At 69.3% G+C, this 56,361-nt stretch carries 54 protein-coding genes and 4 tRNA genes (2 of these 58 only partly in view); 42 read left to right on the top strand and 16 right to left on the bottom strand.

The genetic code is table 11. The features are described 5' to 3' along the window. Positions 1-238: the beginning of a hypothetical protein gene (locus EOV43_RS13430; protein WP_128221743.1), read on the bottom strand. It extends 380 nt beyond the left edge of the window; only the first 238 of its 618 coding nucleotides appear in the window; its start codon is at positions 236-238; the stop codon falls past the left edge of the window. Between the two features lie 135 nt (positions 239-373). Next, the gene (locus tag EOV43_RS13425; protein ID WP_128221742.1) at positions 374-583 is read right to left on the bottom strand and encodes a helix-turn-helix transcriptional regulator; all 210 of its coding nucleotides are present in this window, start codon (positions 581-583) and stop codon (positions 374-376) included. A gap of 102 nt (positions 584-685) precedes the next feature. On the opposite strand from EOV43_RS13425, the gene EOV43_RS13420 reads away from it, so the two are divergent. Together EOV43_RS13420 and EOV43_RS13415 are read left to right on the top strand one after the other, a co-directional pair. Beyond that, positions 686-1,237 (top strand): helix-turn-helix domain-containing protein, encoded by a 552-nt coding sequence (locus tag EOV43_RS13420; RefSeq protein ID WP_128221741.1) that lies wholly within the window; start codon positions 686-688, stop codon positions 1,235-1,237. After that, positions 1,218-2,342 (top strand): tyrosine-type recombinase/integrase, encoded by a 1,125-nt coding sequence (locus EOV43_RS13415; protein WP_239022131.1) that lies wholly within the window; start codon positions 1,218-1,220, stop codon positions 2,340-2,342. Before EOV43_RS13420 ends, EOV43_RS13415 begins: the two co-directional genes overlap by 20 nt. Positions 2,343-2,373: 31 nt before the next feature. Here EOV43_RS13415 and EOV43_RS13410 read toward each other — a convergent pair whose 3' ends face one another. Continuing rightward, a complete protein-coding gene (locus tag EOV43_RS13410; RefSeq protein WP_128221739.1) occupies positions 2,374-2,865 on the bottom strand; it encodes a YajQ family cyclic di-GMP-binding protein in 492 nt (163 codons plus the stop codon). A gap of 114 nt (positions 2,866-2,979) precedes the next feature. Here EOV43_RS13410 and EOV43_RS13405 point away from each other — a divergent pair. From EOV43_RS13405 to EOV43_RS13380, 6 genes are all read left to right on the top strand, one after another. Then, a tRNA-Tyr gene (locus EOV43_RS13405) sits at positions 2,980-3,062 on the top strand. Positions 3,063-3,173: 111 nt separating this feature from the next. Beyond that, positions 3,174-4,541: an MFS transporter gene (locus tag EOV43_RS13400; RefSeq protein WP_206611330.1), complete on the top strand. Its 1,368-nt coding sequence runs from the start codon at positions 3,174-3,176 to the stop codon at positions 4,539-4,541. A gap of 69 nt (positions 4,542-4,610) precedes the next feature. Next, positions 4,611-5,648, top strand: a complete 1,038-nt coding sequence (locus EOV43_RS13395; protein WP_128221738.1) for an ABC transporter ATP-binding protein — start codon at positions 4,611-4,613, stop codon at positions 5,646-5,648. Beyond that, positions 5,645-6,412, top strand: a complete 768-nt coding sequence (locus EOV43_RS13390; RefSeq protein WP_128221737.1) for an ABC transporter permease — start codon at positions 5,645-5,647, stop codon at positions 6,410-6,412. The genes EOV43_RS13395 and EOV43_RS13390 overlap by 4 nt, the downstream gene beginning before the upstream one ends. A gap of 46 nt (positions 6,413-6,458) precedes the next feature. Next, on the top strand, positions 6,459-7,652 hold the full coding sequence (locus EOV43_RS13385; protein ID WP_128221736.1) for a sensor histidine kinase: 1,194 nt from the start codon (positions 6,459-6,461) through the stop codon (positions 7,650-7,652). Between the two features lie 26 nt (positions 7,653-7,678). Beyond that, the gene (locus EOV43_RS13380) at positions 7,679-8,308 is read left to right on the top strand and encodes a response regulator transcription factor (protein ID WP_128221735.1); all 630 of its coding nucleotides are present in this window, start codon (positions 7,679-7,681) and stop codon (positions 8,306-8,308) included. Positions 8,309-8,318: 10 nt separating this feature from the next. Here EOV43_RS13380 and EOV43_RS13375 read toward each other — a convergent pair whose 3' ends face one another. Genes EOV43_RS13375 through EOV43_RS13365 form a run of 3 tightly spaced genes read right to left on the bottom strand, consistent with a single transcriptional unit; the run spans position 8,319 to position 10,736 of the window. Further along, positions 8,319-9,044 (bottom strand): hypothetical protein, encoded by a 726-nt coding sequence (locus EOV43_RS13375; RefSeq protein ID WP_128221734.1) that lies wholly within the window; start codon positions 9,042-9,044, stop codon positions 8,319-8,321. Positions 9,045-9,104: 60 nt separating this feature from the next. After that, positions 9,105-9,791, bottom strand: coding sequence for a histidine phosphatase family protein (locus tag EOV43_RS13370; RefSeq protein WP_206611329.1), 687 nt, complete (start codon positions 9,789-9,791; stop codon positions 9,105-9,107). Between the two features lie 42 nt (positions 9,792-9,833). After that, positions 9,834-10,736 (bottom strand): hypothetical protein, encoded by a 903-nt coding sequence (locus tag EOV43_RS13365; protein ID WP_128221733.1) that lies wholly within the window; start codon positions 10,734-10,736, stop codon positions 9,834-9,836. A 67-nt stretch (positions 10,737-10,803) separates the two neighbouring features. On the opposite strand from EOV43_RS13365, the gene EOV43_RS13360 reads away from it, so the two are divergent. From EOV43_RS13360 to EOV43_RS13305, 12 genes are all read left to right on the top strand, one after another. Beyond that, entirely contained in the window at positions 10,804-12,048 is a 1,245-nt protein-coding gene (locus tag EOV43_RS13360; RefSeq protein WP_206611328.1) for a multidrug effflux MFS transporter, read from the top strand. 8 nt (positions 12,049-12,056) lie between these two features. Then, positions 12,057-13,073 carry a pirin family protein gene (locus EOV43_RS13355; protein WP_128221732.1) on the top strand — a complete coding sequence of 339 codons (1,017 nt, stop codon included), beginning with the start codon at positions 12,057-12,059 and terminating at the stop codon, positions 13,071-13,073. Between the two features lie 28 nt (positions 13,074-13,101). Then, positions 13,102-13,770 (top strand): DNA-3-methyladenine glycosylase I, encoded by a 669-nt coding sequence (locus EOV43_RS13350; RefSeq protein ID WP_239022130.1) that lies wholly within the window; start codon positions 13,102-13,104, stop codon positions 13,768-13,770. Then, positions 13,767-14,138, top strand: a complete 372-nt coding sequence (locus EOV43_RS13345) for a CidA/LrgA family protein (RefSeq protein ID WP_128221731.1) — start codon at positions 13,767-13,769, stop codon at positions 14,136-14,138. The genes EOV43_RS13350 and EOV43_RS13345 overlap by 4 nt, the downstream gene beginning before the upstream one ends. After that, complete coding sequence (locus EOV43_RS13340) at positions 14,131-14,835, top strand: LrgB family protein (RefSeq protein ID WP_128221730.1); 705 nt, start codon at positions 14,131-14,133, stop codon at positions 14,833-14,835. The genes EOV43_RS13345 and EOV43_RS13340 overlap by 8 nt, the downstream gene beginning before the upstream one ends. A 76-nt stretch (positions 14,836-14,911) precedes the next feature. Continuing rightward, positions 14,912-16,321, top strand: a complete 1,410-nt coding sequence (locus tag EOV43_RS13335; RefSeq protein WP_128221729.1) for an amidase — start codon at positions 14,912-14,914, stop codon at positions 16,319-16,321. A gap of 94 nt (positions 16,322-16,415) precedes the next feature. After that, a tRNA-Thr gene (locus EOV43_RS13330) sits at positions 16,416-16,488 on the top strand. 40 nt (positions 16,489-16,528) lie between these two features. Continuing rightward, a tRNA-Met gene (locus EOV43_RS13325) sits at positions 16,529-16,602 on the top strand. 95 nt (positions 16,603-16,697) lie between these two features. Next, complete coding sequence (rpmG, locus tag EOV43_RS13320) at positions 16,698-16,868, top strand: 50S ribosomal protein L33 (protein WP_056682466.1); 171 nt, start codon at positions 16,698-16,700, stop codon at positions 16,866-16,868. A 70-nt stretch (positions 16,869-16,938) separates the two neighbouring features. Then, complete coding sequence (locus tag EOV43_RS13315) at positions 16,939-17,382, top strand: FAS1-like dehydratase domain-containing protein (RefSeq protein WP_128221728.1); 444 nt, start codon at positions 16,939-16,941, stop codon at positions 17,380-17,382. After that, on the top strand, positions 17,379-17,804 hold the full coding sequence (locus EOV43_RS13310) for a MaoC/PaaZ C-terminal domain-containing protein (protein ID WP_128221727.1): 426 nt from the start codon (positions 17,379-17,381) through the stop codon (positions 17,802-17,804). Before EOV43_RS13315 ends, EOV43_RS13310 begins: the two co-directional genes overlap by 4 nt. 78 nt (positions 17,805-17,882) lie before the next feature. After that, positions 17,883-18,965: a UDP-N-acetylmuramate dehydrogenase gene (locus EOV43_RS13305; RefSeq protein ID WP_239022129.1), complete on the top strand. Its 1,083-nt coding sequence runs from the start codon at positions 17,883-17,885 to the stop codon at positions 18,963-18,965. Between the two features lie 21 nt (positions 18,966-18,986). Here EOV43_RS13305 and EOV43_RS15885 read toward each other — a convergent pair whose 3' ends face one another. From EOV43_RS15885 to EOV43_RS13285, 4 genes are all read right to left on the bottom strand, one after another. Further along, on the bottom strand, positions 18,987-19,493 hold the full coding sequence (locus tag EOV43_RS15885) for a DUF4190 domain-containing protein (RefSeq protein WP_128221725.1): 507 nt from the start codon (positions 19,491-19,493) through the stop codon (positions 18,987-18,989). 34 nt (positions 19,494-19,527) lie between these two features. Then, the gene (locus EOV43_RS13295) at positions 19,528-19,902 is read right to left on the bottom strand and encodes a hypothetical protein (RefSeq protein WP_128221724.1); all 375 of its coding nucleotides are present in this window, start codon (positions 19,900-19,902) and stop codon (positions 19,528-19,530) included. Positions 19,903-20,003: 101 nt separating this feature from the next. After that, on the bottom strand, positions 20,004-21,035 hold the full coding sequence (locus EOV43_RS13290) for an adenosine deaminase (protein WP_128221723.1): 1,032 nt from the start codon (positions 21,033-21,035) through the stop codon (positions 20,004-20,006). Positions 21,036-21,144: 109 nt separating this feature from the next. Continuing rightward, on the bottom strand, positions 21,145-22,374 hold the full coding sequence (locus tag EOV43_RS13285; RefSeq protein ID WP_128221722.1) for a pyridoxal phosphate-dependent aminotransferase: 1,230 nt from the start codon (positions 22,372-22,374) through the stop codon (positions 21,145-21,147). Positions 22,375-22,498: 124 nt separating this feature from the next. On the opposite strand from EOV43_RS13285, the gene EOV43_RS13280 reads away from it, so the two are divergent. The 5 genes from EOV43_RS13280 to rplA all read left to right on the top strand — a co-directional run bounded on the left by EOV43_RS13280 (position 22,499) and on the right by rplA (position 25,200). Next, a tRNA-Trp gene (locus EOV43_RS13280) sits at positions 22,499-22,571 on the top strand. Positions 22,572-22,663: 92 nt separating this feature from the next. Then, positions 22,664-22,903 carry a preprotein translocase subunit SecE gene (gene secE, locus EOV43_RS13275; protein ID WP_128221721.1) on the top strand — a complete coding sequence of 80 codons (240 nt, stop codon included), beginning with the start codon at positions 22,664-22,666 and terminating at the stop codon, positions 22,901-22,903. 65 nt (positions 22,904-22,968) lie between these two features. Further along, positions 22,969-23,745: a transcription termination/antitermination protein NusG gene (gene nusG, locus EOV43_RS13270; protein WP_128221720.1), complete on the top strand. Its 777-nt coding sequence runs from the start codon at positions 22,969-22,971 to the stop codon at positions 23,743-23,745. Positions 23,746-23,965: 220 nt separating this feature from the next. Then, positions 23,966-24,394: a 50S ribosomal protein L11 gene (gene rplK / locus EOV43_RS13265; protein WP_128221719.1), complete on the top strand. Its 429-nt coding sequence runs from the start codon at positions 23,966-23,968 to the stop codon at positions 24,392-24,394. A gap of 83 nt (positions 24,395-24,477) precedes the next feature. Then, positions 24,478-25,200, top strand: a complete 723-nt coding sequence (gene rplA / locus EOV43_RS13260; protein WP_128221718.1) for a 50S ribosomal protein L1 — start codon at positions 24,478-24,480, stop codon at positions 25,198-25,200. Between the two features lie 74 nt (positions 25,201-25,274). Here the strand turns inward: rplA and EOV43_RS13255 are convergent, their stop codons facing one another. Continuing rightward, positions 25,275-26,270: a DnaB-like helicase C-terminal domain-containing protein gene (locus EOV43_RS13255; protein WP_164878665.1), complete on the bottom strand. Its 996-nt coding sequence runs from the start codon at positions 26,268-26,270 to the stop codon at positions 25,275-25,277. A gap of 270 nt (positions 26,271-26,540) precedes the next feature. On the opposite strand from EOV43_RS13255, the gene rplJ reads away from it, so the two are divergent. From rplJ to EOV43_RS13225, 6 genes are all read left to right on the top strand, one after another. Continuing rightward, positions 26,541-27,173, top strand: coding sequence for a 50S ribosomal protein L10 (rplJ, locus tag EOV43_RS13250; RefSeq protein ID WP_128221716.1), 633 nt, complete (start codon positions 26,541-26,543; stop codon positions 27,171-27,173). Positions 27,174-27,253: 80 nt separating this feature from the next. Further along, a complete protein-coding gene (gene rplL, locus EOV43_RS13245) occupies positions 27,254-27,637 on the top strand; it encodes a 50S ribosomal protein L7/L12 (RefSeq protein WP_128221715.1) in 384 nt (127 codons plus the stop codon). A gap of 404 nt (positions 27,638-28,041) precedes the next feature. Further along, entirely contained in the window at positions 28,042-31,605 is a 3,564-nt protein-coding gene (gene rpoB / locus EOV43_RS13240; protein ID WP_128221714.1) for a DNA-directed RNA polymerase subunit beta, read from the top strand. Between the two features lie 20 nt (positions 31,606-31,625). After that, complete coding sequence (locus tag EOV43_RS13235) at positions 31,626-35,483, top strand: DNA-directed RNA polymerase subunit beta' (protein WP_128221713.1); 3,858 nt, start codon at positions 31,626-31,628, stop codon at positions 35,481-35,483. A 219-nt stretch (positions 35,484-35,702) separates the two neighbouring features. Continuing rightward, a complete protein-coding gene (locus EOV43_RS13230; RefSeq protein WP_239022127.1) occupies positions 35,703-36,974 on the top strand; it encodes a geranylgeranyl reductase family protein in 1,272 nt (423 codons plus the stop codon). A 90-nt stretch (positions 36,975-37,064) separates the two neighbouring features. Next, positions 37,065-37,946 carry a lysophospholipid acyltransferase family protein gene (locus EOV43_RS13225; protein WP_128221712.1) on the top strand — a complete coding sequence of 294 codons (882 nt, stop codon included), beginning with the start codon at positions 37,065-37,067 and terminating at the stop codon, positions 37,944-37,946. On the opposite strand, the gene EOV43_RS13220 is transcribed toward EOV43_RS13225, so the two are convergent. Beyond that, positions 37,843-38,931, bottom strand: a complete 1,089-nt coding sequence (locus EOV43_RS13220; protein WP_128221711.1) for an acyltransferase family protein — start codon at positions 38,929-38,931, stop codon at positions 37,843-37,845. The two genes, EOV43_RS13225 and EOV43_RS13220, sit on opposite strands and share 104 nt — an antisense overlap. 115 nt (positions 38,932-39,046) lie before the next feature. On the opposite strand from EOV43_RS13220, the gene EOV43_RS13215 reads away from it, so the two are divergent. From EOV43_RS13215 to EOV43_RS13200, 4 genes are all read left to right on the top strand, one after another. Beyond that, entirely contained in the window at positions 39,047-40,006 is a 960-nt protein-coding gene (locus EOV43_RS13215) for an NUDIX domain-containing protein (protein ID WP_128221710.1), read from the top strand. Next, positions 40,003-40,599 (top strand): hypothetical protein, encoded by a 597-nt coding sequence (locus tag EOV43_RS13210; RefSeq protein ID WP_128221709.1) that lies wholly within the window; start codon positions 40,003-40,005, stop codon positions 40,597-40,599. The genes EOV43_RS13215 and EOV43_RS13210 overlap by 4 nt, the downstream gene beginning before the upstream one ends. Continuing rightward, the gene (locus tag EOV43_RS13205) at positions 40,583-43,381 is read left to right on the top strand and encodes an FAD-binding and (Fe-S)-binding domain-containing protein (RefSeq protein WP_128221708.1); all 2,799 of its coding nucleotides are present in this window, start codon (positions 40,583-40,585) and stop codon (positions 43,379-43,381) included. Before EOV43_RS13210 ends, EOV43_RS13205 begins: the two co-directional genes overlap by 17 nt. Before the next feature lie 216 nt (positions 43,382-43,597). After that, entirely contained in the window at positions 43,598-45,778 is a 2,181-nt protein-coding gene (locus EOV43_RS13200; protein ID WP_164878666.1) for an acyltransferase family protein, read from the top strand. Positions 45,779-45,859: 81 nt separating this feature from the next. Here EOV43_RS13200 and EOV43_RS13195 read toward each other — a convergent pair whose 3' ends face one another. Both EOV43_RS13195 and EOV43_RS13190 read right to left on the bottom strand, forming a co-directional pair. After that, positions 45,860-47,134: a hypothetical protein gene (locus EOV43_RS13195; RefSeq protein ID WP_128221706.1), complete on the bottom strand. Its 1,275-nt coding sequence runs from the start codon at positions 47,132-47,134 to the stop codon at positions 45,860-45,862. A gap of 38 nt (positions 47,135-47,172) precedes the next feature. Beyond that, positions 47,173-48,426, bottom strand: a complete 1,254-nt coding sequence (locus tag EOV43_RS13190; RefSeq protein WP_128221705.1) for a hypothetical protein — start codon at positions 48,424-48,426, stop codon at positions 47,173-47,175. Here EOV43_RS13190 and EOV43_RS15480 point away from each other — a divergent pair. From EOV43_RS15480 to EOV43_RS13180, 3 genes are all read left to right on the top strand, one after another. Further along, a complete protein-coding gene (locus EOV43_RS15480) occupies positions 48,425-48,586 on the top strand; it encodes a hypothetical protein (RefSeq protein WP_164878667.1) in 162 nt (53 codons plus the stop codon). The two genes, EOV43_RS13190 and EOV43_RS15480, sit on opposite strands and share 2 nt — an antisense overlap. A 23-nt stretch (positions 48,587-48,609) precedes the next feature. After that, a complete protein-coding gene (locus EOV43_RS13185) occupies positions 48,610-49,854 on the top strand; it encodes a class I SAM-dependent methyltransferase (RefSeq protein WP_206611327.1) in 1,245 nt (414 codons plus the stop codon). Between the two features lie 91 nt (positions 49,855-49,945). After that, positions 49,946-50,833 carry an esterase-like activity of phytase family protein gene (locus EOV43_RS13180; protein ID WP_128221704.1) on the top strand — a complete coding sequence of 296 codons (888 nt, stop codon included), beginning with the start codon at positions 49,946-49,948 and terminating at the stop codon, positions 50,831-50,833. 163 nt (positions 50,834-50,996) lie between these two features. Here the strand turns inward: EOV43_RS13180 and serC are convergent, their stop codons facing one another. Continuing rightward, complete coding sequence (gene serC, locus EOV43_RS13175) at positions 50,997-52,130, bottom strand: phosphoserine transaminase (protein WP_128221703.1); 1,134 nt, start codon at positions 52,128-52,130, stop codon at positions 50,997-50,999. A gap of 123 nt (positions 52,131-52,253) precedes the next feature. Between serC and EOV43_RS13170 the strand changes: the two genes are divergently transcribed. The 4 genes from EOV43_RS13170 (at position 52,254) to EOV43_RS13155 (ending at position 55,629) form a co-directional block, all read left to right on the top strand. Next, positions 52,254-52,832 carry a GNAT family N-acetyltransferase gene (locus EOV43_RS13170; RefSeq protein ID WP_128221702.1) on the top strand — a complete coding sequence of 193 codons (579 nt, stop codon included), beginning with the start codon at positions 52,254-52,256 and terminating at the stop codon, positions 52,830-52,832. A gap of 73 nt (positions 52,833-52,905) precedes the next feature. Beyond that, positions 52,906-53,793 carry an ABC transporter permease gene (locus EOV43_RS13165; RefSeq protein ID WP_128221701.1) on the top strand — a complete coding sequence of 296 codons (888 nt, stop codon included), beginning with the start codon at positions 52,906-52,908 and terminating at the stop codon, positions 53,791-53,793. Next, positions 53,790-54,533 carry an ABC transporter ATP-binding protein gene (locus EOV43_RS13160; RefSeq protein ID WP_128221700.1) on the top strand — a complete coding sequence of 248 codons (744 nt, stop codon included), beginning with the start codon at positions 53,790-53,792 and terminating at the stop codon, positions 54,531-54,533. The genes EOV43_RS13165 and EOV43_RS13160 overlap by 4 nt, the downstream gene beginning before the upstream one ends. A gap of 133 nt (positions 54,534-54,666) precedes the next feature. Then, on the top strand, positions 54,667-55,629 hold the full coding sequence (locus tag EOV43_RS13155; RefSeq protein ID WP_128221699.1) for an ABC transporter substrate-binding protein: 963 nt from the start codon (positions 54,667-54,669) through the stop codon (positions 55,627-55,629). Between the two features lie 121 nt (positions 55,630-55,750). Here EOV43_RS13155 and EOV43_RS13150 read toward each other — a convergent pair whose 3' ends face one another. Next, positions 55,751-56,361, bottom strand: partial view of a DUF1963 domain-containing protein gene (locus tag EOV43_RS13150; RefSeq protein ID WP_128221698.1) — the 3' portion only. Its footprint extends 586 nt past the window's final position; 611 of the gene's 1,197 nt are visible here — the last part of the coding sequence; the start codon falls outside the window, past its right edge — the gene reads right to left on this strand; it ends in the stop codon at positions 55,751-55,753.

Raw genomic sequence — 56,361 nt, 5'->3', positions numbered from 1 at the left:
CCTTGCGGAGTGCTTCGATGGCTCGTGAGACCGCTCGACGGTGTGCCTCCTCGGACCCAAGGGTCAGGTCGCGTCCGAGGGCGACGGACGCCAGCACTTCCCAGCCACCCCAGAAACGAGGCTGCTTGGAATCGTCATCGTGGGTGATGAGAGCCATGTAGGTGAGGACGCGGAAGGGCGCCGAGTCCAGACGCTTGCTCCAGAAGGTGAAGACAGCGGAGACATTCCGGGCACCCATCATGACCGCCCGGGGCGCGGCGGTCTCGGTACAGTGCTCATGCGGTCTCCCTGATGCCTGCCGGGCAGATGTGTGGTCCGTTCTGAGCCGTCTGGTGTTCCAGCACCAGGCGGCTCGCTGCGTCTCCGGCCAGATTCACTTGCGCTCACTCGCGGCCGCGGCGGCGAACTGCTCGTCCAGCCAGCGGTCGATCTGGGAGCGGCGCCAGAACAGTCGGCCCCCGAGCTTGGCCGGCTGGGGGCCCTTCTTGCTTGCGATCCACGTCCGCCACGTGTTGACCGGGATCCCGGTCAGGGCGGCTACATCCTCAATGCGGAGCAGCGGATCCTGCAGTGCAACCTTCATGGTTACTCCTGTTTCTAGTTGACATTGACTGGTGTTTCTAGAGTTGGAGTAAACCAAGAAAGCCAATTGTGGTCAACAGGGAATTCTCGTAGTGTCTCCTGCATGGCGAAGGACACGGAGATCGGCAAGGCGGTCCGTGAGGCGCGCGAGGGTCGAGGGATGACTCAGGCCGAGGTGGCGCTGGCGATGGCTGAGGGGGGCCACGGGAAGTGGAGTCAGTCCACGGTGTGGTCGGTCGAGAAGGGGGACCGCCCCCTCCGGCTAGCCGAGGGCGAGGACTTGGCGCGCATCCTTGGCGTCGGTGGGCCTGGTGCGTTCCTTGAGCCTGGCCGGGTGAGAAACGCGCGTGCAGCTCTGGGAGCGCTGCGAAGTGATGGCATGGCGCTGGCCTTTGCGGCCGTGCGTTACGAGGAGAGTCAGATGACAGCTGACGACTTCTTTTACCGCACGGGCCTGAAGCCGGCGGACTACGCGGATCCCGCAGGGATGGATCTGTACATGCTCGAGCGCGGTGCAGTGGCGTTGGTTGCCGCTGCTTTGGAGGGCGCCGATGGTCCCTTGGGTATGGACTTCGTGCCTGGCGCTGGCGACAGGGTTGCGGTGAGCGTCCCTCTCTGGGATCCCGGGGTGACTGATGAGCGTCCAGAGGCGTGACAACGGGAAGTGGCGGGCGCGCTACCGGGATCCCTCCGGCCGCGAGCGTGCGCGGCACTTCGACACCAAGCGCGCGGCCCAGGACTTCCTGGCGGAGCAGCGGCAGGCCATGCGGACGCGGACCTACGTCGATCCGGTGGCCGGCAAGATCACCTTCTCGGAGTGGTTCGCCGTCTACTCCGAGCGTCAGGTCTGGGCCGCTGGCACGCGCATCAGCGCCCAGCAGGCCGCCGACTGTGTGACGTTCGGCGACATCCCTCTGAACCGGATCCAGCCGACTCAGGTGCAGCACTGGATCAAGACGCTGCAGGCGCCCGGTGGAAGCCGTCCACGCGGCCTGGCGGTCTCCACCATTCACACCCGTTACAACTACGTCCACGGCGCCTTCCTTGCGGCGCAGAAGGACAAGCTGATCCACGAGGACCCGTGCACCGGAGTGACGTTGCCGCGCAAGCCGCGCGCCTCGGTGTCCTCGGTCAGCATCCCGACGCCCGAGGGTGTCGGCCGCGCCGTCCGTGAAGCACCCGAATGGTTCGCCGGCTTCGTGGCCCTGTGTGCGTTTGCTGGCCTGCGCCTAGGGGAGGCGGCCGGCGTGCAGCTCGGTGACGTCGACTTCCTGCGCCGCACCCTGCACGTTCGGCGCCAAGTCCAAGGGACCAACGTGGCGAACCTGGCCATCGTGCCCCCGAAGTTCGGGTCAGAGCGCACGGTCCACCTCCCGCCGGACCTGGTCGACCTGATCGCGCGCCATGTGCAGACGGTCGGCGTGCACGGCCCCGAGCAGTGGCTGTTCGCCGACGTGTGGGGGAACCTGCTCAACAGGTCGTCAGCTGGGCACCAGTGGCGCCGTACTCGGGCCGCGGTCGCGCTCGAGGCGTTCACCCTTCACGACCTGCGGCACTTCTACGCCTCCGGCCTGATCGCGGCCGGGTGCGACGTGGTGACGGTCCAGCGGGCTCTTGGGCACTCCCAGGCGTCCATCACGCTGAACACGTACTCCCACCTGTGGCTGGACGCCGCCGACCGGACTCGATCGGCGGCGCAGCACCTCATGCAGTCCGCGTTCGCACAGAATGCGGACTCTGTGCGGACTGAGGCAACCTAGGAAGCCTCTGGCCTGCAGGCACAGGCGTAGGTCAGCGGTAGTTCTGGAACTGGACCGCGAAGTCGTAGTCCTGAGCCTTGACCAGCGCCTGGACGGCCTGCAGGTCGTCACGCTTCTTGGAGGAGACGCGGAGCTCGTCGCCCTGGATCTGCGCCTTGACGCCCTTGGGGCCCTCGTCGCGGATGAGCTTGGAGATCTTCTTCGCGTCCTCGGTGGAGATGCCCTCCTTGAGGGTGATCGTGATCTTGGAGAGCTGGCCCGACTGGCGGACCTCTCCGGCGTCGAGGATCTTCAGGGACTGCTGACGCTTGATCAGCTTCTCCTTGAAGAGGTCGAGGACGGCGGTCGCACGGTCGTCAGCGGAGGCGGAGATCTCGATGACCTGCTCGCCGGACCACTCGATCGTGGCGTTGGTGCCCTTGAAGTCGAAGCGGGTGGCGACCTCGCGGGCAGCCTGGCCCAGCGCGTTGTCGACCTCCTGGCGGTCCAGCTTGCTCACGATGTCGAACGACGAGTCGGCCATGTGGGTCCCTCCTGAAGGGTTCGGGTGGGGGCGATTTTTCATCTCCCGTAGTGCTTGGGCTATTGTCTCCCTTGTTGCGACGGAGCCCAAACGGGAACCGGAGCAGTGCAGTGAGGCAGATTGCCCGAGCGGCCAATGGGAGCGGACTGTAAATCCGTCGGCTTACGCCTTCGAAGGTTCGAATCCTTCATCTGCCACAGCACACCTTCAGCCCCGGACCTCGGTCCGGGGCTGAAGTCATTTCCGGGGTGGTGGCGGCTGCACTGCCCGACGCAGTCATGCCGCGGGACGTGGGGGACACTGGACGGGTGAACAGCCCCACCCCCACCGACGACGGCCGGGGGGCCGCCGCTGAGACCATGCAGCCAGTCCAGCTCCACGACCTCGGACGCCGACGCGCCTGGGCCGTCTGGGGCGTCGCCGTCGCGGTGTACGCCCTCGCCGTCTTCAACCGGTCCTCGCTCGGCGTCGCCGGGCTGCTGGCCGCGGACCGCTTCGACATCGCCGCCACCCAGCTGGCGTCGTTCACGGTCCTGCAGTTGATCGTCTACGCAGGCATGCAGGTGCCGGTCGGGGTGATGCTCGACCGCTACGGCCCGAAGGTCCTGCTGCTGGGTGGTGCGGCGCTGATGACGGCTGCGCAACTGATGTTCGCCTACGTCCACTCCTACCCGATGGCGGTGCTGGCACGCGGGCTCGTCGGGGCCGGGGACGCGATGGTCTTCATCACCGTCATCCGGGTCGTGAACAGTTGGTTCCGGCCCCGTCAGGTGCCGATGCTGACCCAGGTCACCGGATGGGTCGGCCAGCTCGGCTCGATCGCCGCCGCGACCCCGCTGACGCTGCTGCTCACCCACTACGGCTGGACGTCGGCGTTCGGTGCCACCTCGCTGCTCGGGATCCTGCTGCTCGTCGCGGTCGCCGTCGTCGTCAAGGACTCGCCGTTCGGGCGCACCCGCCCGCCGGCCGCGGGCACCGAGCACACCAGCGTCCGCAGTGTCTGGGCCAACCCCGGCACCCGTCTGGGATTCTGGGTGCACTTCACCACCCAGTGCTCGTTCACCGTCTTCGCGCTGCTGTGGGGCGTCCCGTTCCTGGTCAAGGGCCAGGGCTGGAGCGAGGTCGCAGCCGGCACCCTGCTGATCGGCATGACCGGCTGGGTGATCCTGTCCGGCTTCGTGATCGGCACCGTCACCACCCGCCTGCCGTTCGCCCGCGCCCAGATCGCGATCGGGGTCGTCGTCGGCCACGCCGTCATGTGGAGTGTCGTGATCCTGTGGCCCGGACAGGCACCCGTCGCGGTGATCCTGCTGCTCGCTGCCGCCGTCGCCACCGGTGGACCGGCGTCGGTGATCGGGTTCGACCTGGCTCGTACCTTCAACCCCGCCCGCCAGATCGGCAAGGCCACCGGCCTCGTCAACGTCGGCGGGTTCATCGCCTCCCTCACCACGATGGCGCTGATCGGGATCGTGCTCGACGCCGTCGAACCGGACGGCACCGACTTCTACGAACTCGGCGACTTCAAGGTCGCCATGTGCACCCAGGTGTTCGTGTGGGTCCTGGGGATCGCGATGATCCTGCGCTGCCGTTCCCAGGCTCGTGCCTTCCTCGAACGCGAGTACCCGGGAGCCGGTGAGAAGCTGCGCGCAGGAGAGTCCTGGACGCCGCCCGACTGAGGGAAGTTCACGACACAACCATGACGTTCGGCACTGTTTCTGGCCGTTGACGTGCGGGAGGCTGGTGCCATGAGCACCACTCCTCCCCACCTGAACGCGGCCTCGACCGCGACCTCGGCTCCGTCCGCGGCTGTGACGGCCGTCGACGCGGCCGTCGAGATCAGCGGCCTGCGCCGGGTCTACGGCACCGGCTCCGACGCCTTCGAAGCCGTCCGCGGTCTCGACCTCACCGTCGCCCGCGGCACCGTCCACGCCCTCCTCGGCGTCAACGGCGCCGGCAAGACCTCCACCCTCGAGGTCGTCGAAGGACTCGCTCCCGCCACCGCCGGCACCGTCCGTGTCCTGGGCCTCGACCCGGTCGCCGACCGTGCCGAGGTCCGTCGCCGCACCGGCGTCCTGCTCCAGCACTCCGGGTTCGTCGGCGACCTCACCGTCCGCGAGACCCTGAAGATGTGGGGCGCGACCGTCACCGGCGCCCGCCCCGTCGACGAACTCATCGCGATGCTCCGTCTGGAGAAGGTCGCCGACACCCGGATGCGTGGCCTCTCGGGCGGCGAGCACCGCCGCGTCGACCTCGCCTGCACGCTCTCGGGACACCCTGAACTCGTCATGCTCGACGAGCCCACCACCGGTCTCGACCCGGAGTCGCGTCGTGCGGTCTGGGACCTCGTCCGCGATCTGCGCGACGGTGGCGCCACCGTCCTGCTGACCACGCACTACCTCGAGGAGGCCGAGGTCCTGGCCGACCAGGTCTCGATCATGCGCGCCGGGCAGGTGGTCCGTGAGGGCACCGTCGCGGGCGTCGTCGCCGGGCACCCCTCGGAGATCTCGTTCGTCACCACCGACGACGGCCTGGTCCCGGCCCTCGTCGCGGCAGGTCTGCCTGCTGACGCGGTCGGTCACGACGACGACCGGACGGTCCTGCGGGTCGCCGACCTCCAGCCCGTCCTCACCGACCTGCTGCTCCTCGCCCGCCAGCGCGACGCCCGCCTCGACCTGCTCGACGCCCGCACCGCGACGCTGGAATCTGTCTTCCTGTCCCTCGCTGCCGACGCTGACGCCCCCGCCGTCCAGGTCGCCACCACTGCTCCTGGAGCCGTCCGATGAACGCCGTTGCCGCTCGCACCGTGGGCCTGGCCCGCTTCAACCTGACGCTGATGCTGCGCAACCGCACCACGATGATCTACGGCGTCGTGATTCCGTTGCTGCCGCTCGCGCTGCTCTTCACCCTCGAGAGCGACGCCCCCGACGCCGGTGCCTCGATGATCACCACCGCCTGGCTGATGGCGCTGATCTTCCCCGGCTACTACAACCTGCTGTCGATGTTCGTCTCCCGACGCGACGAACTGGTCCTCAAGCGTCTGCGCACCGGTGAGATCCGCGACGGTGAACTCATCACCTCGATGGCCCTGCCCGGTGCACTGCTGGCCGTGCTGGTGCTGGTCCTCGCGGTCCCGATCACGGCGGTCGCCGGAGTCGACCTGCCGGTGAACCCGGTGATGCTGCTCGTCGCCGTCGTGCTCTCGGTGGTCACCTTCGCCGCGTTCGCGCTGTGGACCGCCTCATGGACCAAGACCGCCGAGGCCGCCCAGCTGACCTCCGCGCCCGTCATGGTGCTCGCGATGGTCGGCACGTTCGCCCCGATCGTCCCCGAGAGCGTCGGACGCTGGCTCGACCTCACCCCCGGCGCTGCAGTCGGCGAGCTGGCCTCGGTGACCTGGTTCGGTCTGGAGTCGGGTGCCGAGACCGCGACGCTGTCGTTCGTCGAGACGTTCTCCGCGGCCCTGCCGGCGTTGGGCGTACTGGTCGCGTGGACGGCCCTGGCGGTGCTGTTGGCGCGTCGCTCCCTGCGCTGGGAACCCCGCGCCTGAGCGACCCGCTGCGCTCGTTGCTCCCGTCGACGGAAGAATCCTCGCCGTGAATCCTCCCCCCTCCGCCGTCGGCGCCCGCCTCCTTCGTCTCGTCGGGTGGAGCCGACGGACCGACGTCGAACGGGTGCGCCGCTACACCGAGATCTCACTCCACTCGATGCACTGGTTCTTCGTGGTGTTGTACGGGGCGGCGTCCCTGGAGACGGCGCAGGGACGCGTCAGTGCGGTGGTGACGCTGGGTGTCCTCGTGGCGCTCGGGCTCCTGAGCAGTCGCGGTGTGCGGTACGCCCTGACCCGGTGGGACCGGCGCGGGGTCGACCTGACCGCGCCCGCCGTGTGGCAACTGCTGGCCGCCTTCACGGTGGGCACTGCCTGGGGAATCTCTCTCGACTCAGAAGAGCGTCTGGCGTACTCGTTGGTGCTCGCCGTCTCGCTCTCCTGGGGACTGGGCGGTCTCCGGGCCCGCGGCTGGCTGGCGGCGGTGCTGGTCATGACGGGAATCTCGGCCCTCTTCGTCACGCAGACCTGGCACCTGGCGGGGGCCTCCACGCTCTTCGCGGCCTTCATGTTCTTCACGGTCCAGAGCTCGCTGTGGCTGCTCGGCGTCGTCGTCGAGCTCGACCGGGCGCGCACGGTCCAGGCCGAACTGGCCGTGGCCCGGGAACGCCTCCGTTTCGCCGGCGACGTCCACGACGTCATGGGACGCCACCTCTCGGTGATCGCGGTGCAGTCCGAGGTCGCGGCGGCGATGGTCGAGCGGGGCGACGACCGGGCGGGGGAGAAGATCCGACTGGTCCGGGCCTCGGCCCACGACGCCCTGCGTGAGGCCCGGGAGCTCGCTCGCGGCTACCGACCGCTCGACCTCGCCCAGGAGATCCGTGGCGCGGTCTCGCTGCTCGCCTCCGCCGGGGTCCGCACCGACGGCGACGTCGAGGAGGTGGCCGCGCACGTCCCGGTCCACCTCCACGACCCCGCAGCGCGGGTGGTGCGGGAGGCGATCACCAACGTCATCCGGCACTCCCGAGCCACCCGGGTGACCTTCGCGTGCGGCGAACGGAGCCTGAGCGTCAGCAACGACGGCCTGCTGCCCGGCTCGGGCTCCGGTGACGGGAGCGGTGTGGCGACCCTGCGCCGCAGCGTCGAACAGTTCGGTGGCACTCTGGTCGCCGGCGTCGTCGAGGGGACGGACGACGGCGGGGCGGACGCAGCAGCGTTCGTCGTCACCCTGACCTGGCCGTGAACCCGGCCGTGATCGGAGTCCCCACCATGAACGCACCCACGTCAGAGGTCCCGGTGAGGATCCTGCTCGCCGACGACGAGAACCTGATCCGTTCCGCGCTCGCGGCGATGCTCGAACTCGAGGACGACCTCACCGTCGTCGCCGAGGCCGCCAGCGGCCCCGAGGCGGTCGCCGCGGAGGCCAAGCACGTTCCTGACGTCCTCGTTCTCGACCTGCAGATGCCCGGACTCGACGGGATCGAGGTCGCCGAGCAGGTCCTCGCCCGCCGCCCCGACGCGGCCTGCGTCATCGTCACCAGCCACGGACGCCCTGGCTACCTCAAGCGAGCCCTGCAGGTGGGGGCGCGCGGGTTCCTGCCGAAGACCGTCTCAGCGGCGACGTTGGCCCAGGTGGTCCGCACCGTCCATGCCGGCGGACGCCACGTCGACCCCGAACTCGCTGCCGAGGCCATCGCAGCTGGCGACTCGCCCCTGACGGCCCGCGAGGCCGACGTCCTGGAAGCGGCCTCCGACGCGGCGCCGGTGGAGCAGATCGCGGCCCGGGTCCACCTCTCGGTGGGCACGGTCCGCAACCACCTCTCGTCGGCAGTCACCAAGCTCGGGGTCACCAACCGACACGAGGCGGTCGCGGCAGCACGCCGGCTCGGCTGGATCTGAGCGATCCCGCTCAGGTCAGGGACGCGGCCGCCTCGACGTCGGCGGAGGTGCTGATCAGCGAGAACGCAGGCGTGGCACGGTGCGCACCGGACGCGGTGGCGGTGACCACCGCGGTGGCGGTGCCGAGGCGGACGAGGCTGCTCAGAGTGGCAGGGCGCCACCGCAAAGGTAGCGTCGCGGACGCGTCGGGCGCCAACGGGCCGGGGACCACGACCGTCCAGTACTGGGTGGGTGCCACCGTGGCGTCGTGGTGCGGAGCGCCCTCGAGCTTCATCACCGCGGGGTCGGTGTGAAGTCGCAGCGGCGGGACGGGAGAGGTGCCGTCACTGTCCTCGTTCCAGTTCACCATCAGGGAGACGAGCACCCGCGAGACCACGGTGTCGGAGGTGTTGGTGACCGTCAGCGCCGCAGGTGCCGTGATCTGCAGCGGCACTCCCACTGCGCGGCCGCGGCCGGGGCGGTCGACAGGCGTCGGGGTCGCGAGCAGGAGCGTGAGTGACGGTTCCTCGACCGAGGTGCGCAGGGGGTCGCGCGGAGCGGGCACGGACACGCCGGTGCTGGCCCCGGTGTCATCGACGGTGTCGTCCACGGGGGTGACAGTGGTGCTGGCGGCGGACGCGGGTGCGGCGAATGCGGGTGCGGCGGCCGCGTTGGTCACTGCGGGCGCACCCCACGAGGCCGCACGGGCAAGGGTGTGGCGGTGGCTGCGGCGCGCTGCCGGAAGGGGAAGCTTCACGCCGACGGGATCGGCGTACGTCTCAGTAACCTGAGCGTTCTGTACTGTTAAATCGGCGTTTCAGGCACCGCTCGTGCTCTGGCGGTAGGGATCCATCACGCCCACGCCGTCGGTGACGCCGCCGATCGGTTCGGCGTGCCAGTCCACCAGACGCCAGTCCGTCGTGGGGTGGCTCTCGACGGTGATGACGCCGGTGTTGTGCAGGGGCTGACGAGCCTCCGGCAGGTCCGCGACGCCGGGGACGCGTGCTGCGACCCACGTCCTGATCGCTGCACCGTGGGAGACCAGCAGAGCCGTCTCCGCCCCGGAGCCGGCGATCGTGGCGACGTCGGCGTCGTACCGCTCCAGGAACTCCGCACCCGTCTCGGCTCCCGGCATCCGGGCCGACAGCTCGCCGGTGAGCCACTTCTGGACGGTCCCGAGGTAACCCATGACGGCTTCACGGGTGGTCGCCATCTCGTACTCACCTGCGGTGATCTCGTGGATGCCGGGCAGTTCCACCGGGGCGATCGCGTGGTGCGATGCCAGCGGCGCTGCGGTCTGATGGGTGCGGACCAACTTCGAGACGAAGACGTTCTCCACCGCGTGCGGCGCCAGACGATCCACCGCGGCCTCAGCCTGTGCCCGACCGAGGTCGGTCAGGTCCAGACCCGGGAACCCGGTGTCGAGAGCGCCGGCCACGTTGCCGTGGGTCTGGCCGTGACGCATCAGCAGGAGACGGAACGGGCGCGGGGTCGAGAGGCTCACGCCTGCGAGCGTAGCCGCCCCCGTCGGGGACCGGGAGGGGCTTCAGCCCAGTTGCCCCAGCCGCGTCAGGTCGGCGGCTGCCGTGGCGAGCAGGTCTGCGGCCGAGGTCCCCGACGTCGCACCCCAACCGGTGAGCCAGCGACGGGTCGCGGCCAGGAACTCCTCGCCCGCCACCTGTTCGCCCAGCACGCCCGGGTCGGTCTCGGCCAACGTCGCCAGCACCTCGTCGCGGCCCACCCCGTCGAACGTACGACGCGTGGCCAGCAGGACGTTCGCGGCACCGAACGCGGTCGCCGGGCCGTCGGCCACCTCCACCTGGGTGGTGACGGCGTGCGTGGTCGCTCCGGTGATCCGGAACGGGGTTTCACGGTCCAGGGCCGCGTCGATCATCGACACCAGTGCGGCGGGTGTCGAGAACCGGTCGCGGTGGGTGCCGCCCAGGCGCAACGTCAGGCGCAGTTCGGCGTTCGCGGCCTCGTCGGCAGCCTGCAGCCACAGGCCCGAGGGCTGACCCCATCCGGCCGACGGGTCGGCCACCGGGATCTCGACGTGCACCGGCACGTCCTCGTCCAGCACGCCCTCGGCGCGGGCCGCGTCGACGGCGGCGACCACACGACGGACGTTGCCCGCCGGGTCGTCGACGTCACGCAGCACCAGTTCGAGTCCGGCGACGGTCAGGCCCAGCTTCGTGGCCAGACCCATCGGGCCCATCACCGCGCCCGCGCCACCGGTCAGCACCACGTGCAGCGGGTGCGTGTACCCACGCAGCAGTGGCAGGACGTCGTCGGGAACGACCGTGCGACCCAGCAGTGCACCGGCCTCGCCGGCCAGCGCCGTGCCGTGCGCAGCGGTGCGCGCGTGCAGGTCGACGTCCGGGCCGGGTCCGCCGGCAGCGGAGACGTCGTCGAGGAGACCGGACCAAGTGGGGGAGACAGCAGCACTCACGCCCACCAGCCTAGACACCGTCCGGGGTGGAGGACGTCGTCCGTCGAGCCCGGTACAGACTGTGCTGGTGCAGACCACCTCCCTCGACCCGTCCAGTCGTCGTGCCCTGGTGGTGCTGCCGCTGGTGCTCTCCCTGCTCACGATGCTGGGGCCCCTCAACATCGACACCCCGTTGCCGGCGTTCGTGGCGATGGGGCGGGAGTTCGGGGTGTCGGTCACCGAGATGCAGCTCGTGGTGAGCGTCTACATGTTCGGTTTCGGGCTGATGAGCATCTTTCACGGCCCGCTGTCGGACGCCCTGGGCCGACGCCCGGTGATCCTCGGCGGCCTCGCGGTCTACGTCGTCGCCTCGATCGGCGCCGCACTGAGCAGCAGCCTCACCGGTGTCCTCGTCTTCCGTGCCCTGCAAGGACTCGTCGCCGGAGCCGCCACGATCGTGGCCCGCACCGTCATTCGTGACGTCTTCACCGGCATCCGGGCCCAGCAGCTGATGAGCCTGATGGCGATCGTCTTCAGCCTCGCCCCGGCCGTCGCCCCGATCATCGGCGGCGCACTCGTGGGGTGGGGCACCTGGCACTGGATCTTCTGGTTCATGGCCGCGTTCGCGCTGGTCATGGTGGCCGCGACCCTGCTGACGCTGCCCGAGACGCACCCCGTGGAGAAGCGCACCCCGCTGAAGGTCGCCGCGATCCTGGGCAGCATCGGCACGGTGCTCAGCCACGGCGGCTTCCACCGTCTGGCGTGGGCCTGCGCGATGCTCTTCGCCGGCCAGTTCCTCTACATCGGCGGCGCCTCGATCTTCGTCGTCGACCTGCTCGGCAAGGGCGAGCACGACTTCTGGATCCTGTTCGTGCCGATGATCGTCGCGCTCAGCGCCGGGTCGCTGGTCTCGGCCCGCGCCGCCGGACGCCTCGCCGCGAAGGCCACCGTCAACCTCGGGTTCGTGATCGCGGCGGCAGGCACCGCACTCGGTGCGCTGCTGACCGCCCTCCCGTTCGGCGACCACCCCGCCGCCGCTCTCGTCACCCCCTGCGCGGTCGCACTGGCCTGCGGCATCGCCGTCCCCAGCCTGCAGATCGCGGTCATGGACCTCTTCCCCGAACGACGCGGCGCCGCGACGTCGGGGGCGATGTTCTGCCAGCAGCTCTTCCTGGCCGTCATGACGGTGGTGATGGCCCCGGTCCTGGCGCACTCCACGTTCGCGTTCTCGGTCTCGTCGCTGGTCTGCACCGTCGTGGGTGTCGCGCTGTGGGTGTGGCACCTGCGTGCCGGCGCGGGTCAGGATGGGGCCCGGACCGCGCAGAACGCCTGAGGAGAACCATGAGCAACCCCGAACGCAGCCCGCAGGCCGACGCTCTCGCCTGCGGTGAGGACGTCGTCGTCGAACTCGTCCCGCCGCGCGAGGTGCCGCTCGGCGGCCTGCGCGCGATGAAGGTGCGTCGCACCCTCCCGGCACGCAGCCGCTCCCTGATCGGCGCCTGGTGCTTCCTCGACCACTACGGCCCCGACCTCGTCGACGAGAGCGGCGGGATGAACGTCCCGCCGCACCCGCACATCGGTCTGCAGACCGTCTCGTGGCTCTTCACCGGCGAGATCGAGCACCGCGACTCCACCGGCGTCCACGAGATCGTGCGTCCCGGCGAGTGCAACCTGATGACCGGTGGACGCGGGATCAGCCATTCGGAGATCTCGATGCCCGGCACCGAGGTGCTGCACGGCGTCCAGATGTGGGTGGCCCTGCCCGACGCGGACCGCGCCACCGACCCCGGCTTCCAGCACCACGTGCCCACCGCGCTGACCGGGGACGGCTGGGAGGCCCGCGTCTTCCTCGGCTCCCTGCTCGGTGACACGTCGCCGGTGCACACCTTCACGCCGCTGCTGGGCGCGGAGATCCTGCTCGACGCCGGCGCGAGCCTCGAGGTACCCCTCGATGACACCTTCGAGCACGGCTTCCTGCTCGACGACGGCGAACTCACCGTCACTCACCGCGGCGGTGAGAACCCGGTCGCGCGCGCCGAACTGCTCTACCTCGGCACCGGCCACTGCACGGTGACGTTGCGGGCCGGGGACGCCCCGGTGCGCCTCGTGGTGATCGGCGGTCCGCCGTTCGGCGAGGAGATCCTGATGTGGTGGAACTTCGTGGGACGCACCCAGGACGAGATCGAGACCGCGCGCGCGGAGTGGCAGGCCCAGGTCACCGCCGGTGTGCCCGACGGGACCCCGGTGGACGACTCCACGCTCATGACGGACGGCCGTTTCGGTCTGGTCGCCGACATGCACCTGCCGCCGATCCCGGCGCCGGTGATGCCGGGCGTGCGCCTGCGCCCCCGCTCGTGAGTCCTGCGTCCGCGCTCGTGAGTTGTCGGTGACCGGTCAAGGACGCGTCGACGCCCTCGCTGCTGCCCCGCGCAGTGTCGAGGGCGACGACGGCCTGCTGCGCTGCCCGTGGGCGTCGGGCTCGGCGATGGAACGCGAGTACCACGACGCCGAGTGGGGGGTCGCGCTCGGCGGCGAGAGCGCCTGGTTCGAACGCATGACGTTGGAGGGATTCCAGGCTGGCCTGAGCTGGCGCACGATCCTGGCCAAGCGCGACGCGTTCCGCGAGGTCTTCGCCGGGTTCGACGTCGACGCGGTCGCAGCGTTCACGCCCGCCGACGAGGATCGACTCATGAGCGACGCCCGGATCGTCCGCAACCGCGCCAAGATCCGGGCCGCGGTGGTCAACGCCCGGGCCACGGTGGCGCTGCGTGAGCACCCTCACTGGGGCCGGCAGGGTGGCCTGGAGGCGTTGCTCAGCTCGTTCACGCCCGCGCGTAGCGTCGAGCCGCAGGCCTCCACCACGTCACCGGAGTCGGTGGCGATGTCGAAGGCCCTGAAGAAGCTCGGGTTCACGTTCGTGGGACCCACCACCATGCACGCCCTGATGGAGGCGACCGGGATGTTCGACCCGCACCTGCACGACTGCTTCCGCCGCGGCGCGGGACGAGAGCAGAGCCGTGGTGCTGCCCCCTCCGCGGAGGCCCCGCTCGCATGATCCGTGGGCTGACCGTTCTGCTGCTGTGCCAGTTCCTCGGGGGAGTGGTGGTCGCGCTGACGCGTCTGCCGGTGCCGGGACCGGTGGTCGGCATGGTGCTGCTCCTGGGCTGGTTGGCATGGCGCCGTCCTGCTGACGACTCCGGCACGGTCCGGGTCTCCGAGGCCCTGCTCAAGCACCTGCAGCTGCTCTTCGTCCCCGCCGGCGTCGGCGTCGTGGCCTACCTGACGGTGCTGCGCGAGCACGCGCTCCCGCTCGGCGTCTCGCTGGTGGTGTCGTGGCTGGCCGGGCTGTTGGTGGTCGGGTGGATCGTCCAGGGCGCGCTGGCGTGGCGTGGGCGCGCGGACCAGGAGGCACCTCGTGCGTGAGGACCTCCTCGAACTGCTGCGCTCCCCGCTGAGCCTGCTGCTGCTCACCTTGGCCGGGTACCGCCTGGGGCTGTGGCTCAAGCACGTCACCGGCGCGCACCCGCTCGCGCAGCCGGTGATCCCGGCGGTCGCACTGACGGGTGCGGGCATCACGCTGCTGGACGTCGACTACGCCGCCTACGCCGACGCCGCGACCCTGGTGTCGTTCTGGCTGGGCCCGGCCACGGTCGCGCTCGCGCTGCCGCTGTACCGCCAGTGGTCGCGGGTACGGGCGGTGCTGGCGCCGATGCTGGTCGCGTTGCCGATCGGCGCGGTGGTCTCGATCGCGACCGCCTACGGCCTGGTGCACCTGCTGGGCGGTTCGGAGGAACTGGCTGCGACGATGGCACCCAAGGCAGCCACCACCCCGGTCTCGATCGCCCTCTCGGAGACGATCGGCGGCGTCCCGGCGCTGACGGCGGTGGTCACGGTCACCGCTGGCATCCTTGGTGCAGTCCTCGCCCCGACACTCATGACGTGGGCCCGGATCACTGACCGTCGGGCCCGGGGCCTGGCGATGGGGGCCTCCTCCCATGGGGTCGGGACCTCGCGTTCGTTGTCCGACGACGAGACCGAGGGCGCGTTCTCCGGGCTCGCGATGGGGCTCACGGCGTTGCTCACCAGTGTGCTGATTCCGGTGGTCCTGCTCGTCCGCTGAAGGCGATTCCGACCGTCTCCGCGGGAGCGCTGCGGGGCTCTGGCGCGTCCTGCTGTGAGGCCCTAACGTCCGGGGGATGGAACAGGTGAACGCGGTCCGCGACGACGCCCTGGGCACCCTCGACGCGGTCGGTCTGGTCGAACGGTTGAACGCTGGCGAGGTGAGTCCGGTGGAGGTCGCCGAGGCGGCCCGGGACCGGATCGCAGCAGTCGCGCCCCAGCTCGGAGCGTTGGCGATCGACGACTCCGAACGAGCCCTCCGCCGGCTCAGGAACGGGCCTCTGGCCAGCGGTTTCTTCGCCGGGGTGCCGACGCTGCTGAAGGAGAACGTCGACGTCGCCGGGCTCCCGACGCGCCACGGGACCGACGCGTTCGCCGCCAGCGCCGCGACGTCAGACGGCCCGGTCGCGTCCCTTTTCACTCGGCTCGGGACGACGGTCCTGGGCATCACCCGGATGCCCGAACACGGCTTCTCGGCGTCCTGCGAACACCCGCGTCTGGGCCCGGTTCGTACGCCCTGGGACCTCGCGCGGACGGCGGGTGCGTCGTCGTCGGGATCGGCGGCGTTGGTCGCGGCCGGCGCGGTGCCGTTCGCCCACGGCAACGACGGCGGCGGCTCGATCCGGATCCCGGCCTCGGTCAACGGCCTCGTCGGTCTCAAGGTGACGCGGGGACGTGTTCCGTCGGAGAAGTTGAGCGAGTCGTTGCCGGTGAAGATCATCGCCGACGGCGTCCTGACCCGGTCGGTGCGCGACACCGTCGCGTTCCTGCGAGAGGCCGAGAAGATCCACCGTCCACGTGGCCTTGCTCCCATCGGGGACGTCGTGGGCGGGCCCGGCAAGCGGCTCCGGATCGCGGTCTGCACCGAGGCGGTCGCCGGTCATGCCGCCTCCCCGGAGGTGGAACGACTCACTCTGGAGACGGCGGCCCGACTGGAGGAGTTGGGCCACCACGTCGAGCGCGTGGAGAGGATCGCCCCGGACTGGTTCGTCGACGCGTTCCTCCGCTACTGGGCGTTCCTGTCGGGCTACGTGGTGGCCACCGGTCCGCGCCAGCACCGCGACTCGTGGCATCCGGAGCACTTCGACAACCTCACGCTGGGCCTCGCGGCGAAGGCGAAGGCGGAGTGGTTCCGGATCCCTGAGGCCACTGCGCGTCTGGCACTGAGCAGGCGCTGGGCGGCGCGGCTCTTCGTCGACCACGACGTCGTCCTGACCCCGACGCTGGCCCATGAGACCCCGCTGCTGGGGCACCTCGACCCGAAGGCCCCGTACGAGCAGGTGATGGGCCGGCTCATGGACTGGGTCGCGTTCACGCCGCTGCAGAACGCCACTGGTACCCCGGCTGTCAGCCTGCCGCTGGCGACGACCTCAACAGGCCTCCCGCAGGGCATGCAGTTCTCCGCGGCCTGGGGGCGCGACGACCTCCTGCTCCAGATCGGGCTCCAGTGGGAGGACGCGTTCGGTTTCCGCTCCTTGCTGTCCTGACCTGCATCTTTGCGGCACAGGACGCCTCGGGGGCGAGTGGTGACTGCGTCCGATTTTGTGCCACCCTCGCGGGTGTGTAATCTTCTTGCTCGTTGCCCCTTTAGCTCAGTCGGCAGAGCGTCTCCATGGTAAGGAGAAGGTCTACGGTTCGATTCCGTAAAGGGGCTCTGTGAGAGGATTTCGTAAGGATGACTCTCTCTTACCCTTGGCGGGGTAGCTCAGTTGGTTAGAGCACACGACTCATAATCGTGGTGTCACGGGTTCGAGTCCCGTCCTCGCTACGAAGCCTGAGTACCATTGATCCGGAAGCAAGTGTCCGGTCAGCCGGACTCACCGGCAATCGCACAGCCCAACGTATTCGACAAAGGACTTCATCGTGGCCTCCAAGAGCTCTGACGTTCGCCCGAAGATCACGCTCGCGTGCGTGGACTGCAAGGAGCGCAACTACATCACCAAGAAGAACCGTCGGAACGACCCCGACCGTATGGAGATGAAGAAGTTCTGCCCGCGCTGCCGCACCCACACTGCGCACCGCGAGACCCGCTGATCCAGCGGAACTAACTCTTCAGTAGCGCCCCACCCGGCTTGCCGGGTGGGGCGCTACGTATTTTGGGGTCATGCCTCTCGACCAGTCCCTCGTGGGACGCACCTTCCCCGCGACCGCCCCGCACGCGGTCACCGAGGCCTCCGTCGCGTCCTTCGCGCAGGCCACCGGCGGCTCCGGCTCGACGCCCTCGGGCGACGCCGTCCCGCCGACCTACCCGATCGTCCTGGCCTTCGAGGCCATGCAGACCTTCCTCGACGCCGAACGCGTCGAGCTGCACCGCATCGTCCACGGCGAGCAGCGCTTCACCTACGCGCGTCCTGTCGCGGTCGGTGACGTCCTCACCGCGCAGCTGGAGGTCGTCTCCCTGCGCACGATCGGCGGCAACGACCTGATCGGCACCTCCAGCGCCGTCACCGACGCCGACGGCCAGCTCGTCTGCACCGCCACCGCCACCCTCGTCCACCGCGGCGCGACCGACGAGACCACCCACGCTGAGCCGGAGGCCACCGCATGAGCACCGTCGCCCCCCTCCCGGCCGAGGGCGACGTCGTCGGCCCCCGCACCTTCGCGCTGACCCGCGCCGACCTGGTCGCCTACGCCAACGCCTCCGGTGACCAGAACCCGATCCACCAGGACGAGGCTGTCGCCCTCGCTGTGGGGCTGCCCGGCGTCATCGCCCACGGCATGCTGACCCTCGGCCTCGCAGCCCGTGCCGTCACCGACTGGTTCCCCGGTGCCGAGGTCGTGGAGTTCGGCTCCAAGTTCACCAACCCGGTCGTCGTCCCGGCCGAGGGCGCTGCCGAGGTCGAGTTCACCGCCGTCGTCAAGAAGGTCGAGACCGACGACGACGGCACGCGCGTGTCGCTGCTCCTGACCGCGATGCACGACGGCACCAAGGTGCTCGGCATGCCGAAGGCCCTGCTGCGCCTGCGCTGAGTCCACCCGAACCACACCTCGGGGGCCGTCGCGAGCCTGGTTGGGCACGCGGCGGCCCCTGCTGGTTCCATGGACCTCGTGAGCGACTCCAGTGATCTCCGCGGAAACGACACCGTCCCGACCTTGTCGGAGCTGACCACCCTGCGCCTGGGCGGCCCCGGCACCGAGTACGTCGAGGCCACCACCGAGGCCGAGCTCGTCGCGGCCGTCGCCGACGCCGACGCCGCCGGTACCCCGGTGCTGCTGGTCGCCGGTGGTTCCAACCTCGTGGTCGCCGACGCCGGTTTCTCCGGCCGCGTGGTGCGGATCGCCACCCGTGGCGTGGTCTCCGACGTCGAGCCGGGCGACACCTCCTGCGGCGGTGCCGTGGTGAAGGCTGCCGCCGGTGAGCCGTGGGACGAGTTCGTCGCCCTGGCCGTCGCGAACGGCTGGAGCGGCCTCGAGGCGCTCTCCGGCATCCCCGGCGCCGTCGGGTCCACTCCCGTGCAGAACGTCGGTGCCTACGGTGCCGAGGTGGCCGCGACGATCGCGCAGGTCCGCACCTGGGACCGCGTCGAGCGTACGCAGCGCACCTTCAGCGCAGCCGACTGCGACTTCTCCTACCGCCACAGCCGGTTCAAGGCCGAGCCCGAGCGCTACCTGATCCTGGAGGTCACCTTCCAGCTCCCGACGGCCTCGCTCGCCGCTCCGGTCGCCTACGCCGAACTGGCGCGCACCCTCGGCGTCGAGGTGGGGGAGCGGGCCCCGGCCGTCGCCGTCCGTGAGGCCGTCCTGGGTCTGCGTCGTGGCAAGGGCATGGTCTCCGACGACGCCGACCACGACACCTGGAGCGCGGGCTCGTTCTTCACCAACCCGCTGCTGAGCCCCGAGCAGGCAGCGACCCTGCCCGAGGGGGCGCCGCGCTTCCCGCAGGCCGACGGCACCGTCAAGGCCAGCGCAGCGTGGCTGATCGACCATGCCGGCTTCCGGAAGGGCTTCACGCCCGACGGCGTCGACGGTCGGGTCAGCCTGTCGACCAAGCACACGCTGGCGCTCACCAACCGGGGCGGCGCGAGCACCGAGGACCTGCTCGTCCTGGCCCGCACGGTCCGCGACGGCGTCGAGGCAGCCTTCGGGGTCCGTCTGGTGAACGAGCCGGTCTTCGTCGGCGTCACTCTCTGAGGCCCGCTCCTGCGGGCTTGCTCAGAGGTCGTAGGACTCCCTGGTGACGGTGCTGCTGCTCACCTCGGTGGTGGCGACGAAGAAGACCACCATCGCGATGAAGGCGACGATCGCGAGCACCAGCAGCACCGTGCCGACGATGCCGGTGATCCGTCCGGTGTTGGCCTGGTCGCGGCCTGCGAGCTGGCCCTTCGAGGCGTCGATCTCCTTGACCGTGCGGCTGCCGATGGCCCAGGCGAACGGGGAGAGCAGGAAGCCCAGGCCACAGGTCAGGCCGCCGACGAGGCCGACGAGGCCGAGGACCATCGCGGTGGTGGCCCGGGGGTGCGGGGGCGGCGGGAGCTGGGTCATGCCGTACTGCGGGCCCCCGAACTGCTGTGCGCCGAACTGCTGCGATCCGTACTGAGGAGCGCCGTACTGCGTGCCGTACGGCTGGGTGGGCTGCTGGGCAGGCTGCTGGCCGTAGGGGTCCTGGTGGCCGGGGGTCTGCCCGTAGGGGGCCTGGCCGTAGGGGTCGTGATTGCTCATCGTGGCGTCGCTCCGTGACTTCTCGTGCGTGGATTCAGGACTGGCCGGCGGTCGCCAGCGTGCCGAGGGCGGCCAGGCCGAGCACCGCCAGCAGGGCGATCCCCATGAACGCCGTCCCGACGATCCCCAGGATCCGGCCGGCGTTGGCTGCCCTGCGCCCGGTCAGGGCGCCGTGGGAGGCGTCGATCTCGCGCACTGCGGTGCTGCCCATCGCCCAGGCGAACGGGGCGAAGAGCAGGCCGAGCCCCACGATCACCGAGCCCACGAGTGCGGCGATGCCCACCACCAGGGCAGGGCGTGCGGCCTGGTGCTCACCGACGGCCGGCACGGGGCGCGGCAGCAGCGCTGCGGAGGCCTGCGGGTACGCGGGGGAGTACGAGGTCCCTCCGGGGTGGCTCCACGTCTGCACGGGCGCCTGAGGGGCTCCTGGGGACACGTACCGGGTCACCCTGACCCCGGGCGGTGCCGCCAGTGGCAGCTCTGACGGCAGCGGGCGTCGTCGTTCCCCCATCAGCTCTCCTCTTCGTGGGACGCCGACCAGGCGTCGATGTCGGAGAGTACTTCGTTCTTGACCGCGTCGGGTGCGCGGGAGACCCGGATCGACATCCGCGCCAGTTCGGCCAGGGTCGCGTCGTCGAGGTCGTGGGCGGCACGCATCGTCGTGTACTGGCTCAGCAACTGCGATCCGAAGAGCAGCGGGTCGTCGGCGCCGAGCGCCACCTGGACGCCTGCCTCGATCAGCTGTGGCAGCGGGACGGTGCCCAGCGACGGGTAGACGCCCAGTGCGACGTTGGAGACCGGGCAGACCTCCAGCCCGATGCCTGCCTGTGCAATCCGCTCCAGGACGCGCGGGTCCTCGGCGGAGCGGACGCCATGTCCCAGGCGGGCGGGCGCGAGCTCGTCCAGGCAGGTGACGACGTGCTCGGGGCCGCGCAGTTCACCGCCGTGCGGCAGCGAGGCGAGCCCGGCCCGGCGGGCGATCGCGAAGGCGGCGGCGAAGTCGGCCGTGGTTCCGCGTCGTTCGTCGTTGGAGAGCCCGAACCCGACGACGCCCCGGTCGGCGTACTGCGCGGCCAGGCGGGCCAGGGATCGGGCGTCGAGCGGGTGTCGGGTGCGGTTCGCGGCGATCACGACGGCCATCCCCAGACCGGTCTCGCGGGAGGCGTCGGCGACGGCGTCGAGGACGAGGTCGGTGAACGCCGTCATCCCGCCGAACCGGGCGCCGTAGCCCGACGGGTCCACCTGGATCTCCAGCCACCGGCCACCGTCGCGGACGTCGTCCTCGGCCGCTTCACGCACCAGACGACGGACGTCGTCCTCGGTGCGGAGCACGGTCCGAGCGACGTCGTAGAGACGCTGGAACCGGAACCAGCCCTTCTCGTCGGCGGCAGACAGCACCGGGGGCCATGCACTGACCAGCTGGTCGGGCAGATGGATCCCGTCACGCTCGGCGAGCTCCAGCAGCGTCGCGTGACGCATCGAGCCGGTGAAGTGCAGGTGCAGGTGCGCCTTGGGGAGCGTGGCGAGATCACGGGGGGCCATGACGAGACGCTAGCCCAGAGGTCTCACCTGCGGAAATGGCCACCGAAGGCCGACGGCCCGGCTCCGCGGAGTGCGGGGCCGGGCCGTCGGGACGGTGCTGTGCGGACGCTCAGGCGAACAGGTTCTGGACGCGGGTGATGCCCTCGACCAGGTCGGCGTCGCCGAGCGCGTAGGAGAGACGCAGGTAGCCCGGCGACCCGAAGGCCTCGCCCGGAACCACGGCGACCTCGGCCTTCTCGAGGATGTACTCGGCCAGCTCGGCGGAGGTCTCGATCAGCTTGCCGTCGTAGGTCTTGCCGAGCATGCCCTTGACCGACGGGTAGGCGTAGAACGCACCCAGCGGGGTGGGGCAGTAGAAGCCCTCGATCTCGTTGAGCATCGAGACGATCAGCTTGCGACGACGGTCGAAGGCGACCTTCATCTCGTCGACGGCGGAGAGGTCGTTCTCCAGGGCGGCGATCGCGGCACGCTGGGAGACGTTGGCGACGTTGGACGTCGCGTGCGACTGCAGGTTGGAGGCGGCCTTGATGATGTCCTTCGGGCCGATCACCCAGCCCACACGCCAGCCGGTCATCGCGTAGGTCTTCGCGACACCGTTGACGACGACGGTGTAGTCGGCCAGGTCGGGGCACAGGACGGGCATGGAGCCGGTCTCGATGTCGCCGTAGACGAGGTGCTCGTAGATCTCGTCGGTCATCACCCAGAGGTTGTTCTCCTGGACCCACGCGCCGATGGCACGGATCTCGTCCGCGGTGTAGACCGCGCCGGTGGGGTTGGAGGGGGAGACGAAGAGCAGGACCTTGGTCTTCGGGGTGAGCGCTGCCTGGAGCTGCTCGACGGTGACCTTGTAGTCCTGGGTCTCGTCGGCGAGGACCTCGACCGGGACACCACCGGCGAGCTGGATCGCCTCGGGGTAGGTGGTCCAGTAGGGGGCCGGGACGATGACCTCGTCCTCGGGGTCGAGCATCGCGGCGAAGGCCTCGTAGATGGCCTGCTTGCCACCGTTGGTGACGAGCACCTGGGAGGCGTCGATCTCGTAGCCGGAGTCACGCTTGGTCTTGGCGACGATCGCGTTCTTCAGCTCGGGAAGACCACCGGCGGGGGTGTAGCGGTGGTTCTTGGGGTCGCGGCACGCCTCGACGGCGGCCTCGACGATGTACGGCGGAGTGGGGAAGTCGGGCTCGCCGGCACCGAAACCGATGACCGGTCGGCCCTCGGCCTTGAGGGCCTTCGCCTTGGCGTCCACCTTCAGCGTGGCGGACTCGGCGATGGCGCCGACGCGGGTCGAGACGCGCTTGGCGCGCGGGCTGCTGACAGGGGCGGAAGTGGCTTCGGTCATGCCCCACATCCTAGGGCGTTTGGACTCGGGACCATCAGGCACGTATGCTTCCGGCTCGGTGGCACTCCCGCTCACTGATCCATGCCTTCCCAACACAGGTTTGGTTTCAGGGGAGATACTCCGAAGGGCACTAGCTCAACTGGCAGAGCATCGGTCTCCAAAACCGAAGGTTGGGGGTTCAAGTCCCTCGTGCCCTGCAAAGAACGACGACCGCACACGCGGCCGCGTCCATGCAGGTAGTAAGCAGCAGCATCACGCAAGCAGACCACTCGGACGACGGAGGGGCAACGTGTCGGAAGCCAACGCTCAGGGGACGCCGGGCGACAAGCCCGCTCCCAAGGCCAATCCGGCCGTTTTCCTGCGCCAGGTCATCGCTGAACTTCGCAAGGTCGTCTGGCCGACGCAGAAGCAGCTCGTGAACTACTTCTGGGTCGTGCTCGTCTTCGTCCTCGTCTTCATGCTCCTGGTCTCGCTGCTTGACCTGGGCTTCGGCCGACTCGCCTTCTGGATCTTCGGCGGAGCGAACTGATCCTGCTCCCCGGTGGAGCATGATCAGAAGCAGCAACTAGTAGATCCCAACGACGGAGCACCACTGTGTCTGAGCAGAACGACTCGTTCGAGGCCGACCTCGAGCCCACCGACCCCATCGACGCGCCCGAGGCGCTCGAGGCCGAGGTCGACCCCGAGACCGGCGAGATCGTCGAGTCCGACGAGACCGAGACCGAGTCCGACGACGTCGCCGAGGACGCCCTCGAGGCGTTCCGTCGCGAGCTCTGGGCCAAGCCGGGCGACTGGTACGTCATCCACACCTACTCCGGCATGGAGAAGCGTGTGAAGGCGAACCTGGAGAACCGCATCTCCTCCCTCGACATGGGTGACTACATCCACGAGATCGTCGTGCCGACCGAAGAGGTCGCCGAGATCAAGAACGGCCAGCGCAAGATGGTCACCCGCACCGTCCTGCCCGGTTACGTCCTGGTCCGCATGGACCTGACCGACGAGTCGTGGAGCACCGTTCGCCACACCCCGTCCGTGACCGGCTTCGTCGGCAACGCCCACAACCCGGTCCCGCTGTCGATGACCGAGGTCGAGGACATGCTGGCCCCGTCGTTCGTCGCCCAGGCCGAGGCCGAGGCCCAGATCGCGGAGGCCAAGGCCACCGGCGGTCACGCCCAGCCGGTCAAGAAGACCGTCGAGGTCGCCGACTTCTCCGTCGACGACTCCGTCATGGTCGTCGACGGTCCGTTCGCCACGCTGCACGCCACGATCACCGAGATCAACGGCGACACCCAGCGCGTCAAGGCGCTCGTCGAGATCTTCGGCCGCGAGACCCCGGTCGAGCTCAGCTTCAGCCAGATCCAGCGCGTCTGACGCACTGCTCCGGCTATGCGCCGGCCGCCAGCCACGTCGAATAGGTCTTCCCCGGGAAGATCTGCGAGACTGGCAGGCGGTCGGCGTTGCCGTGCATACGGCACCCCGCCATCGTCGCCCTCGGGCGGCGTGAGCAACACCCAGGTGGCAGAACTGCTCCGGGAGGCATCCCGGTGTGGCTCGACAAGACCACGACGTACCAATTCTTAAGGAACCCGACATGCCTCCCAAGAAGAAGATCGCAGCCCTGGTCAAGGTTCAGCTCAACGCTGGCGCCGCGACCCCGGCTCCGCCGGTCGGTACCGCCCTCGGTCCGCACGGTGTCAACATCATGGAGTTCTGCAAGGCGTACAACGCCCAGACCGAGTCCATGCGTGGCAACGTGATCCCCGTTGAGATCACCATCTACGAGGACCGCACCTTCACCTTCATCACGAAGACCCCCCCGGCTTCCGAGCTGATCAAGAAGGCCGCTGGCGTCGCCAAGGGTTCGGGCACCCCGCACACCGAGAAGGTCGGCAAGCTCTCCAAGGACCAGGTCCGCGAGATCGCCACCACGAAGCTCCCCGACCTCAACGCGAACGACATCGAGGCCGCGATGCTGATCGTCGAGGGTACCGCCCGTTCCATGGGCATCACCACCGACTGATTTTCATCCCCTTCCTGATCAACACCCCGTGGCAGAGCCGCGCTGGCTCATCGACCACACTGGACAGAAACGAGTAACCAGACATGCAGCGCAGCAAGACCTACCGCGCGGCGGCAGCATCGTTCGACAAGAACGAGATTTTCGCCCCGCTGGCCGCCATCAAGCTTGCCAAGGCCAACTCCAAGAAGAAGTTCGACGAGACCGTTGACGTCGTCATGCGCCTGGGTGTCGACCCGCGCAAGGCCGACCAGATGGTTCGCGGCACCGTCAACCTGCCGAACGGCACCGGTAAGACCGCCCGCGTCCTCGTGTTCGCCAACGCTGAGAAGGCAGAGGCCGCCCGCGAGGCCGGCGCTGACTTCGTCGGTGGCGACGAGCTCATCGAGAAGGTTGCCGGCGGCTGGCTCGACTTCGACGCCGTTGTTGCCACCCCCGACATGATGGGCAAGGTCGGTCGCCTCGGTCGCGTCCTCGGCCCCCGCTCCCTCATGCCGAACCCGAAGACGGGCACCGTGACCCCCGACGTCGCGAAGGCTGTCAACGACATCAAGGGCGGCAAGATCGAGTTCCGCGTCGACCGTCACGCCAACCTGCACTTCATCATCGGCAAGGCCTCCTTCTCGGAGACCGCCCTGGCGGAGAACTACGCGGCTGCTCTCGAAGAGGTTCTGCGTCTCAAGCCGGCCAGCTCCAAGGGCCGCTACATCAAGAAGATCGCTCTCTCCACCACGATGGGCCCCGGCGTTCTCGTCGACCCCAACCGCGTGAAGAACGTGACCGTCGAGGACGAGGCCGCTGAGGCCTGATTCCTCCACGGAACCTGCGAAGGGCCGGTCACCCCACTGGGGTGGCCGGCCCTTCGGCATTTCTGCCTGTCCGGCTACTCGGTGAAGACGCGCTCGTCGACGAGGTCCTCGCTGACGACCTTGCCCTCGGGGACGAAACGGCCCGAGGCGAACTGCTTGAGGAACTCGACCTCCGCGCCGGTGCGTCCCGAACGGTTCTTCTCCACCGTCAGCACGGAGTAGTTGCGGAAGTGCTCGCCGTTGTTGGCCGAGTACATGAGGTGGTGGCGGGCCACGATGTCGGCCTTGTTCGCCAGGATCAGCACGACGTCGGCCTCGTAGGCCAGTGCGGTGGAGCCCTTGAGGTTGCGGGCACGCATTCGCTGGCCCGGCTCGAGTCCAGCGCGGTCGGCGGCAGAGATGGCCAGCACCGGGCAGTTGAGGTCGATGGCGATGTCCTTGAGGCGTTCGGTCACCAGGGTGACCGCGGCCTCCTCGTCCATGTCCTCGGTGGGGCGTACCTTCTGCAGGTAGTCGACGACGATCAGCGGCGGCTTGCCAGCCTGCTGCGCGACGTCGCGAGCGATCGCGTGCACGTCTTCCAAGCGGGTCGAGAGCGTGGTGGAGCGGTGAATCATCAGGTGCTCGGAGTACTCGCTCACCCGCGAGAGGGCGTCGAGCCCGCCGGGGAGGCGCCCGAGGCGCTCGACGAGTCCGCCGGCGATCCCGTCGGTGCCCTCGAAGGCGGCCCGGACCTGGTAGACGGTCGCGGGTGCCTCATCGGCACACTCGGCTGCTTCGGAGGCGAGCAGCTTCTGCAGCAGCACCTCGGCCTCGAGCTCGAAGGAGAAGAACAGCACCGGCTGGCCGGCGCGGACGGTGTCGCGGGCGAGCTGCAGGGCGAAGGTCGTCTTGCCCTCACCTTGACTGCCGGCCAGCAGGTTCAGGGTGCCGGCACGGAGGCCGCCTCCGAGAGCGTCGTCGAGCAGCGGGAACCCTGTCGACCAGAGCCGGACGTCGGCGGCGGGATTGAGCAGGCGGGAGTCGACGCGGTCCAGGACGGCGTTGAGCGACGAGAGCTTGGGGTCCACGGGGGAGATTCCAGCACCAGGCGTACTGGATTATTGGCGATTTGGCACCTTGCCCCACCCCCGGTAGTGTCACTTCTCGTAACCAGAGACCGCCGGTGGTCGTGACTCGCTAGAGATCACTTCCGAAGGTTCCGCAGCAGCGGACGGCCCGCGTAGGTGATCAGAGCCAGAACTTTCGAGTTCACACGCCCTGGGCATCTACGCCCGGGGCGTTCGTCGTTTCCGGGCCAGCAGCCGGCACGTCTTCAAGCGTAGTCCGGAAGGAGACCCATGGCGCGGCCAGAAAAGGCAGCAGCCGTCGCGGACATCGTTGACTCGTTCAACGGTTCCAACGGCGCTGTGCTGACCGAGTACCGCGGTCTCACCGTGAAGCAGATGCAGGAACTGCGTCGCTCCCTCGGCGAGAACGCCAACTACGCCGTGGTCAAGAACACGCTGGCCAAGATTGCTGCCAACCAGGTTGGCATCACTGGCTTCGACGACCTGCTGAACGGCCCGACCGCCATTGCCTTCATCGAGGGTGACGTCGTCGAGGCTGCCAAGGGTCTGCGTGACTTTGCCAAGGCAAACCCCGCTCTTGTCATCAAGGGCGGTGTCCTGGACGGAAACATCCTCGACGCTGCAGAGATCGGCAAGCTTGCCGACCTCGAGTCGCGTGAGGTGCTCCTCGGCAAGATGGCTGGCGCAATGCTGGCTTCCCTGTCGCAGGCCGTCTACCTGCTCAACGCCCCGCTCTCCCAGGCCGCCCGCCTTGCCGGCGCCCTGCAGGCGAAGGCCGAGCAGGACCCCTCGATCCTCGCAGGTGGTGCCGGCACGCCGGCCGAGTCCGCTGCTGAGGAGGCCCCGGCCGCCGAGGAGGCTCCCGTCGAGGAAGCCGCCGACGCTGCTGAGGCCGACGCCTGATTCTCAGGCGAACCACCACCTGAAACCCCGGTCGGTCGCTGAAATCGCGACTGGCCAATGAACGGAAGGAATCGCCCATCATGGCGAAGCTCACCACCGCAGAGCTCCTTGAGGCTTTCAAGGAGATGACCCTCATCGAGCTGTCCGAGTTCGTCTCGGAGTTCGAGGAGACCTTCGGCGTCACCGCCGCTGCCCCCGTTGCCGTTGCTGCCGCTCCGGCCGCCGGTGGCGCCGCTGAGGCCGCTGCTGAGAAGGACGAGTTCGACGTCATTCTCGAGGCCGCTGGCGACAAGAAGATCAACGTCATCAAGGAGGTGCGCGCCATCACCGGTCTCGGTCTCAAGGAGGCCAAGGAGCTGGTGGAGTCCGCCCCCAAGGCGATCCTCGAGGGTGCTGCCAAGGACGCTGCTGAGAAGGCGAAGGAAGCCCTCGAGGGCGCCGGCGCCACGATCACCCTCAAGTGATCTCTCGCTGATTCCTTGCTCATCTGAGCATTGTTCGAAGGCGGTCACCCCTCGCGGGGTGGCCGCCTTCGGCGTATTTCGGGGCGTGTCAGCGCCCCTCCTGGGTGCGGGTGGCACCGTACTGTCGTCGAGTCGCGGGGTTGACGTTGTGAGCCTGAAGTGCCAGCACTCCCGGGGGACGCGTCCGCTTGACCTTGCCCCGGCTCTCGGGTCATAGTCGTGCCCAGCGACACCCGCACCGCCCCGCTCGGGGCAGGAGCCGTCCAGATTTGGACGAACTGGGTCTCGTATGCATTTGCGACCCGTGGATCGATGCGCTACTTTTAGTCTTTGCGCCTGCCCTCATATGCTCGCACCCTGCCGGAGGGGTGCCGAGTGGTCGGCGGCGTGACTCACCTTCAGCGATGATTCGAAGGACGCACATCTTGGCCACGCGCAGCTCCGCTGGTAATCCCCGTCGCATCTCTTTCGCAAAGATCAACGAGCCTCTCGAGGTTCCTTCTCTCCTGGCTCTCCAGACCGACAGCTTCCACTGGCTGATCGGCGACGAGGCCTGGCAGGAGACCGTCGCAGCACGCAAGGCAGCTGGCGACGACGTCTCGGAGAAGTCTGGTCTCGAAGAGATCTTCGAGGAGATCTCTCCCATCGAGGACTTCAACGACACCATGTCGTTGAGCTTCGAGAACCCCGTCTTCGTGGACCCCAAGTACACGGAGGAGGAGTGCAAGGAGAAGGACTTCACCTACTCCCGACCGCTCTACGTCTCGGCCGAGTTCATGAACAACAACACGGGCGAGATCAAGGCCCAGACCGTGTTCATGGGCGAGTTCCCGATGATGACCCGCAAGGGCACCTTCATCATCAACGGCACCGAGCGTGTCGTCGTCTCCCAGCTGGTCCGTTCGCCGGGCGCCTATTTCGAGCGCGCCGCCGACAAGACCTCTGACAAGGACATCTACACCGCCAAGGTCATCCCGTCCCGCGGTGCCTGGCTCGAGTTCGAGATCGACAAGCGCGACCTCGTCGGCGTCCGCCTCGACCGCAAGCGCAAGCAGAACGTCACCGTCCTGCTCAAGGCCCTCCAGGCCGTCGCGCAGGAGGAGGACTACGAGGGCGAGGCGTACGACTACGAGACGGTCATGGCCGAGCTCCGTCAGTACGAGTCGATCCAGCTGACCGAGGAGAAGGACAACACGGTCGGCCCCGAGGACGCTCTCCTCGACATCTACCGCAAGCTCCGCCCGGGCGAGCCGCCCACGCGCGAGGCTGCACTGACGCTTCTGAAGAACTACTACTTCAACCCGAAGCGTTACGACCTCGCCAAGGTTGGTCGCTACAAGATCAACAAGAAGCTGGGTCTGGAGGAGGCGTTCGACCACCAGACGCTGACCATCCAGGACATCGTCGCGGCGATCCGCTACGTCGTCCAGCTGCACGCTGCCGGCATCACCACCGAGCCCACCGACCTCGTCGGTGCCGACGGCGCTGTCGTCATCGGCCCGGACGAGAAGCCGGTCAAGGTCTACGCCGACGACATCGACCACTTCGGCAACCGCCGCATGCGTTCGGTCGGCGAGCTCATCCAGAACCAGCTCCGCACGGGTCTTGCCCGCATGGAGCGCGTCGTGCGTGAGCGCATGACCACCCAGGACGTCGAGGCGATCACGCCGCAGTCCCTGATCAACATCCGTCCGGTCGTCGCTGCGCTCAAGGAGTTCTTCGGAACCTCCCAGCTGTCGCAGTTCATGGACCAGACCAACCCGATCGCGGGCCTGACGCACAAGCGTCGTCTCTCCGCCCTCGGCCCGGGTGGTCTCTCCCGCGACCGCGCCGGCATGGAGGTCCGAGACGTCCACCCGTCGCACTACGGTCGTATGTGCCCGATCGAGACGCCGGAAGGCCCGAACATCGGTCTGATCGGTTCGCTCGCGTCGTTCGGTCGTATCAACCCGTTCGGTTTCGTCGAGACCCCGTACCGCAAGGTCGTCGAGGGTGTCGTCACCGACAAGATCGACTACCTCACCGCTGACGACGAGGACCGCTACGTCATCGCCCAGGCCAACGCGGCCATGGACGAGAACGGCAAGTTCATCGAGCCCCGCATCCTGGTTCGCACCAAGGGCGGCGAGGTCTCCGAGGTCCTGGCCGCGGACGTCGACTACATGGACGTCTCCCCGCGCCAGATGGTGTCGGTCGCAACCGCGCTGATCCCGTTCCTCGAGCACGACGACGCCAACCGTGCACTCATGGGTGCCAACATGCAGCGTCAGGCCGTCCCGCTCATCACGAGCGACGCGCCGATCGTCGGTACCGGCATGGAGTACCGCGCCGCTGTCGACGCCGGTGACGTGGTCGTCGCCGACTACGCCGGTGTCGTGAAGTCGGTCTCCGCCGACCTCGTCGAGACCATGAACGACGACGGCACGTACTCCTCGTACAAGCTGCAGAAGTTCAAGCGCTCCAACCAGGGCACCGCCATCAACCAGCGCCCGCTGGTGCGTGAGGGTGACCGCGTCGAGGTCGGCTCGCCGATCGCCGACGGTCCCTGCACCGACGGTGCCGAGATGGCTCTGGGTCGCAACCTCCTGGTCGCCTTCATGTCGTGGCAGGGCCACAACTACGAGGACGCCATCATCCTGTCCGAGCGCATCGTGCAGCAGGACCTCCTCACCTCGATCCACATCGAGGAGCACGAGGTCGACGCGCGCGACACCAAGCTCGGACCCGAGGAGATCACCCGGGACATCCCGAACGTCTCCGAGGAGGGTCTGGCCGACCTCGACGAGCGCGGCATCATCCGCATCGGTGCCGAGGTCTCGACCGGTGACATCCTCGTCGGCAAGGTCACGCCCAAGGGTGAGACCGAGCTGACCCCGGAGGAGCGCCTGCTCCGTGCGATCTTCGGTGAGAAGGCGCGCGAGGTTCGCGACACCTCGATGAAGGTCCCGCACGGTGAGACCGGAACGGTCATCGGCGTCCGCGTCTTCGACCGCGAAGAGGGCGACGAGCTTCCCCCGGGCGTCAACCAGCTGGTCCGCGTCTACGTGGCCCAGAAGCGCAAGATCAACGTCGGTGACAAGCTCGCCGGTCGTCACGGCAACAAGGGTGTCATCGCCAAGATCCTCCCGATCGAGGACATGCCCTTCATGGAGGACGGCACCCCGGTCGACGTGATGCTGAACCCCCTGGGTGTTCCGCGTCGTATGAACATCGGTCAGATCCTTGAGCTCCACCTCGGTTGGCTCGCCACCCAGGGTTGGGACCTCAACCTGTCCGGCGACCCGGCTGACTCCGAGTGGAAGCAGCGTCTGATCAAGATCGGCGCCGCGACCGGTGAGCCCGGCTCCAAGGTCGCCACCCCGGTCTTCGACGGTGCGCGTGAGGACGAGATCGTCGGTCTCCTCAACGCGACCCTGCCGAACCGTGACGGTGTCCGCCTGATCGACTCCACCGGCAAGGCCCGTCTCTTCGACGGTCGCACCGGTGAGCCGTTCCCCGAGCCGGTCGCGGTGGGCTGGAAGTACATCCTCAAGCTCCACCACCTGGTCGACGACAAGATCCACGCGCGTTCGACCGGTCCGTACTCCATGATCACCCAGCAGCCGCTCGGCGGTAAGGCCCAGTTCGGTGGCCAGCGCTTCGGTGAGATGGAGGTCTGGGCGATGGAGGCGTACGGCGCTGCCTACGCGCTCCAGGAGCTGCTCACGATCAAGTCCGACGACGTGCCCGGTCGCGTCAAGGTCTACGAGGCCATCGTCAAGGGCGAGAACATCCCCGACTCCGGTATTCCCGAGTCGTTCAAGGTTCTCATCAAGGAGATGCAGTCCCTCTGCCTCAACGTCGAGGTGCTGTCGCAGGACGGTTCCCCGATCTCGTTGAAGGACGCGGAGGACGACGTCTTCCGTGCCGCTGAGGAACTTGGCATCGACCTGTCCCGTCGTGAGCCCAGCTCCGTCGAAGAAGTCTGAGAAGGTAGGGAAACAACACAGTGCTCGACGTCAATTTCTTCGACCAGCTTCAGATCTCCCTGGCCACCGCGGACTCGATCCGCGAGTGGTCCCACGGCGAGGTGAAGAAGCCGGAGACGATCAACTACCGCACGCTCAAGCCCGAGCGTGACGGCCTCTTCTGCGAGAAGATCTTCGGTCCCACCCGGGACTGGGAGTGCTACTGCGGCAAGTACAAGCGCGTGCGCTTCAAGGGCATCATCTGCGAGCGTTGTGGCGTTGAGGTCACCCGCTCGAAGGTGCGCCGTGAGCGCATGGGCCACATCGAGCTCGCTGCCCCCGTGACCCACATCTGGTACTTCAAGGGTGTTCCGTCGCGTCTGGGCTACCTGCTCGACCTCGCCCCGAAGGACCTCGAGAAGGTCATCTACTTCGCGGCGTACATGATCACGTCCGTCGACACCGACGCGCGTCACCGCGACATGACCGCTCTGGAGAACAAGGTCTCCCTGGAGCGCGAGCGTCTCGAGAAGCGTCGCGACGCGATGATCGACGACCGTGCCAAGAAGCTCGAGGAAGACCTCGCAGCTCTCGAGGCCGAGGGTGCCAAGGCCGACCAGCGCCGCAAGGTGAAGGACGGCGCGGAGCGCGAGATGGCGCAGCTGCGCAAGCGCTCCGAGACGGAGCTCAACCGTCTCGAGGAGATCTGGAACACGTTCAAGAACCTCAAGGTCCAGGACCTTCTCGGCGACGAGATCCTGTACCGCGAGATGAAGAACTGGTTCGGCAAGTACTTCGAGGGCTTCATGGGCGCCCAGGCGATCCAGAAGCGTCTCCAGGACTTCGACATCGCCCAGGAGGTGGAGAACCTTCGCGAGACCATTGCCACCGGCAAGGGTCAGAAGAAGGTCCGCGCCCTCAAGCGTCTCAAGGTCGTCGACGCCTTCCGCAAGACCGGCAACCAGCCGATCGGCATGGTTCTCGACGCCGTTCCGGTCATCCCGCCGGACCTGCGCCCGATGGTCCAGCTGGACGGTGGCCGCTTCGCGACCTCCGACCTCAACGACCTGTACCGCCGCGTGATCAACCGCAACAACCGACTCAAGCGACTGCTCGACCTCGGTGCACCGGAGATCATCGTCAACAACGAGAAGCGCATGCTTCAGGAAGCTGTTGACTCCCTCTTCGACAACGGCCGTCGCGGTCGCCCGGTCACGGGCCCCGGCAACCGTCCGTTGAAGTCGATCTCCGACATGCTCAAGGGCAAGCAGGGTCGTTTCCGTCAGAACCTGCTCGGCAAGCGCGTCGACTACTCGGGTCGTTCGGTCATCGTCTCGGGCCCGACCCTGAAGCTGCACCAGTGTGGTCTGCCCAAGCAGATGGCACTCGAGCTCTTCAAGCCGTTCGTGATGAAGCGCCTCGTCGACCTGTCGCACGCGCAGAACATCAAGTCGGCCAAGCGCATGGTGGAGCGAGGTGTCCGTGCCGAGGTCTGGGACGTCCTCGAAGAGGTCATCACCGAGCACCCGGTGCTGCTCAACCGTGCACCCACGCTGCACCGTCTCGGCATCCAGGCGTTCGAGCCCCAGCTGATCGAGGGCAAGGCGATCCAGCTGCACCCGCTGGTCTGCACGGCCTTCAACGCTGACTTCGACGGTGACCAGATGGCAGTCCACCTGCCGCTGTCGTCGGAGGCTCAGGCCGAGGCTCGCATCCTGATGCTCTCGACCAACAACATCCTGAAGCCGTCCGACGGCCGACCGGTCACCATGCCTACCCAGGACATGATCATCGGTCTGTTCTTCCTGACGACGGACCGCAAGGACCAGCCGGGCACGGGACGTCAGTTCTCCTCGCAGGCCGAGGCCATCATGGCCTTCGACCGTCGTGAGATCACGCTGCAGTCCCCGGTCACGATCCGCCTCAACGACTACGTCTCCGCCGTGGGCGAGGCTCCGGCCGTTGCCACCGTCGAGACCACGCTGGGTCGCACGCTGTTCAACGACACCCTTCCGATCGACTACCCGTTCGTGAACGAAGAGGTCGGCAAGAAGCGTCTGGGCAGCATCGTCAACGACCTTGCCGAGCGTTACACCAAGGTCGAGGTCGCTGCCTCGCTGGACGCTCTCAAGGACGCCGGTTTCCACTGGGCCACCCGCTCGGGTGTCACCGTGTCGATCGACGACGTGACGGCTCCGGAGTCGAAGAAGGAGATCCTCTCCGGCTTCGAGGCCAAGGCCGAGAAGGTCCAGAAGCAGTTCGAGCGCGGTCTCGTGACCGACGACGAGCGTCGCCAGGAGCTCATCGAGATCTGGACGGAGGCCTCCAACCAGGTCGCCGACGCCATGGCGAAGAACTTCGACAAGGCCAACCCGATCTTCGTGATGGTCGAGTCGGGCGCATCCGGAAACATGATGCAGATCCGTCAGGTCGCCGGTATGCGTGGCCTCGTGGCCAACCCGAAGGGCGAGATCATCCCGCGCCCGATCAAGGCGAACTTCCGCGAGGGTCTGTCCGTCCTCGAGTACTTCATCTCCACCCACGGTGCCCGTAAGGGTCTTGCCGACACCGCGCTTCGTACCGCTGACTCGGGTTACCTGACCCGTCGTCTGGTGGACGTCTCGCAGGACGTCATCATCCGTGAGGAGGACTGCGGTACCGAGCGTGGTCTGGTCAAGGTCATCGGTGAGCGTCTCGAGGACGGCACCGTCGTCAAGCACGAGAACGCCGAGACCGCGGCCTACGCCCGTTCGTCTGCTGGCGAGGTCCTGCACCCGGAGACCGGCGAGCTGCTCGCTGGCCCCGGTGACGACATGGGTGACGTCAAGATCGGCGAGCTGATCGAGGCCGGCATCACCACGGTCAAGGTCCGCTCGGTCCTCACCTGTGAGGCCCACACCGGTACCTGCGCGAAGTGCTACGGCCGTTCGCTGGCCACCGGCAAGCTGGTCGACATCGGTGAGGCCGTCGGCATCATCGCGGCCCAGTCCATCGGTGAGCCCGGTACCCAGCTGACCATGCGTACCTTCCACACCGGTGGTGTGGCGTCGGCAGACGACATCACGCAGGGTCTCCCGCGTGTCGTCGAGCTCTTCGAGGCTCGTACCCCGAAGGGTGTCTCCCCGATCTCCGAGGCCGCTGGCCGCGTGGAGATCGAGGAGACCGACAAGTCGCGCAAGGTCATCGTGACCCCGGACGACGGCTCCGACAAGATCGAGTACCCGGTCTCCAAGCGCTCCCGCCTCGCGGTGGCCGACGGCGACCACATCAAGGTCGGCCAGCAGCTGACCTCGGGTACTCCGGACCCGAAGGAGGTGCTCCGCGTCCTCGGTATTCGTCGTGCGCAGCAGCACCTCGTCGACGAGGTCCAGGGCGTGTACCGCTCGCAGGGTGTGGCCATCCACGACAAGCACATCGAGATCATCGTGCGCCAGATGCTCCGTCGCGTGACGGTCATCGAGTCGGGTGACACCAATCTGCTGCCGTCCGACCTGGTCGACCGTTCGATCTTCGAGGTCGAGAACCGTCGCGTGGTCTCCGAGGGCAACCGCCCGGCTTCCGGCCGTGCAGAGCTCATGGGTATCACCAAGGCGTCGCTCGCCACCGAGTCCTGGCTCTCGGCCGCCTCCTTCCAGGAGACGACCCGAGTCCTGACCGACGCGGCCATCAACGGCCGTTCGGACAGCCTGCTGGGCCTCAAGGAGAACGTCATCATCGGTAAGCTCATCCCGGCCGGTACCGGCCTCGAGCGCTACCGCAACGTCCGCGTCGAGCCGACCGAGGAAGCCCGCGCGGCTGCCTACCAGGTCACCGGCTACGACTACGACTACGACTTCGGACAGGGCACCGGCCAGGCCGTTGCTCTCGACGACTTCGACTTCGGTTCCTACCAGAACTGAGTCGACGTGGACCGGCGGTGAAAGCCGCCGGTCCGGTCAGGTCCGCAGGGTCCGTTCCACTTCGGTGGGACGGGCCCTGCGGCCATTTCGGCTCACGCTGCGCCGCTCAGCCCCGGACGTCATAGGAATCGGGGCCTGGGGCCCTCGATTCCTATGACGTCCCGGGAGTGGAGCGGCGTCCGGGAGGGAATGGTGGGGGAGACCTGCGAGAATCGGGGCGTGGTTGCACAGATCCCTGCCCAGACCGACGTCCTCGTGGTCGGTGCCGGCCCTGCCGGTTCCGCTGCCGCGACCTGGGCGGCCCGCCACGGACTGACGACGCTGCTGGTCGACTCAGCCGTCTTCCCCCGCGACAAGACCTGCGGTGACGGGCTGACGCCCCGCGCGATCCACGAGCTCAACCTGCTCGGTGAGACCAACTGGATCCGGGAGCACCACGTCACCCGCGGTCTGCGGGCCCACGGGTTCGGTCAGACGTTGCACCTGGACTGGCCCGAGGTGAAGGGCGGCGAGATCCCCACCTGGGGCTCCGCGGTGCCGCGCACCGAACTCGACGCGCACCTGCGCGACTCCGCGGCCAAGGCCGGCGCCGTGTCCGTCGACGGCGTGAAGGCCGTCGACGTGATCCGTGACGGCGACCGGGTCAAGGCCGTCGTCCTGGAACGCACGACGCCGGACGGCAAGGAACGCGTCGAGGTGGCGGTGACGTGGCTCGTCGTCGCCGACGGAGTCCGCTCCACCGTGGGCAAGGTCCTGGGCCGTGAGTGGCACCGCGACACCGTCTACGGCGTCGCGGGTCGCTCCTACGTCTCCTCCACCCGCGCCGACGACCCCTACATCTCCTCCCACCTCGAACTCCGTGACGGCGAGGGCACGCTGCTCTCGGGCTACGGCTGGATCTTCCCGCTCGGCAACGGCGAGGTGAACCTCGGGGCCGGTGCCCTGGCCACGCTCAAGCGTCCTGCCGACATCGCGGTGAAGCCGCTCGTGCAGACCTACTTCGAGCAGTGCCGCGACGAGTACGAACTCACCTCCGCCCCGCGCGCCGTGGCCTCCGCGCTGCTGCCGATGGGTGGGGCGGTGAGCAATGTCGCCGGAGCCAACTGGGCGCTCATCGGTGACGCCGCGGCCTGCGTCAACCCGCTCAACGGCGAGGGCATCGACTACGGCCTGGAAACCGGGCGTGAGATCGCCCAGGTCCTCGCTGACGCCACCGCTGCGACGCGTCTCGACGTCGTGTGGCCCGCGACTCTGGCTGGGCTCTACGGTGAGGCGTTCTCGATCGCACGTCGTCTGGGCGGCATTGCCACCAACCCGAAGGTGGTCGCTGCGCTGGGCCCGCTCGGGATGCGTTCGGAGTTCCTGATGCAGCTCGCGCTGCGCTGGATGGGCAACCTCGTCACCGACGCCGACCGGGACGCGGCGGCAAAGATCTGGCGTTTCCTGGGACGTCGATCGGTGGGACTGGACGCACGCCCTCCGTTCTCCTGACGTACCCTCCTTCCCGCCGTCACCACGCCCGGCGGCACGGCCCGGCAGCACAGCCCGGCAGCACGGCCGGCAGGACGGAGGAGGAGGCGCATGGGTGAGGCCACCTACCGAGCCGCCACGACGCTGGGACGCGCCCTGGTGCGGGCGCTCGACGTCGACCTCCGCTTCGAGGGGCTCGACAACCTGCCCGCGTCGGGGCCGGCGGTCATCGCCTCGACGCACGTCTCCTACCTCGACATGTGGCCGCTGGGTCTGGCCGCCCGCGAGCGGGGTCGGTTCCCCCGTTTCCTGGCCCGCCACGACGTCTGGCAGCCGGTCGTGGGCCGTGCCATGACCGCGATGGGTCACGTCCCCGTCGACCGCGCCGCTCCGGCGGCGGCGCTCCTGCAGGCACGCCGGCTGCTGGAGGCGGGGGAGACGGTCGTGGTCTTCCCCGAGGCTGGGATCAGCTACTCCCACACCGTGCGCGACCTCATGCGGGGAACTGCTGCGTTGGCCCGCGACACCGGCGCGCCGGTGGTGCCGGCAGCGTTGTGGGGCGTCCAACGGATCTACTCGGTGGGGCGTCCTGAGGGGGGCGTCCTGGGCGGCAAGGAGCCCGGACCGGACCTGACCCGGGGACGCTGCATCGACGTCGTCCTGGGGTCTCCGATGCCAGCGGTGTCGCCCGAGGCGCAGCGCGAGGACCTGACTGCCTGGACGGTCGGGTTGGGGCACCGGCTCACCGGAATGCTGGAAGGTCTGCAGCTGCTGGAACGCCACCGGCCGGCGCCGGGTGAACACGCTCCGTGGTACCCGGCGCATCTGGGCGGGCACGCCCCCGACCGGGATGAGGCGCGAGCGTGGGACAACGTCCCGCGGCACGCGATCAGTCCGGTGTGGGGCCCTCGGAGTGAGCAGCCTCAGGAGCAGGTGGAACCGTGGCAGCCCGAGCGACGGCACGGGTCGCCACTGCCGCCCGCACACGCTTGACGCCGGAGACCGGGTCGGCGAGCAGCGCGAGACGTTCACGGACCGGCGACCAGCCCAGCAGCAGGGTCAGCAGCAGCGCCCCGACGATCACCGTCCAGACGCCAGCGAGTTCACCCTCGGGCAGCCTCTCGCGCCATGCGTGAGCCTGGGCCCACTGCACGACGAAGCCGTGGAACAGGTAGATCACCATCGACCCGGCGCCCATCGCGGTCAGGGCCGAGCGGGTGCGCGGTACCAGCGACAGGAACGCGAACGTGCCCAGCAGACCCACCAGCAGCACCTGGAAACGCATCTCGACGCCGTGGGTGAACGAGACGCCGAGGGTCTCGTAGGAGGAGCGGTAGTAGAACCACTGGTGGGTGTCCCAGCGGTCATCGGTGGTGGCGGCCAGCGTCCACAGCCATCCCATCGCGGCCAGGCCCAGCAGCGGAGTCCAGCGGCGACGGAGGTGCGTCAGCGCGACCGGTCGCAGGTGGAGGCCGATCACGAAGAACGGCATCAGGCCCAGGAAACGGCTGACGTCGAGGACGTCGACCTCCCACGAACCTCCCACGAGGCTGATCGCCACCGAGGCCGGCACCCACATCCAGTGCGCCTTGAGCACGGGGGTGGCGAGGCGCCACATCAGCAGCACCGCCAGGAACCACATCGGCCAGTGCGGTTGCAGCCACAACGGTTCCAGGGAGTCCATCGACTTCACCAGGCCGAGGTGGTTGCGCCACAGCGCCATCGCCGCCTCGAAGACCAGGTAGGGCACCACCATCGTGGTGACCAGCGCCGTGAGGTGCCGTCGGGTCCAGGCGAAGCTGCGCGAGAGGTACCCGCTGACGAGCACGAAGGCGGGCATGTGGAACTGGTAGATGAAGTCGTAGACGTGGCCGCGGAACTCGCCGGGTGGGGCGATCAGCAGACTGTGGCCGACGACGACGAGGGCGACGAGCCAGAACTTGGCGTTGTCGAGCCACGGATCACGGAGCTTGGACATCACCGCCAAGCGTAGGTCGGTTGACCTGCAGCGGAGCACACGGAGCGTGTGTGTCAGCACTCACCCCCGGTGCCTCTCGGTACGGACGCCTGCACGGATCGACTAGCGTCGTCGCATGACCAGTCAGCCCCGAGGACCTCTGCCGCAGCACCAGCGCGTCGCTGCCTACGCGGTGATCCGTCGGGTCCTGGACGGTGGTCAGGACGAGATCCTGTTGTCTCGGATCGCCGAGCGGATCTACCCCGGACGTCTCTGGACGTTGCCGGGAGGCGGACTCGACCACGGCGAGGACCCGCGCGACGCCGTCGTGCGTGAGGTGTACGAGGAGACGTCGTTGAGCGTCGTCGTCGGGGACCAGCCGCGGGTCTACTCCGCGTTCCTGCCCGGCGTGCGCCGCGAGGGGCGCCTCGTCGACTCCCATGCGCTCCGCATCGTCTACGAGGGCTGGGTCCCCAAGGACTCGCTCACCCCGCGCGTGGTCGAGATCGACGGCTCCACCGTCGAGGCTGCCTGGCACCCGCTCTCCGCAGTCCTCGACGGCGAGATCCAGGTGGTGCAGATGGTCACCGACGCACTCAGCGACCTCGGCGCCACTCGGGTCCAGCGGCTCGCGGCCTACGCGTTGGTGCGCCGCGGCGAGGGCGACGACGCCGAGGTGCTGCTCTCACGGATCTCCGCGCGTGGCTTCCACTCCGGCGCCTGGACGTTGCCCGGTGGCGGCGTCGAGCACGGGGAGGCACCCGCCGACGCCGTGGTCCGTGAGGTCCGCGAGGAGTGCGGTCTGGAAGCTAGCGTGGGAGAACTGCTCGACGTCCACGACGTCCACTTCACCGGCACCGCTCCGTCGGGCCGCCTGGAGGACTTCCACGGCGTCCACCTGCTGTTCGCCGCCCACGTCGCCCCTGACGCCGAGCCGCACGTCGTCGAGACCGACGGGACCACCGACGCGGTGGCCTTCGTCCGGGTCCGCGACGTCGTCACCGGTGTCGTGCCCACCACCGACATGGTGCGTCGAGCCCTCGCGGGCACTGAGCACCGAGACGCCGCGATGGCGGACGCCGAAGCACAGTCGTGACCCAGCAGCTCGTTCCCCCCAGCCCCCCGTCCGTCACCGGTCAGGAGACCGCGGCCCGGGCGGGCCGCGTCCTGCGTCGCAGTCGGGTGCCCGGCGCCCGGTGGGCCTTCCGGGCCAGCGTCCTGTTCGCGGCGGGCATGATCGGGGCCCTGTGGTGGGTCATGCGCGGTGAGTCCCTGCATCCGCGGACGTGTCCCGAACCGTTGGACGCGAACACCGTGATGGGTTCCTTCGCCGCGGTGGTGCTGGTGCTGGCTGCGCTGATGAGCCTCGCGGCACGGCGGGTCAGGTCGATCCCCACCGAGAACCTCAACGTTCCCTACCCCGAGTTCTGGCTGGTGCCGCAGCGTGAGCCGTGCGCCCGGCGTCGGGTCGAGGACGACCTGTGGTGGTTCGGTGCGTGGCTGATGGTGCTGTTGGCCGGGCTGGCCCTCGCCACCTGGCACTCCCAGGGCAAGCACTCCATGGGCCCGGGGGAGGAGTGGAACGCACTGGTGGGGATGAGCGTGCTGCTCGCCCTGGGCACGCTGGTGCGGCGCGGGTTCTACGGGCGTACAGCTCGAGCGGGCGGACGCGATGGCCGGTCTGTCTGAGCACGGCACCCCGGACGCGACCAGCGACACCGATCTGCTCGCGGCGCTCACCGCTGCCGGACTGCGCGACGTCTCCGCCACCGACCTGACCCGTGCTCTGTACGCCGGTGACGCCTCGCTGTACCGAGTGCCGCCGCGCGTCGTCGTGCGTCCTGAGCACACCGACGACCTGCACGCGCTGGTCGAGGTCTCCCGGGAGACCGGGGTGCCGCTGACCGCGCGTGGCGCCGGGACGTCGCTGGCCGGCAACGCCGTGGGGCCGGGGATCGTCGTCGACACCTCCGCGCACCTGCACAAGATCCTCGACCTCGACGTCGAGACGGGCACCGCCTGGGTGGAGCCCGGCGTCGTGCACGCCTCCCTGCAGGCCCAGGCCACCGCGGCCGGGTGGCGCTTCGGACCCGACCCCTCCACCCACACCCGCTGCATGATCGGCGGGATGATCGGGAACAACGCCTGCGGCTCCCGCGCCTTGGGGTACGGCCGGACGGCGGACAACGTCACTGCGCTCGACGTGGTGTGGGGCACCGGCGAACGGGCGCGGCTGGCCGGGGCTGAGTCGACCGGTGCGGTCGTGGCGGCGTTGCGGGACGTCGTGGCGGGAGACCTCGCCCACGTCCGCACCACCTTCGGACGCTTCGGACGTCAGGTGAGCGGCTACTCCCTCGAACACCTCCTGCCCGAACGGTTCCGGCCCGAACGTTTCCTCGCCGGGACCGAGGGCACCCTCGCGCTGGTCGAACGCGCCCACGTGCGCCTGGTCCGCGACCCTGCGGTGCGCCACCTCGTGGTGCTCGGCTACCCGTCGATGGCCGAGGCCGCCGACGCGGTTCCGGCCGTCCTGACCGTCCCGGGCATCACGGCCTGTGAGGGGCTCGACGCCCGGATCGTCGCGCTGGTGCCGACCGCCCCCACGCTGCCGCGGGGTGCTGGCTGGCTCTTCGTGGAGGTCGCCGGAGACGAGCTCGGCGTCGTCGTCGAGCAGACCCGTCGGGTCACCGAGGTCGCCGGTGCCCTGGCCCACGACGTCGTCACCGACGCCCGCCTGCAGGGCGCACTGTGGCGGATCCGCGAGGACGGTGCCGGGCTCGCGGCCCGCACCCTCGCCCGGCCTGCGCACGCCGGGTGGGAGGACGCCGCCGTCCCGCCGGAGAAGCTCGGGGTCTGGCTGCGCGAGTTCGAGGCGTTGCTGGTCGCCCACGGCCTCGGCGGTGTGCCGTACGGACACTTCGGCGACGGCTGCCTGCACGTCCGGATCGACTTCGACTTCGACGACGGCCCCGCCCGGTTCCGACGCTTCCTCGAGGAGTGCGCGACCGCACTCGCCGCCCACGGCGGATCGCTGTCCGGCGAACACGGTGACGGCCGGGCCCGCTCGGAGCTGTTGTCACGGATGTACGCCCCGCACTCGTTGGCGCTCTTCGGTGCCGTCAAGCACGCCGCGGACCCGGCCGGTCTGCTCAACCCCGGCGTCCTCGTGGACCCCGCTCCGTTCGACGCGGACCTGCGCGTCACCCGCCCCCGCCGCAGCGTGCCGGGGTTGAGGATGGTCGACGACCTCGCCGCCGAGGCCCACCACTGCACCGGCGTCGGCAAGTGCGTCTCGGCGCACACGCCCGGCACGATGTGTCCCTCGTGGCGTGCCACCCGCGACGAGAAGGACTCCACCCGCGGCCGGGCCCGCGTCCTGCAGGAGGCCCTTGACGACGGCTCCCTGCTCGGCCCCGACGCCCGGAGTGCGCTCGCGTCGCCGGCCGTCGTCGACGCCCTCGACCTGTGCCTGTCGTGCAAGGCCTGCGGCTCGGAGTGCCCCACCGGCGTCGACATGGCGACGCTGAAGGCCGAGGTGCTGCACCAGACCTACGCCGGACGGTTCGGTTGGCTGCGGCGCCCGCGGGTCCACCACGCCACCGGCCGGCTGCCCGCCCTGCTCGGCTCGCCGCTGCGTCGGCTGGTCCCGCTCGCGTCGGGCCAGGGGCGTCTCGCCCGAGCCCTGCGTCGCGCCGCCGGGTTCGAGCCCAACCGGTCGATCCCGGTGCCCGCTCCGGTGTCGGCGCGTCGGGCCGCCGGGACCGCAGCCGCGGCCGACTCGCGCCCTGACGTCTGGATCTGGGCCGACACCTTCACCGACCACTTCGCGCCACAGGCCGTCACCGACACGATCGCGCTGCTCGACGACCTCGGCGTGCGGGCCCGGTTGCTCGACGTCTCCGCCTGCTGCGCCCTGACGTTGGTCTCCACCGGCCAGCTCGACGCCGCCGCCCGTCGGGTCGACGCCACCGTCGCGATGCTCCTGCCCCACGTCGCCGACGGCACCCGCCTCCTCGGCCTGGAACCCTCCTGCCTGGCCTCCCTGCGCGACGACGCACCGCGCCTGGCCTCCGACCCCGACGCGGCCCGCACGGTGGCCGCAGCGACCCGGACCCTGGCCGAACTGCTCACCGAACTCGACTTCACCCCGCCCGACCGCAGTGGCACCACCGTCGTCGTCCAACCCCACTGCCACCACGCCGCCGTCCTCGGATGGGAGAAGGACGCAGCACTGCTCGCTGCCACCGGAGCCCACGTCGTCACCGTCCAAGGATGCTGCGGGCTGGCCGGCAACTTCGGGATGGAGGCCGGACACGGCGACGTCTCGCGCAAGGTCGCCGAGAACCATCTCCTCCCGACGCTGCGCGCCCACCCCGACGCGCTCGTCCTCGCCGACGGGATGTCGTGCCGCCACCAGGTGGCCGACCTCGCCGGGCGCCCGAGCGTGCACCTGGTGACCCTGCTGCGCTGAGCGAGGCCGGGAGACCGATGCTCTGGACACCCCATTGATCCGGTTCTGCCTGACCTCTTTCGTGCCCCGTCCCACGGTCGGGTCCGAGGCCGACGGCCAAGAAGCAGCACTTGTGCTGGAGCACTGAGCCCACGCCGGCACAGCACTGAGCCCACGTCGGCACAGCGCTGAGACCTCGCGCACACCGGCATCGCTCCCGGATGGCAGGATGCCCGGGTGAGTGTGCTTGGGGAGGAACACCGGTCCGTCCGCGACGACACGTCCGCGCCGGCGAACGTCGCCCGCGGGCCCCGCAGCGACATCCAAGGGCTGCGCGCTCTGGCCGTGGCGGTCGTCGTGGCCTACCACCTCGCTCCCGACGCCCTCACCGGCGGTTACGTCGGTGTGGACGTCTTCTTCGTCCTGTCCGGCTTCCTGATCACCACCCACCTGCTCGCCCACCCACCGCGTCGCGCCGCCGACCTGGTGGCGTTCTGGGGACGACGACTGCGCCGCCTGCTGCCGGCCTCGATGGTGGTGCTGGGAGCCACTCTCGTGGGCACCCGACTGATCGCTCCCGAGACCCTGTGGGGCGACACCGCCCGGCAGGCCCGGGCAGCCGGGCTGTACGCCGTCAACTGGCTCCTGGCCGGTGACGCCACCGACTACCTGGCGGCGGCTGACGCCCCCACCCCGGTGCAGCACTACTGGTCGCTCTCGGTGGAGGAGCAGTTCTACCTGTTCTGGCCGCTGCTGATCGCGGTGCTGACCTGGCTGGCCGCCCGGACCCGGCTGCGGCGCGAGACCGTCTGGGCCTGCGGGCTGGGTGCGGTGGCGCTGGCATCGCTGGTGTGGTCGGTGCGGCTCACCGAGAGCGACCCGGGACGGGCCTACTTCGTCACCCCGACCCGGGTCTGGGAACTCGCCGTCGGCGGACTGGTGGCGCTGGCTCTGCTGACTCGTCCCGTGCGTGAGGGCCGGACCCGCTCGGGGACGGCCTGGATCGTCCTGGCCTGGGCCGGACTGGCGGCGGTGGCGTGGGCAGTGCTCACCTTCGACGCCGACACCGCGTTCCCCGGCTGGCGGGCTGCGCTCCCGGTGCTCGGCACGGCAGCGGTGCTGCTGGCCTGCGTCGACACCTCCCGTCGTTCGCCCGGACGGCTGTTGGCGTGGCGCCCCGCGCAGTGGCTCGGCGACGTCTCGTACGCCGTCTACCTGTGGCACTGGCCGATCCTGGTGCTGGTCGCAGCCGCCGTGGCGGACGACCCCGAACACCTCGGGTGGCTGCCTGCGGTGGGCGTCGTCGTCGCGACCTTGGTCCTGGCCCAGCTGACCACCCGGTACGTGGAGGCACCGTTCCGGACTGCATCCTGGAACCGACGCACCGCAGCCACCTGGACCGCGGCGCTGGTGGCGATGGCGGTGGTGGTCACGGCAGCGACCGTGCAGCTCTCCGAGGTGGAACGGCGTGCGGCGGAGGCCGCCGACCGGGTCGCGGCCGCACTCGCCTCCGACGATCCGTGCCTGGGCGCAGGCTCTCTGGACCCGGCCCTGCAGTGCCCGGACCTCTCCGACAGTGACCAGCCGGTGGTCCCGACCCCGGCCGCGGCCGCCGAGGACTGGCCCCAGGCGTTCCCCGAGGCCGAGGGCGGTCAGGAGTGCCGCTCGGTGCGTCCACGGTTCCCGCAGGTCACCTGCGTCTTCGGAGACCCTGACGGTCGGATCGACGTGGCCCTGGTGGGCAACTCCCACGCCGCGCACTGGCTGCCCGCGCTGCAGGGGATCGCCGAGCTGCGGGGATGGCGAATCACCACCCACATCGCCTCGCGGTGCGCGTTCTCGGCTGTCGAGCAGGACATCGAGGGCACCGGCGCGCCGCAGAACTGTCGCCGGTGGGCCGAACGGACCGCGCAGACCCTGGTCGAGGACGACCCCGACCTGGTGGTGGTCTCCGACCGGATCCTGGAAGCAGTGCCCGGCAAGGCGCTCGCGGACAGCACCGACGACTACGTCGCCGGGTTCGTCGACGTCCTCGGGACGCTGACCAAGGCGCACCTGCGCACCGCGGTGATCCGGAACATTCCCACCCCGGACGCCGGGGGCGTCGGTTCGGTGCCGGAGTGCCTCTCCGCCCACGGGGAACACAGCGACGCCTGCGACGGGCCGCTGGAGGAGTGGTTGTTCCCGAAGGTCGACCCGGCCGCCACCGCCCTGGCCGAGGTGACCCGGACGCACCGTCGGGCCCGGACCGGGGTGATCGACCTCAACGACCGGATCTGCGACGGTGACACGTGCCGGGCCGTGGTGGGCGGCGTCGTCGGGTGGGCCGACGGCTCACACCTGACCGCCACCTTCGACCGGACCCTCGCGAGCGCGCTGGACGAGGCGCTACGCGAGGCCGGCCTGATGCCGCGCTGACCCACCCGAGGCGCGAACCCCACCGGTTTGAGTCGTGAAATCAACGATTCCGCGACTCAAACCGGTGGGGTTCGGCATGGGTCAGGGCTGGCGGAACTTCTTCGGCGCCAGCACCGCGTGGGTCGCCACGTCGGTGATCAGCAGACCGGCCAGCGTGCGCCACGCCTTGGCCTTCCAACCGCGGGCCGAGGTGGCGGCCTTGAGCGCGGCCACGGTGGCGAGCGCCTCCGCCGCGACGGTCACACCGACCCGGACCGGAGACTTCGTCGCGGCGGCGTAGCCCTTGCCGTAGAACGTGCGGCCACGGACCTCGTGGGCCGGGGCGTCGTAGTAGCGGCTGATCATCTCGCCCATCGCGCCGACGATGCCGCGGGCCTCGATCACCGCGGCGTCCTCGGGCAGAGCCAGACGCTCCTCGGCGTACTCCGCAGCCTCGAGGGGCAGACCGAGGGTGGCCAGCACCCGCGACGACCACCGATCGTCCATCGGGGACTGCACGACGGCGGCCAACTCGTAGGGGTCGATTGCCCGGAACGGCTTGGTCTCGCAGAGCAGCCGCACCGCGGAGCCCATCGCCAGGTGCGGGTTGAGGAGCGCGTCGGCGAGGTCGGGGTCGAGACCGATCGGGTCCAGGACCGGGATCAGGTCGTCGTAGCGGACCAGGCCGAACTCCTGCGGCTGGCCGGGCTCGGCCATCACCGCGACGTAGCGACGCTCGCCGCTGCGACCGATCGCGGCGGCCGGGAGGTCGCTCCGCAGCCACGAGTGGTGCTCGAGGAAGACGAAGTCACGCTCGGCCAGCGCGATCGTCCACCCGTCGGCGTGGGTGGCAGTGAGCTTGGCGTCGAGGTCGCGGGCCAGCACCGGCAGCATCGACTCGGCATGACGGGTGACGATCACCAGCGGGTGCTCCAGCACCCAGCCCTCGTCCTCCTCGTCGACGTCCTCAGCCGTGGCGTCGGACTCCTCGACGGTCTCCTCGGCCTCTTCGCCGTCCTCGTCGTCGCGGCTCGAGGCCCACGCGTGCTCGACGGTGATCGACACGTCGAACGCCTCGACCACCTGCTCGGCGAACGCCTGCAGCTCCAGCGACGGCTCCGGACCGTCGACGCCCTGCACGGCCACCAACGCATCGGCGTCGTCGCTGACCAACAGTGCCAAGGTCGCGGCGTCACCCGGGCCGGGGGCGGTCGCGGAGACCGCAGCGATCGCTCGGCCACGCAGCCATGCGGTCAGCGCAGGCAGGTTCACCACGTCGTCACCGAACGGGTGGACCCAACCGTGCACGACCGTCCAGGTGCGCTCGTCAGGCTCAGGAGCAGTGGGAACGTCAGCGGGGGAGGCGTCGGCGGTCATGGAACAACCCTAGGCGCTGGGCCGTGAGGAGTCGCGCCTCAGGCGTGGGGCCGGCGTCGCTGCCACTTCGCCGGAAGCGACCGGGCGACCCCCACCAGGTCGAGGAGGACGACGAGCATCACCACAGTGCTCAGCACTCGCTCCACCGCGCCGCCACCGGTGAACCGGACCGCAAGCAGCACCAACAGCAGCACGTCGCAGGCGAGCAGCAGAGCCGAGCCCCACACCGAGCTGAGCAGGCGGCGGTAGAAACGGAGCGGACCCCGTGGCGACGCAACCTCGGCCGGCGTGGGGTCGAAACCGGCGCGCAGCAGGCTGCCCGCCGCGGCACCCCACGAGGCTGCGTCGTGGTGTTCCACGTCGGTGAGCGCCGCCAGCGTCGTCCGGGCCTCGTGGACGTCGGCAGCCTCGGTCGGCAGACCGAGAACCGACAGGACGCGCGCCGACCAGAAGGCGTCCGGCTCGGACTGCACCGCCGCGGCCAGCGCGTCGGACGAGACCTCGGCGAAATGCGGTGACGCCACCACACGACGCACGCCGGACGAACCGGAAAGGTGTGGGTCGAGGAGGGTGCTGAGCAACCCCTCCTCGAGGTGCGAGGCGAGCGGCACCCTCAGCGCAGGAAGGTGCTGCAACTCCACCCACGTCGGTTCGTGCTGGTCGGGCTCGAGCACCACCCGCCGTCGTCCTGCGGAGTCACGCACCAGCCGCACCACCGGCAGGTCCTTCTTCGAGGCCGCCTTCCACAGCATCGGCGAGGGGCCGTCGGCATGACGGACCGTCCAGCCGTGGAGGGCGCCGGTGACGAGTGGGGTCCCCGACGCCTTCGACTCGATCCCCACGTACTCCCGCTCCAGACGCGACAGGACGACGTCGCCCACGTCGGCGATGCGCAACGGCTCGTGCTCCCACCACGACGCCGGCCCCGAGCTCTCGTCCCCGGCCACCAGGATCATTGCGTCGTTCTCGACCGTCACGTCGAAGGTCTCCGACAGGGTGTGGGCGAGCATCTCCAACTGCGGGCCGGGGGTGGGAACGCCGTCGCGAAGCACCGCCACCGCAGAGGTGGGGTCGTCGGCGTCGATCGCGACCTGGAGCATCACCGGGTCGCCGGTGCGGACCGGTGTCACGGAGAGAGCGGCGACCACCTGGTTCTCACGCACCCAGTGCTCCACGTCGACGTCGTCCAGACGACGGTCGTGACGCGGACGCAGCCACAGCGCGTCCACCAGCCAACGCACGCTCGCCGTGGCGGGTCCGGTGGTATGTGCGGCGGCGTCGGGGGAGTCCATGGGGGAGACCGTAACCGAGGGCGACGTCCACGGGATGGGGGCCGGCGTGCGGGGGCGACCTAGACTGGCGGACATGAGTCCCAGCCAGCGTCGATACATCATTCCCGTCCTGCTGGGCGCCCTGATCCTGGTCGCGGTCATCGCGTCGATCGTCAACTGAACCACCCCTGCTGAGGAACGCTGATGGCTGCTGAACCCCTGCTCCGCGCACTGATGATGGTGCGCACCCACCTGCTCGACGGCGACACCCTCGTCAAGGCCGTCGCCTCCGGTCGCCAGAAGGGCTCCGAGACGCAGTGGAAGCGCATCGAGTTCCGCTACGTCGACCTCAAGGCCGGACGTCACCTGCAGGTGGTCCGCTACGACGAGACGCAGGCGCACACCTCCAACCACGCCGGCGACGACGCCCGCACGGTCGTCGACGAGATCCTCGAGATCCCGTTCGCCAACTTCCACGTCGAGACCGCGACCTCGCAGATGCAGGTCCGGGTGACGAAGAAGGCCGAGGCGATGGTCTCGATCACCGAGCGCGAAGAGGCCGTCGAGCCCGAGCGCGGCCACGACCAGCCCAAGGAGCGCCTCCTCGCCGAGGACCACCCGGTGCTGATCGCGTTGGGCATCTCCACCGCTGAGGGCAAGGTCAAGCCGACCCGTCAGGACAAGTACCGCCAGGTCGAGGAGTTCCTCCGCCTGCTCGACGCCGCCATCGCCGACGGCATCAAGAAGAAGGCGCTGCGCACCCCGACCAAGGCCGACCCGCTGCGGATCGTCGACCTCGGCTGCGGCAACGCCTACCTGACCTTCGCCGCGCAGCAGTACCTCTCCGGTGTGCGCAAGCTGCCCGTGGCGATCACCGGCGTCGACGTGAAGCAGCAGTCCGCCGACCACAACTCAGGAGTCGCCGCGCAGCTCGGCATCGACGCCGACTTCGTCGTCGGCACCATCGCCGAGGCGCAGCTGCCGCAGAACCCCGACGTGGTCCTCGCCCTGCACGCCTGCGACACCGCCACCGACGAGGCCCTGCACCGCGCAGTCGAGTGGGAGGCCTCCCTCGTGCTGGCCGCCCCGTGCTGCCACCACGACATCTCCGCCCAGCTCCGCAAGGCCAAGACCCCCTCGCCGTACGCGGCGCTGACCCGTCACGGCATCCTGCGCGAGCGCTTCGCCGACACCCTCACCGACGCCCTGCGTGCCTCGCTGATGCGTCTGGAGGGCTACAAGGTGGACGTCGTCGAGTTCATCGACTCCGCCCACACCCCGCGCAACACCCTGCTCCGTGCGGTCCGCACCGGCAGCAAGGTCAAGGGTGGTGGCGTCCGCAAGGAGTACGAGGAGCTCGTCACCACCTGGGGCATCAGCCCCAAGCTGGCCGAGCTGCTCGACGAGCGCGTCGGCGGCGACGGTGTCGCCCTGCGTGCCGAGGACTGAGCGCGCCGAGCGCTGAGCGGTTAGAGGACTGAGTCCCCTGAGCATCCAGCCTGCTGACGCCCCCGTCACCCGTCGTGGTGGCGGGGGCGTCGTGCACGCCTGGATGCTGACCACCGCACTTGCGGCTCCGTTCGTCGTCGGGGCGGTGGCCCAGGCCAACGCCGAACCGGTCGGCGGGGTGGGGGAGTCGCGCGTCGAGTTCCGCTTCACCGACCGCCTGGTCGCGGAGTCGTCGGGGCTGGTGGCCACCGACGTCGACGGCGAACGCCTCTTCGCGACCGTCAACGACTCCGGCGACTCCGGCCGCGTCTTCACCGTCGACCCGACCACCGGCGACACCGTCGGCGTCACCCGGTTCACCCCCGACCCCCGTGACGTCGAGGCGCTCGCGCCGGCTGGCGACGGCCACGTGTGGGTGGGCGACATCGGGGACAACCTCGCGGCCCGCGACCACGTCCGGGTCACCAAGGTGCCGCTCGGTCGCGGTGACATCGACGCCGGGACGGGGGAGTCCTACCGACTCGCCTACCCCGACGGCGCCCGCGACGCGGAGTCGCTGATCGCGCACCCTGTCACCGGACGCCTCTACGTCGTCAGCAAGAAGGTCTTCGGCGGTTCTGTCTACGCCGCGCCCGAAACCTTGGACCCGGACGGCGTCAACGTCATGGAGAAGATCGGCTCGGCGCCGATGATCGTCACCGACGCCGCTTTCTCGCCGTCGGGTGAGTACGTGCTGATGCGCGGCTACAGCCACCTGTGGGTCAAGACGTTCCCCGGGCTGGAGACCGTCGCCGACCTCACCCTGCCGCGCCAGCCCCAGGGCGAAGGCCTCGCCGTCGACGACGAGGGTCGCGTCTACGTCTGCACCGAAGGGCTCGACACCCCGGTGCTGCGGGTCGGGTTGCCCGTCGGGGTGGAGAACGAGATTGCCGGCGGCTCGTTCTTCTGGAAGCTGCACTGGCGCGCTCTGCCTCGCTGACGCCGCCCGCTGCCCCTCTTGCGCCGGGACGTCATAAGAATCGAGGTCTCCGACCCTCGATTCTTATGACGTCCCGCTGTGGTTGGGCGAAAGCAACAGGCCCCCGCCCGGCGAACCGGACGAGGGCCTGCGACAGCCTGGGGCTGGGATCAGCCGAGATGCATCAACCCAGCTGCGAGACGACGTAGTCGATCGACTGGGTCAGCTTCTCGACGTCGGAGGCGTCGATGGCCGGGTACATCGCGACGCGGAGCTGGTTGCGGCCCAGCTTGCGGTACGGCTCGGTGTCGACGACACCGTTGGCGCGCAGGACCTTGGCGACCTGGGCGGCGTCGATGTTGTCGTCGAAGTCGATGGTGCCGATGACCAGCGAGCGGTGCTCCGGGTTCGGGACGTACGGGGTGGTGAAGGAGGTCTTCTCGGCCCAGTTGTAGAGGACGTTCGAGGACGCGGTGGTGCGGGCGACCATGCCGTCGAGGCCACCGTTGGCGTTCATCCAGTCCAGCTGCTCAGCCATGAGGAACAGGGTGGCGACGGCCGGGGTGTTGTAGGTCTGGTTCTTCTTGGAGTTGTCGATCGCGGTCGGCAGCGAGAAGAACGGGGGGATGTAGCGGTCGGTCGCTGCGATCTCCTCGGCGCGGGCCAGAGCGCGCGGCGACATGATCGAGAACCAGGTGCCACCGTCGGAGGCGAAGCACTTCTGGGGAGCGAAGTAGTAGGCGTCGACCTCGTTCATGTCGACGGGCAGGCCGCCGGCACCGGAGGTGGCGTCGATGACGACGAGGGCGTCGTCGTCGATGCCGGCCGGGCGGACCACGGGAGCCATGACGGCGGTGGAGGTCTCGTTGTGGGCCCAACCGTAGAGGTCGACACCCTCCTCGGCGACGGCGTCGGGACGCGAGCCCGGGTCGGCGGAGATGATGGTCGGCTCGGCCAGCCACGGGGCCTTCTTGACCGAGGAGCCGAACTTGGACGAGAACTCACCGAAGGCGAGGTGCTGCGACTTGTTGCGCACCAGACCGAAGGCGGCGATGTCCCAGAACGCGGTGGCGCCACCGTTGCCGAGGACGACCTCGTAGCCCTCGGGCAGGTTGAACAGCTCGGAGAGGCCCTCGCGGACGCGACCGACGGTGTTCTTGACCGGAGCCTGGCGGTGGGAGGTGCCGAGCAGCTTGTCGCCGGTGGCGGCGAGAGCGTCGAGTGCGCCGGGGGCGATCTTCGACGGGCCGGCGCCGAAGCGGCCGTCCACGGGCAGCAGGTCGGCGGGAATCTTGATGGAGGCAGCGTCGGTGGTCACCGGACGTCCTTTCGAAAAGAGGTTTCCTCGATGAGGTGTGGGCCCGGAAGGGCGGCCTGACAACGCTGTCAGCGGATGCCAGTCTACGTCTCGTTCCGGTCACACGAATGCAACGATGATCCCATGTGCTCGACGCCTCACCGTTATCGCACCGTCCCGCGGGCGCTCGACCACGCCGACGCGGCCCGTCTGGTGGACGAGGTGCAGGCCGAGTACGCCCAGCTCTACGGCACTCCGGACGAGGCTCCGATCGACGTCGCGGAGTTCGCCGAGGGCAACGGACGCTTCTTCGTCCTCTACCTGGAGGACGGTGTTGGCGACAGCTCGGGCGCTGACGGTGAGCCGGTCGCCACCGGTGCATGGCGCTGGATCGACGCGCCTGCGTCGCTGGCGGCGGTGGGCGCGACCCGGGTGGCGGAGCTGAAGCGGATGTACGTGCGCGCCGAGCACCGTCGTCAGGGGCTGGCCCGTCGGGTCCTGGCCGAGGTCGAGGCGGACGCGATGCGGGCCGGGGTGACACACCTGGTTCTGGAGACGGGTCTGTTGCAGCAGCCGGCGATCGCGATGTACCGCGCCGCGGGATACGTGGACCTCGCCGGGTTCGGCCACTACGTCGAGTCCGGGCTCTCCGTCGCGCTCTGGCGGCAGGTGGCGGAGTCGGATGACGCCACTGGTGGCGTCCGGACCAGCGGGAACAGTTGAATGCGAAACGATTTGTCTCGAAAAAACTGACCAATGTCATTTAAGTTAACGATTATGGTGCAGAATAGAGTCCATGAGCTCCTCCGCACCCCCGCGCGACCGGGCGATCGCTGCCCAGGGCACCGAGTCGGACGCAGGTGACGTCACGGTCGCCGCTCCTGCTGGCGGAAAGACCCCCCGCAAGCGCCGCCGCTCCGGCGTCGACGGCTACACAGTGCTGCGATGGCTGAGCCCGTTCCTGTTGCTCGCCGTGTGGCAGATCTGCTCCACCACGGGCGTGCTGCCCGAGGACAAGCTGGACGCGCCGAGCACCATCGCCCGGACCGCCTGGGACCTGTGGCAGAGCGGCGTCCTGGGTGACGCCGTCCTCGTCTCCCTGCAGCGCGCGGCGATCGGCTTCGCGATCGGTGGCATCCTCGCCGTCGTCCTGGGCACCTGGGTCGCCCTGACCCGCCTCGGCGACGCCATCGCCGACCCGATCATGCAGATGCTGCGCGCCATCCCGCTCTTCGGTCTGGTGCCGCTCTTCATCATCTGGTTCGGGATCAAGGAGGAGCCGAAGATCTACCTCGTCGCCCTCGGCGTGATGATCCCGCTCTACCTCAATCTCGTGGCGGCCCTGCGTGGTGTCGACCCGGACCTCAAGGAACTGGCCACCACGCTGCGTCTGACCCGCCTGGAGCGGATCCGTCACGTGCTGCTGCCGTCGGTGCTCCCCGGCACCCTGGTGGGTCTGCGTCAGTCGCTGGGAGCGGCCTGGATCGCGCTCGTCGTCGCCGAGCAGGTCAACGCCGGTGCCGGACTGGGCTACATGATCACCAACGCCCGCGACTTCTACCAGCCTGACGTCGTCGTGGTCGGCCTGCTGACCTACGCCGTCCTCGGACTCCTCACCGACGCGATCGTCCGCGTCCTCGAGCGTCGTGCCCTGCGCTGGCGCGACGAAGGGAGGCTCGCATGAGCACCACCGCTTCCACCACCGCTTCCACGGCCACGTCCACCGCCCCCGTGGTCAGCCTGCAGGGAGTGCGCCGCGCCTTCGGCGACACCGAGGTCCTGCGCGGCGTCGACCTCGACATCCGTGCCGGTGAGTTCGTCGCCCTGCTGGGCCACTCCGGCTCCGGCAAGTCGACGATGCTGCGGATCCTCGCCGGCCTCGACGCCGGCGCCACCGGCGGCATTCGCACCGGATCCGAGCCGGCCGTCGTCTTCCAGGATCCCCGCCTGCTGCCCTGGCGCAGCGTCCTCGACAACGTCGTCCTCGGCCTGCGCACCAAGGACGCCCGCGAACAGGGCCGCGCCATGCTCGCCGAGGTCGGTCTCGCCGGTCGCGAGGACGCCTGGCCGCGTGAACTCTCCGGCGGTCAGCGTCAGCGCGTCGCTCTGGCTCGTGCTCTGGTGCGTGAGCCCGACCTGCTGCTCCTCGACGAGCCGTTCAGTGCGCTCGATGCCCTCACCCGGATCTCGGCCCAGACGCTCGTCCAGGACCTGTGGCAGCGCCACCTCCCGGCCGTGCTGATGGTGACCCACGACGTCGAGGAGGCCCTGCTCCTCGCGGACCGTGTCCTCGTGGTCGCCGACGGGAAGCTCGTCCACGACGAGCGTCTCGACATCGAGCGCCCCCGGGCCCGCAACCACCCCGGCATCGTTGAGCGCCGCGTCGCGCTGCTCGCGATGCTCGGCGTCGATGCTCCGCACTGACGCGCCTCACTGACTTCCCCCACGACCTCCCACTCCCTGCTGCTCGATCCCACCGACAGCGGACGACCCCGACCCACGTCGGCCCCCGGTCGTCATCCGTGACCTCACGACCTGACACCAGAGAAGGACCGTCATGAAGAACCTCTCCCGTACCGCTGCCGCCCTCGCCGGCCTCGCGCTCGCCGCTGGCACGCTCGCCGCGTGCGGTGGCGACGACGCCTCCGCCGACAAGCCCGTCCTCCGCGTTGGTGTGCAGAAGGACGGCATCCGCGCCGTCCTCGACCAGGCCGGTCTGCTCAAGGACCTCGACTACACGATCGAGTGGTCCGAGTTCGCCGCTGGCCCGCCGATCGTCGAGGCCGCTGCTGCCGACCAGATCGACGTCGCCTGGGTGGGTTCGACCCCGCCGATCTTCGGTGCCGCCAACGGCGCCGACTTCAAGGTCGTCGCGGCGGTCCAGGAGGCCGACAAGCGCGAGAACTCGATCCTCGTCCCCAAGGGTTCGAAGATCACCTCGGTCGCCGACCTGAAGGGCAAGGAGATCGCGCTGGGTCGCGGCACTTCCGCCCAGGGCGTCCTGATCAAGTCGCTGGAGAAGGCCGGTCTCGGCCTCGACGACGTCACCCCCAACTACCTCGCTCCCGGCGACGGTCTCGCCGCCTTCAAGGCCGGCGAGGTCGACGCGTGGGTCGTCTGGGACCCCTTCGTGACCCAGGCCCTGCAGGAGTTCGACGCGGTCGCGCTGCCCGACGCCGAGACCGTCGACAACGCCCTCCAGTTCGAGATCGCCTCCACCAAGGCCGTCGAGGACGAGGCCACCAAGAAGCTGATCGTCGACTTCGTGGACCGTCTCGACCAGGCCTTCGCCTGGGCCGGTGAGAACCCCGACGCCTGGGGTGAGGCGTGGGCCAAGGACTCCGGTCTCTCCCCGACCGTCACCAAGCAGGTTGCCCGCAACAAGAAGTCGGACCTGTTCCCGGTCAACGACTACGTCATCTCCGAGTCGCAGCAGCTCGCCGACCTGTTCCAGGGCGCGGGCGAGTTCAAGAACAAGGTCGACTTCAAGAGCATCGTGGTCGACGGCATCGCCAAGTGACGCCTGCTGTGTGAGGCGCTGCGCCTGACGCACCGCCCCTGGCGCCGCACCCCACCGGTTCGGGTCGTGATCCGCAAGGATTCACGACCCGAACCGGTGGGGTGCGCGTGGTTGAGGGGGTTCAGGCGTCGGTACGGATGACGCACCAGGCCTTCTCGAGGCGGCCGAGCGCGAGGTCCATGCTCCGGATCCAGACCTGCAGGTGTCCGCCGTGGAACCAGCGCTGGTCGGTGAGCTCGGCCGGGTTCACGTCGGCCAGCAGGACGTAGGAGTCCTCCGGGCCGAGCGGAAGTGCCTGCGCCAGCATCGCGTCGTGCTGCGCGTCAGCAGGAGCGGCGGGGAACCCGCCGATCCGGGTCGTCGACGGCAGAGGGGCGCGATCGGGATCCAAGAACGGGTCCTCGCCGTGCTCGCGCTCGGGGGCGTTGATCGCGTTGGTGACGCGGGTCCACCACTCCAGCAGGTCGACGACGCGACCGTGGCGGTCCCGCTCCTCCTGCGTGACGTCTCCCGGGCTGAGCGGGTGGGGAACCGTGGCGACGAGGTGCGGTGAGGTGGGGACGGGGGCGACGCGGTCGGCGACGTCGACGTCACGCGGCCACTCCAGCACAGGCGTGACGGCCAGGTTGCTGGGGAGGTCGGCGTCGCGGACGAACCGGACCAGCCATGCGCCGTTCTCTCGTGCCTGGGCCTGCGCAGGGTCTCCTGTGGAGACGAGGTCGTGGAACACCT

Origin of the sequence: Nocardioides yefusunii, assembly GCF_004014875.1 — a bacterium.
In the GTDB taxonomy this organism is placed as follows: Bacteria; Actinomycetota; Actinomycetes; order Propionibacteriales; family Nocardioidaceae; genus Nocardioides; species Nocardioides yefusunii.
The sequence above is the reverse complement of the archived record's forward strand: the minus strand, read 5'-3'. Positions and strand labels throughout refer to the sequence as shown.

What these genes read in the sequence shown, in the direction of transcription:
- EOV43_RS13425 (WP_128221742.1), bottom strand. Translation starts at nt 583, where the DNA reads ATGAAGGTTGCACTGCAGGATCCGCTGCTCCGCATTGAGGATGTAGCC.
- EOV43_RS13420 (WP_128221741.1), top strand. Translation starts at nt 686, where the DNA reads ATGGCGAAGGACACGGAGATCGGCAAGGCGGTCCGTGAGGCGCGCGAG.
- EOV43_RS13415 (WP_239022131.1), top strand. Translation starts at nt 1,218, where the DNA reads ATGAGCGTCCAGAGGCGTGACAACGGGAAGTGGCGGGCGCGCTACCGG.
- EOV43_RS13410 (WP_128221739.1), bottom strand. Translation starts at nt 2,865, where the DNA reads ATGGCCGACTCGTCGTTCGACATCGTGAGCAAGCTGGACCGCCAGGAG.
- EOV43_RS13395 (WP_128221738.1), top strand. Translation starts at nt 4,611, where the DNA reads ATGAGCACCACTCCTCCCCACCTGAACGCGGCCTCGACCGCGACCTCG.
- EOV43_RS13390 (WP_128221737.1), top strand. Translation starts at nt 5,645, where the DNA reads ATGAACGCCGTTGCCGCTCGCACCGTGGGCCTGGCCCGCTTCAACCTG.
- EOV43_RS13380 (WP_128221735.1), top strand. Translation starts at nt 7,679, where the DNA reads ATGAACGCACCCACGTCAGAGGTCCCGGTGAGGATCCTGCTCGCCGAC.
- EOV43_RS13355 (WP_128221732.1), top strand. Translation starts at nt 12,057, where the DNA reads ATGAGCAACCCCGAACGCAGCCCGCAGGCCGACGCTCTCGCCTGCGGT.
- EOV43_RS13345 (WP_128221731.1), top strand. Translation starts at nt 13,767, where the DNA reads ATGATCCGTGGGCTGACCGTTCTGCTGCTGTGCCAGTTCCTCGGGGGA.
- EOV43_RS13335 (WP_128221729.1), top strand. Translation starts at nt 14,912, where the DNA reads ATGGAACAGGTGAACGCGGTCCGCGACGACGCCCTGGGCACCCTCGAC.
- EOV43_RS13315 (WP_128221728.1), top strand. Translation starts at nt 16,939, where the DNA reads ATGCCTCTCGACCAGTCCCTCGTGGGACGCACCTTCCCCGCGACCGCC.
- EOV43_RS13310 (WP_128221727.1), top strand. Translation starts at nt 17,379, where the DNA reads ATGAGCACCGTCGCCCCCCTCCCGGCCGAGGGCGACGTCGTCGGCCCC.
- EOV43_RS15885 (WP_128221725.1), bottom strand. Translation starts at nt 19,493, where the DNA reads ATGAGCAATCACGACCCCTACGGCCAGGCCCCCTACGGGCAGACCCCC.
- EOV43_RS13290 (WP_128221723.1), bottom strand. Translation starts at nt 21,035, where the DNA reads ATGGCCCCCCGTGATCTCGCCACGCTCCCCAAGGCGCACCTGCACCTG.
- EOV43_RS13285 (WP_128221722.1), bottom strand. Translation starts at nt 22,374, where the DNA reads ATGACCGAAGCCACTTCCGCCCCTGTCAGCAGCCCGCGCGCCAAGCGC.
- rplK (WP_128221719.1), top strand. Translation starts at nt 23,966, where the DNA reads ATGCCTCCCAAGAAGAAGATCGCAGCCCTGGTCAAGGTTCAGCTCAAC.
- rplA (WP_128221718.1), top strand. Translation starts at nt 24,478, where the DNA reads ATGCAGCGCAGCAAGACCTACCGCGCGGCGGCAGCATCGTTCGACAAG.
- rplJ (WP_128221716.1), top strand. Translation starts at nt 26,541, where the DNA reads ATGGCGCGGCCAGAAAAGGCAGCAGCCGTCGCGGACATCGTTGACTCG.
- rplL (WP_128221715.1), top strand. Translation starts at nt 27,254, where the DNA reads ATGGCGAAGCTCACCACCGCAGAGCTCCTTGAGGCTTTCAAGGAGATG.
- rpoB (WP_128221714.1), top strand. Translation starts at nt 28,042, where the DNA reads ATGATTCGAAGGACGCACATCTTGGCCACGCGCAGCTCCGCTGGTAAT.
- EOV43_RS13225 (WP_128221712.1), top strand. Translation starts at nt 37,065, where the DNA reads ATGGGTGAGGCCACCTACCGAGCCGCCACGACGCTGGGACGCGCCCTG.
- EOV43_RS13220 (WP_128221711.1), bottom strand. Translation starts at nt 38,931, where the DNA reads ATGTCCAAGCTCCGTGATCCGTGGCTCGACAACGCCAAGTTCTGGCTC.
- EOV43_RS13215 (WP_128221710.1), top strand. Translation starts at nt 39,047, where the DNA reads ATGACCAGTCAGCCCCGAGGACCTCTGCCGCAGCACCAGCGCGTCGCT.
- EOV43_RS13205 (WP_128221708.1), top strand. Translation starts at nt 40,583, where the DNA reads ATGGCCGGTCTGTCTGAGCACGGCACCCCGGACGCGACCAGCGACACC.
- EOV43_RS13195 (WP_128221706.1), bottom strand. Translation starts at nt 47,134, where the DNA reads ATGACCGCCGACGCCTCCCCCGCTGACGTTCCCACTGCTCCTGAGCCT.
- EOV43_RS15480 (WP_164878667.1), top strand. Translation starts at nt 48,425, where the DNA reads ATGGGGGAGACCGTAACCGAGGGCGACGTCCACGGGATGGGGGCCGGC.
- EOV43_RS13190 (WP_128221705.1), bottom strand. Translation starts at nt 48,426, where the DNA reads ATGGACTCCCCCGACGCCGCCGCACATACCACCGGACCCGCCACGGCG.
- EOV43_RS13185 (WP_206611327.1), top strand. Translation starts at nt 48,610, where the DNA reads ATGGCTGCTGAACCCCTGCTCCGCGCACTGATGATGGTGCGCACCCAC.
- EOV43_RS13170 (WP_128221702.1), top strand. Translation starts at nt 52,254, where the DNA reads ATGTGCTCGACGCCTCACCGTTATCGCACCGTCCCGCGGGCGCTCGAC.
- EOV43_RS13165 (WP_128221701.1), top strand. Translation starts at nt 52,906, where the DNA reads ATGAGCTCCTCCGCACCCCCGCGCGACCGGGCGATCGCTGCCCAGGGC.
- EOV43_RS13160 (WP_128221700.1), top strand. Translation starts at nt 53,790, where the DNA reads ATGAGCACCACCGCTTCCACCACCGCTTCCACGGCCACGTCCACCGCC.
- EOV43_RS13155 (WP_128221699.1), top strand. Translation starts at nt 54,667, where the DNA reads ATGAAGAACCTCTCCCGTACCGCTGCCGCCCTCGCCGGCCTCGCGCTC.